Source organism: Methylobacterium sp. E-041, from assembly GCF_022829665.1.
Lineage (GTDB): Bacteria > Pseudomonadota > Alphaproteobacteria > Rhizobiales > Beijerinckiaceae > Methylobacterium.
In genome coordinates, this window is the sequence record NZ_JAKSYQ010000228.1 from 55,050 (window position 1) to 112,720 (window position 57,671).

The following is a 57,671-nucleotide window of genomic DNA, read 5'->3' on the forward strand; positions in this document are numbered from 1 at the left end:
AACGAGGAAGGCTATCGCGGCGCCTCGGTGGAGAAGATCTCGGCGCGGCTCAGCGTCACCAAGGGCTCGTTCTACCATCACAACGACAACAAGGACGACCTGATCGCCCAGTGCTTCGCGCGCACCTTCGCCATCCTGCGCCGGGAGCAGGAGGCGGCCGAGGCGGCCGGCGGCACCGGCTGGACGCGGATCACCGCCTGCGCCCGCGCGCTGATGCGCCACCAGGTCTCCGAGGGCGGCCCGCTCCTGCGCTGCACCGCCGTCGGCGCCCTGCCGGACACCCTGCGCGCCGAGATCCCGCTGACCATGCGCCGCCTGTGGGAGCGCCTGGCCTTCCCGATCGGCGACGGCATCGCCGACGGCTCCATCCGCGCCGTCGACCCGTCGATCGCCGCGCAGGTCGTGAGCAGCATGATCGACGCCGCCTCCGACCTCGACCGCTGGTGCGACGTCGCCGGCGCCGATGCGGCCGAGATCTTCGTGCGCCCGCTGTTCATGGGGATCCACGCGGCCGCCGATTAGCGCGTGCCCGGGTCCTCGGATCGCGTCAGGCCGCGATCAGGCCGCCGTCGTCGGCGACGCGGCGCAGGTGGTAGGGCGTGTCGCCGAGCTGGTACTCGATCATCGCCAGGCGCTTGAAGTGGTGCGCACCGATGTACTCCATGGTCATGCCGATGCCGCCGTGGAGCTGGACCGCTTCCTGGCCGAGGAAGCGGCACGCCTTGTTGACCTGCACCTTCACCGCCGACAGGGCGGCGGCACGCTCGGCGGCATCGCCGGCCTCGACCATCATCGCCCCGTAGATCGCCATGGAGCGCGCCTGCTCGAGGGCGATCAGCATGTCGACCGCCCGGTGCTGCAGCGCCTGGAAGCTGCCGACCGTGACGCCGAACTGCTTGCGCGTCTTGAGGTAATCGACGGTCAGCGCATGCAGCGCCGACATCGAGCCGAGGGCCTCGGCCGCCAGCGCCGCGATCCCATGCTCGGCGACGCGCACCAGCAGCGGCAGGCCGCCCTCGGAATCGCCGAGCACGTCGCCGCCATCAACGGCCACGCCGGCGAAGGTCACCTCCGCGGCCCGGCCGCCATCCTGGGTCGGATAGGGCTCGATGGTGACGCCCGGCGCATCGGCCGGCACCACGAACAGGCCGATCCCGTGCGGGTCGCGGCGCTCGCCCGAGACTCGGGCGCTGACGACGATCAAGCCGGCGGAATCGGCGTTCAGCACGATGCTCTTCTGCCCGTCGAGCACGAAGCCCGAGCCGTCGCGGCGGGCCCTGGTCGCGACATCGTGAAGGTCGTAGCGGGACTGCCGCTCGGTTTGGGCGAGGGCGAGGCGGGTCAAACCCTCCACGATCCCAGGAAGCCAGCGCCCCTTCTGGGCCGAATCGGCGCCGAGCCGGATCGCGGTGGAGCCGAGCACGCCGCTGGCGAAGAACGGCTCGACCGCGAGGTTCCGGCCGATCGCCTCCATCACGATCATCGTCTCGACGGCGCCGCCGCCGAACCCGCCATCCTCCTCGGAGAAGGGCAGGCCGCAGACGCCGAGTTCGGCGAGCTTGCCCCAGCTCGGCTCGGAGAACCCCAGAGGCTCGCGGGTCCGGGCCTGGCGCGCCTCCAGCGACGGGTAGCCGTCGGCGCAGAAGCGCTCGACGCTGTCGCGCAACAGGTTCTGCTCGCCGCTGAAATCGAAGTCCATGGTGTCATCCGTTCGAAGCCGCAAAGAGGCTTCCGAGAGAAACGCGGGTCCCCTCTCCCGTGCGGGAGAGGGCAGGGTGAGGGCTCCAGGTCTTTCCGGCGACGACGCATCCCTCTCCCCAGCTCTCTCCCGAACGGGAGAGGGCGGCGCAGTGCGTCCTGCGGGAGGTCTCACAAGCCCAAGATGCCCTTGGCGATGACGTTGTGCTGGATCTCGTTCGAGCCGCCGTAGATCGAGACCTTGCGGTTGTTGAAGTAGCTCGGCGCGGCCGCGTCGACCCAGTCGAAGCCGCCGGGCGGGTTGTTGGCGCCGGCGCCGCGCTGGGGCGCGGCGAGCGAGAACGGCCCTGCGAGCTCCACCAGCAGCTCGGTCGCCGCCTGCTGCAGCTGCGAGCCGCGGATCTTCAGGAGCGAGGAGGCCGGGTCGGGCTGCACCGAATCGGCGCGGCCCTGCTTGGCCGCGACCCGCATCTGGGTGATCTCCAGTGCCTTCAGCTCGATCTCGACCTCGGCGACCCGTCCGCGGAAATCGCCGTCGTCCCACATCGAGCCGGCGCCGGAGGGCATCTCCTTGGCGAGGCGCTTGATGCGCTGGATGCGCTCCTTGGTCAGGCCGATGCGGGCGATGCCGGTGCGCTCGTTGGCGAGCAGGAATTTCGCGTAGTCCCAGCCCTTGTTCTCCTCGCCGATCAGGTTCTCGACCGGCACGCGCACGGAATCGAAGAACACCTCGTTGACCTCGTGGCGCCCCTCCAGGGTGATGATCGGGCGCACGGTGATGCCGGGCGACGTCATGTCCATCACGAGGAAGGAAATGCCACGCTGCTTCTTCGCCTCCATGTCGGTGCGCACGAGGCAGAAGATCCAGTCGGCATGCTGGCCCAGCGTCGTCCAGGTCTTCTGGCCGTCGACGACGTAGTGGTCGCCGTCCCGCACCGCCTTGGTCTTGAGCGAGGCGAGGTCCGAGCCGGCGCCGGGCTCGGAGAAGCCCTGGCACCACCAATCGTCGAGATTGGCAGCCCGCGCGAGGAAGCGCTGCTTCTGCTCCTGGTTGCCGAAGGTCGCGAGCACCGGGCCGAACATGTAGCAGTTGAACTGCTGCGGCAGCGGCACCGCCGCCTGCAGCAGCTCCTCGGTGTAGATGTAGCGCTGGATCGGCGTCCAATCCTGGCCGCCCCATTCCTTGGGCCAGTGCGGCACGGCCCAGCCGCGCGCGTTCAGGATGCGCTGGGACGTGACGACGTCGTCCTTGCCCAGGCCGCGGCCTTCCGAGACCTTGCGCCGGATCTCGGCCGGGATCTTCTCGCGGCAGAAGCTGCGGACCTCGTCGCGAAACGCGATCTCGTCGGCGGTGTAGCGCAGGTCCATCGGTGTCTCCTGATCATCGCGGATCGCTAGGCGGCGATCTCGAAGACGCCGGCGCAGCCCATGCCGCCGGCCACGCACATGGTGACGACGGCGTAGCGCGCCTTGCGCCGGCGACCCTCGAGCAGGGCGTGGCCGACGAGGCGGGCGCCGCTCATGCCGAAGGGGTGGCCGACGCTGATCGCGCCGCCGTTGACGTTGACCCGCTCGGGATCGATCCCGAGCGTGTCGCGGCAATAGAGCGACTGGCTGGCGAAGGCCTCGTTCAGCTCCCACAGGTCGATGTCGGCGACCTTGAGCCCGTGGCGTTCGAGCAGGCGCGGGACGGCGAAGACCGGGCCGATGCCCATCTCGTCGGGGCCGCAGCCGGCCGAGGCGAACCCGCGGAAGCTGCCGAGCGGGGCCAAACCGCGCCGCGCCGCCTCCGCCCCCGACATCACCACGCAGGCGGACGCGCCGTCCGAGAGCTGGCTGGCGTTGCCGGCGGTGACGAACGCGTGCTCGCCGCGCACGGGCTTGAGCTTGGCCAAGCCTTCCAGCGTCGTGTCGGGGCGGTTGCCCTCGTCCTTGGCGAGCCGGGTCTCAACGGTGCGGGTCTCGCCCGTGGCCTTGTCGGTGACCGACATCATCGCGGAGATCGGCACGATCTCGTCGTCGAACAGGCCCCGCTCCTGCGCCGCCGCGGTGCGGCGCTGGCTTTCGAGCGCGAACGCATCCTGCGCCTCGCGCGAGATGCCGTAGCGCCCGGCGACGATGTCGGCGGTCTCGATCATCGGCATGTAGATCGCCGGCAGGTGCGCCAGCAGCCAATCGTTCCGGGTCAGCTCCTTCTGCACCTTGGGCTGCACGAGGCTGATCGATTCGAGGCCCCCGGCCACCGCCACAGGGACGCCGTCGAGAATGACGCGGCGGGCGGCGCTGGCGATCGCCTCCAGGCCCGACGCGCAGAACCGCGATACGGTCACGCCGGCCGACCCGACCGGGATGCCAGCGACGAGGCTCGCGTGCCGCGCGACGTTGCCGCCCGTGGCGTTCTCCGGGTAACCGCAGCCGAGGACCACCTCCTCGACCTCGCCCGGCTCGACGCGCGCGCGCTCGACGGCGGCGCGGATCGCGTGCGCGCCGAGATCGGCGCCGTCGGTGAGGTTCAGCGCGCCGCGGAACGCCTTGCCGATCGGCGTGCGGGCGGTCGAGACGATGACGGCGTCGGTCATGCAGGGTCGGCTCCGGTCTTCGCGCGCTCTTCGGCGACGAGCACGCTGGCGAGCAGTTTGCCCGCCGGGCTGCGGGGCAGGGCGTCCCGGAACTCGAGCGCCCGGGGGATCTCGTGGCGGCCGATGCGGCTGCCGAGGAAGTCGTTGAGCGCGTCGAGGCTGAAGCGCTCGGCGCCGGGCTTCAGGGTGACGAAGGCCTTGGCCGCCTGCCCGCGGTACGCGCAGGGCACGCCGATGACGATCGTCTCGGCGACGGCCGGGTGCTCGTAGATCGCGCTCTCGATCTGCACCGGATAGACGTTGTAGCCGCCGGAGATGATCATGTTCTTGCGCCGGTCGACCAGGTCGAACAGGCCGTTCTCGTCCACCCGCCCGATGTCCCCGGTGAGGAACCAGCCGTCGCGGAACGCGTCCGCGGTGGCGTCGGGTTGCTCGAAGTAGCCGACGAAGACGTTCGGCCCGCGGATCGCGATCTCGCCGGTCTCGCCCGTCGGCACCTCCACCGACGGGTCGTCGAGGGAGACGACGCGCATCTCGACGCCCTTCAGCGGAATGCCGATCACGCCGGGGCGGCGCTCCCCCGCCCGCGGCAGGCGGGTGCCCGCCGGCGCGGTCTCGGTCATGCCCCAGCCGACGGCGAGGTTCACGCCCATCAGCCGGCTGAGGCGGCTCATCACGTCGAAGGGCAGGGGCGCGCCGCCACTCATGCACGAGCGCAGCGACGAGAAGTCCACCGCCTCGATGCCGGGGCGGTTCAGCAGCGCGAACCACATCGTCGGCACGCCCGGCAGCGCCGTAGCGCGGCGGACCTCGATGTCGGCGATGATCTCGTCCAGGTCGAAGCGCTGGCGCAGCAGGATCTGGGTGCCGCCGCGGATGCCGCGCAGCAGCACCGTCGTCAGCGCGTAGATGTGGAAGAGCGGCAGCACGCAGACGGTGCGGGCCGAGGCCTCGCCCTCGTCCCCGTCGTCGGTCCAGAGCCGGTACATCGAGACGGAAGCCGTCAGGTTGCCGTGGGTCAGCATCGCCGCCTTCGGCAGCCCGGTGGTGCCGCCGGTGAACTGCAGCAGCATCACGTCGGAGGGCTTGCGCTGCGGCCAGGCCGCCGGACGCGGAGCCCGGCGCAGGGCCGACAGGGTCACGACGCCCGGGCGCTCGGGGATCGGCAGCGGCTCGGACACCGTCGAGGCGCCCCATTCCGCGTCGTCGCCGACGAGCAGGGTGTCGACGGCGCCCTCGTCGAGGAGCTTCAGCGCCACCGGCAGGAAGCCCGGGAGGTTGGTGGTGACGAGGACGCGCGCGCGGGTGGTGCCGAGCTTGTGCGCGAGCTCGCGCGGCGCATCGAGACCGGACAGGTGCACCACCCGCAGGCCGGCCCGAGCCGCCGCGAAGAAGGCGACCGGGTGGAACGGGGTGTTCGGCAGGTGGAGGCCGATCGTGGCGTCGGGCGTCAGCCCGCGATCGATCAGGCCGGCGGCGACCGCCTCGACGTGGTCAGCGAATTCGGGAAAGCCGATCGCGCGTCCGCGGAAATCGAAGGCCGGGCCCTTCGCCGCGGCGACGCCCGCCGCCAGCAGGTCCGGGATGGTGCCGATCTCGACCGGGCCGTCCCAGTCGCAGGCATTCGGGAAATGGCGCGCCCAGGCCTGTGCCCGCGGCTCCGCCGTCGGCTCGGTCTCCCGGATCGCCTGATGCGACACGCCAACCTCCCAGACGCGGCCTCGTGCGGGCCGCTGTTCCATGATTGCGAAATTCGATCTATGCCGATGCCGGGCGGTGTCAACCGAACATACCGGTTTTTCGAAAACGGAATGGGCGGACCGGTGTCGAGCGGCGCCGCAGACGTGCCGGATACGGGGCCAGGAGGAGCCGATGGAGCCGACGACGGAACCGGACCTGCCGCTGGCGGGCATCCGCGTCCTCGACCTGTCGCGGGTGCTCGCCGGGCCCTGGTGCGGGCAGGTGCTGGGCGACCTCGGCGCCGACGTGATCAAGGTCGAGCATCCGACCCGCGGCGACGACACCCGCGACTGGGGCGTCGCCACGAGCCCCGGCAACACGACGTATTTCGACAGCGTGAACCGCAACAAGCGCTCGCTCGGCCTCGACCTGGCGTCCGAGGAAGGTGCGGCGCTGGCACGAAGGATCGCGGCCGGCTGCGACGTGCTGATCCAGAACTTCAAGCGGGGCGGCGCCGACAGGCTCGGGCTCGGCTACGACCGCCTGTCGGCGGAGAACCCGGGGCTGATCTACTGCTCGGTCGCCGGCTACGTCGGCGACGGGCCGGAGGCGGAACGCCCGGGCTACGACCTCGTGGTGCAGGGCGAGGCGGGCCTCATGGCGCTGAACGGCCGCCCGGACGAGCCTCCGCTGAAGTTCGGCGTCGCGGCCGTCGATCTGTTCACCGGCCAGTATGCGGCCCAGGCGGTGCTCGCGGCGCTCCTTCAGCGCCACCGCACCGGGCGCGGCCGCCACGTCGAGATGGCGCTCTACGATTCCGGCCTCAGCCTGACCTCCTATGTCGGCCTCGCGGCTCTCGCGCTCGGGCGCGATCCCGAGCGGGTCGGCAACGCGCACCCGGCGATCGTGCCCTACGGCGTGTTCGAGGCGGCCGACGGTCCCCTGGTCATCACCGTCGGCAACAACGGCCAGTACCGCCGCTTCTGCACGGTGATCGGCCGGGAGGACCTCGCGGCCGATCCGGACTACGCGACCAACCTCGGCCGCTCGCGCCACCGCGACCGGCTCGCGCCCGAGATCGACCGCGAGCTCGCGCGCATCCCGCGGGCGACGCTGATCGCAGCGCTCCGGGACGCGGGCATTCCCTGCGGCGAGGTCGCCGGCCTGCACGAGGCGTTCCGTTCCGATCGGACGGCCGAAGCGCACATGCTGCATGCGGGACGATCGCCCGTCCTCGCGCCGCCCTACCGCCTCGACGGAGCCCGTCCCCCGGTGCGCCGGCCGCCGCCGGGCCTCGGCGAGCACACGCGCGCGCTGCTCGCGGAACTCGGCCTCGATTCGGAGCATATTGCCGACCTGCGGACGCGCGGCATCGTCGCGGGCTGACGCCGGCCCGTGCGACCGAACCCCGATCTCGAAAACCGCCGACGCCCGGACCCGGCCGGACGCGGCGCACGATGAGGAAGCCAGCATGACCGACACCCCGACCACCCTCCGCCGCGACGGCCGCGTCGCCGTCATCACGCTCGCCTCGCCGCCGGTGAACGCGCTCGGCGCGGCCGTCCGCGAGGGCCTGCGCGATCGGATCGCGGAAGCCGGGGCGGATGCGGAGGTCGGGGCGATCGTCCTCACCGGCTCGGGCAAGCTGTTCTCCGGCGGCGCCGACATCACCGAGTTCGGCAAGCCGCCCCGCGGCATGGGGCTCGGCGAGCTGCTCGACATCGTCGAGACCTCGTTCAAGCCGGTGGTCGCGGCGATCCACGGGCAGGCGCTCGGCGGCGGGCTCGAGCTGGCGCTGGCCTGCCACCACCGCGTGGCGACACCCTCGGCGAAGCTCGGCCTGCCGGAGGTGAAGCTCGGCCTCGTCCCCGGCGCCGGCGGTACGCAGCGCCTGCCCCGCGTGGTCGGCCCGCAGAAGGCCCTGGAGATCATCACCTCGGGCCAGCCCGTCGGCGCGAAGGCCGCGCACGCGATGGGCTTGCTCGATGCGCTGACCGGCGCGGACACGCTGGTCGCCGACGCGACCGCCTTCGCCGAGCGCATCCTCGCCGAGGGACAGGCCTCGCCCCGCATCCGCGACCGCGACGACCGCATCGCGGAAGGGCGCGACGACCCCGCCCTGTTCGACGCCTTCCGCAAGGCGAACGCCAAGAAGTTCCGCGGCTTCGAGGCGCCCGAGGCCTGCATTCGCTGCGTCGAGGCGGCCTGCAACAGGCCGTTCGCGGAGGGCATCGTCTTCGAGCGCGAGACCTTCGAGCGGCTGATGCACGGCGCGCAGTCGATCGCCCAGCGCCACGTCTTCTTCGCCGAGCGCGAGGCCGCCAAGATCCCGGGCCTCGGCAAGGACGTCCCGACCCGTCCGGTCGCCCGCGTCGGCATCATCGGCGCCGGGACCATGGGCGGCGGCATCAGCATGAACTTCCTCAACGCCGGCATCCCGGTGACGATCGTCGAGGCCAAGGCCGAGGCGTTGGAGCGTGGGCTGAAGACGATCCGCCGGAACTACGACGGCTCGGCGAAGAAGGGGCGCATCACCGCCGCCGACGTCGAGACCCGCATGGCGCTGCTAACCGACAGCCTCGACTTCGCGGACCTGGCCGGCTGCGACCTGATCATCGAGGCGGCGTTCGAGGACATGGACCTCAAGCGCACGATCTTCCGGACGCTCGACGCCATCGCCAAGCCCGGCGCGATCCTCGCCTCCAACACCTCCTACCTCGACATCGACGTGATCGCCGGCATGACCCGGCGGCCGCAGGACGTGATCGGGATGCACTTCTTCTCGCCGGCCAACGTCATGCGCCTGCTCGAGGTGGTGCGCGGCGCCGAGACCGCGCCCGACGTGATCGCCACCGCGATGGCGCTCGGGCGCCGCATCGGCAAGGTCGCGGTGCTGGTCGGCGTCTGCCACGGCTTCGTCGGCAACCGCATGCTGGAGCAGCGCCAGCGCGAGGCGAACAAGCTGATCCTCGAAGGCGCTCTGCCGCAGGACGTCGACCGGGTGGTGGAGGGCGTCGGCCTGCCGATGGGGCCGTTCGCGATGAGCGATCTGGCCGGCCTCGACATCGGCTGGTCGGCGGAGACCTCGAAGGGCGAGAGCGTGCGCGACATCCTGTGCGAGCAGGACCGCCGGGGGCAGAAGACCGGCCGCGGCTTCTACGATTACGACGAGAACCGGAAGCCCTCGCCCTCGGATGCGGTCGAGGCGGTGATCCGCGACGTCTCCGAGCGCAAGGGCATCGCCCGCCGCACCGTCACCGACCAGGAGATCCTGGAGCGCTGCCTCTATCCGATGGTGAACGAGGGTGCGAAGATCCTCGAGGAGGGCAAGGCTTTGCGCGCCTCGGACATCGATACGGTCTGGATCAACGGCTACGGCTGGCCGGTGTACACCGGCGGCCCGATGCACTGGGCCGACGGCATCGGCCTCGGCAAAATCCTCGACCGGATGAAGGCCTTCGAGGCGGAGCACGGGCCGGAATTCGCGCCCTCTTCCCTGTTGGAGAAGCTGGTCGCCGAGGGAGGCAGCTTCGCCGGATACGATAGAGCGGCACGGACGGCGGCGTAGAACCCGCGTCTCCCTCCCCCGCAGAGGGGGGAGGGCAATGCGCGGCGTCTACCCGATCGCCCCGCTGGCGATCGTCACGCCGCCGTCCACCACGATGGCCTGGCCCGTCGTGAACCGCCCCGCGGCCGAGGCGAGGAAGATCGCCGCACCGGCGATCTCGTCGGGCTCGCCGATGCGGCGCAAAGGCGCGAGCGAGGTCGCGGATGCCAGGACCTTCGGATCCTCCCACAGGGCGCGGGCGAAGTCGGTGCGGACGAGGCCGGGGCAGATGCAGTTCACCCGGACGTTGTGCGGGCCGTACTCGACCGCGTAGTTCCGCGCGAGCTGCATGTCGGCCGCCTTCGAGACGTTGTAGGCGCCGATCACCGGCGAGCCCTTGAGGCCGCCGATCGAGGAGACGATGACGATCGCGCCGTCGCGCCGGGCGATCATCGCCGGCGCCACCAGCTGGATCAGCCAGTGGTTCGAGACGATGTTGTTCGACAGGATCTTGGTGAACTGCTCGTCCTTGATGTCGGCCAGCGGCCCGTAATACGGGTTGCTCGCAGCGTTGCAGACCAGCGTGTCGACCACGCCGAAACGGTCGTTGGTCTCGCCGATCAGACGGACGAGGTCCTCCTTCACCGAGATGCTGGCCGGCACCGCGATGGCGCGGCCGGCGCCGTGCGCCGCCTCGATCTCGGCGACGACCGCGTCGCAGGCCTCGCGCTTGCGCGACGACACCACCACCCGCGCGCCCTGCTCGGCCATGCGGAGCGCGATGGCGCGCCCGATCCCGCGGGACGAGCCAGTGATGACGGCGACCTTGCCGGTGAGATCGAACAGCGACATCGGATCATCCTCTCGCGCGTCTGAGCTTGGCCATGCCGCCGATCCAGCGGTCGTGGTCGTCGGCCTTGCGGCGCACGTAACCGGCGACCTGCGGGTGCGGCAGGATCAGGAAGCGGCCCTCGGCGAGGCCGGCGAACGCCGCCTCCGCCACCGCTTCGGGGCTGAGCAGCCCGTCGAGGAGCGCCGGCTCGCGCGCCGAGGCGCCGCGCACCATCGCGGTGTCGACCCCCTGCGGGCAGAGCGCGGCGACGCGGATGCCATGGTCGCGATGGCTGATCGCGAGGTGCTCGCAGAAGCCGAGGGCGGCGTGCTTGGTGGTGGAATAGGTCGCGCTGCCGATCTGGCTGAGCAGGCCGGCCGCCGAGACCGTGGCGAGGAAGGTCCCCGCGCGTCGGGCGATCCAATCCGGCAGCAGCGCGCGCGCCGCGTGAACGTGGGCCATCACGTTGACCGCCCAGGCGCGCGCCCAGTCGGCATCGGGCGCGGAGGCCGCATTCTCGGGATCGGGGTCGCGCAGCAGGATGCCGGCATTCGAGCAATAGACGTCGACCGGCCCGTGCTCCCGGATCGTCCGCGCGACGAGGTCGGCGACGCTCTCGGCCGCGCCGACGTCGCAGGTCGCGGCGACGCCGCCGATGCGCGCCGCGGTCTCGGCGGCGCCGGCCGCGTCGACGTCGGCGGCGATCACCGTGGCGCCGTCGGCGGCGAAGCGCTCGCACAGCGCCTGGCCGATGCCCTGGGCTGCGCCCGTCACCACGACGACGCGCGCCATCGCGGTCAGGCCCCGGCTTTCACGGCGAACGACCAGGCCGCGTCGGCGAGCTTCGGCACGCGGGCGGCCATGTCGGCGGCGTGCTCGCTCGCGGCGGTGCCGGCCTTCATCCGCCCGGCGATGCCCTGGAGGATGCCGACGAGGCGGAACAGGTTGTAGGCGAAGTACCAGTTCAGGTCGGGCAGGCCGTCGCGACCGGTCTCGCGGCAGTAGAGCGCCACCGCCTCGTCCTGCGTCGGGATGCCGAGTGCGTGGAGATCGAGCCCGCCGAGCGCGCTGCGGCCGTCCGCCGGCAGCACCCAGTGCATCAGAAGGTAGCTGAAGTCGGCGAGCGGATCGCCCAGCGTCGACAGCTCCCAGTCCAGCACCGCGGCGACCCGGCCATGGGCGAAGATCATGTTGTCGAGGCGGAAGTCGCCGTGGACGATCGAGACCCGGTCCTGCTCCGGCACGGTCCGCGGCAGCCAGGCGATCAGCCGCTCGGCCGCCTCGAGCCGGTCGCCTTCGGCGGCGCGGTACTGCTTGGTCCAGCGGTCGACCTGGCGGGCGAAGTAGTTGCCGGGCCGGCCGTAATCGCCGAGCCCGATCGCGGTGGGGTCGGCCCGGTGCAGGCGGGCAAGGGTCGTGATCATGCCCGCGTAGACGTCGCGCCGCTCGGCCGGCGGCAGCTTCGGCAGAGCCGCATTCCAGTGCACGGCACCCTCGACCGCCTCCATCACGTAGAAGGCCGCGCCGATCACGCCGGCATCCTCGCACAGGGCGTCCGCCCGCGGCACCGGGAAGCCGGTGCCGTGCAGTGCGCGGATCAGGCGGTACTCGCGCTCGACCGCGTGGGCCGAGGGCAGCAGCGGGCCGAAGGGCTTGCGCCGCAGCACGTAGGCGCCCCCCGGGGTCTCGACCCGGTAGGTCGGGTTCGACTGGCCGCCCTTGAACTGGCGCAGCGTCAGCGGGCCGTCGAACCCGGCGACGTGCTCCGCCATCCAGGCCGCCAGGGCGCCCTCGTCGATCCGGTGGCGTGGGTCGACCGCCTTGGTGCCGGCGAAGGCTGAATCCCCCGTCCCGCTCACGCGGCGGGACCCGCGTTGCTGTGGCGGGCGAATTCGAGGCGGGCGATCGAGCGGTTGTGGACCTCGTCCGGCCCGTCGGCGAGCCGCAGGGTACGGATGTGGGCGTAGGTGCGGGCGAGGTCGAAGTCGTCGGAGACGCCGGCGCCGCCATGGGCCTGGATCGCGTCGTCGAGCACCTTCAGCGCGATGCGCGGGGCGGCGACCTTGATCATCGCGATCTCGAGCTTGGCCACCTTGGCTCCGACCTTGTCCATCATGTCCGCCGCCTTCAGGCAGAGCAGGCGCGTCATCTCGATGTCGATGCGGGCCTCGGCGACGCGCTGCTCCCACACCGACTGGTCGGCCAGCCGCTTGCCGAAGGCGGTGCGCGCGAGCAGGCGCCGCACCATCGCCTCGAGGGCGGCCTCGGCCGCGCCGATAGTGCGCATGCAGTGGTGGATTCGGCCCGGGCCGAGGCGCCCCTGCGCGATCTCAAAGCCGCGGCCCTCGCCGAGGATCAGGTTCTCGGCCGGCACGCGCACGTCGCGTAAGGTTACCTCGGCGTGGCCGTGCGGGGCCTCGTCGTAGCCGAACACCGAGAGCAGGCGCTTGATCTCGACGCCGGGCGCGTCGAGGGGCACGAAGATCTGCGATTGCTGTTGGTGGCGCGGGGCGTCGGGGTCGGTCTTGCCCATCACGATCGCGACCTTGCAGCGCCGGTCGCCGACGCCGGTCGACCACCACTTGCGGCCATTGATCACGTAATGGTCGCCGTCGCGGCGGATCGAGGTCGCGATGTTGGTCGCGTCCGACGAGGCGACCTCGGGCTCGGTCATCAGGAAGGCGGAGCGGATCTCGCCCGCCATCAGCGGCTTGAGCCAGCGCTCCTTGTGCATCGGGCTGCCGTAGCGGTGCAGCACCTCCATGTTGCCGGTGTCGGGGGCCGAGCAGTTGAACACTTCCGAGGCCCAGGCCACCCGGCCCATCTCCTCGGCGCAGCGCGCGTAGTCGAGATTCGTCAGCCCGGCGCCGTGGAACGCATCGGTGTCATGCTCGGGCGAGGGCGGCAGGAACAAGTTCCACAGGCCCGCGGCGCGCGCCTTCGCCTTCAGGCCCTCGATCGCCGCGGAGGGCGCCCAGCGGTCGGGCACGGATTGTGCCGTCTCGGCCTTCACGGCGTCGAGCGCCGGATAGACCTCGGCGGCCATGAAGTCGCGCACGCGCTTGAGCCAGAGCTCCTGCGTCGAGGACGGGGAAAAATCCAATGTTCCACTCCCTGAGCCCGCCGACGTCGTCGCGTGGCTGGGCGGTCCGAGCGTACTCCCGCTTCGAATCGGGCCACAAGCCCCAACCCGGCCGGCCCTGACAGATCGGCGCCCCCGTCCACGACCGCCCGGCGTACCGAAACCTTGAACCGACGTTCCCACGGCGATCGGCGCTACGACGGCGCGGCCGCTCCGTGCTGTCGAACGAAGGCTCCGCTTGGTACAGAGGCAAGCATTCGCTCGCTGTGGCGCCGGAACTGTTGCAGATTGACGTTTGGAAAATCTGTGAAAGACTTAACGTGCGTGAAGGCTCGCCCGTCCGATCGATGGCATTCACGGCGGGCCGGGACAGCGTTTCTCCTCCGGCGGCACCTTCGCCGGTCAACGTCCCCCGACCCCCCGGCGAAGGTGCTCTTCGTCGCGGCCGTGCGTCAGGCTTCCATGCCGCGAGGAGCCGCCGCGCCCCCAGAAAGCGGAGTGCCCGTCGTGTCCGAGCCGATCACAGCGCGCTCCCTCGTCGGTCGGGATCCCGCCGTGACGACGATCGTCTTCCTGGTGCTCCTCGTCGAAAGCTTCTTCCTGCTCGCCTGCCTCCTTTACCTGTAGGGTGCCGCGGGCGGAGCGGGGCGACGGACGCCATCCCCCGCCCGGCGTTCGCAGGACCATGCCCGAGGTCGGTGATCTCGCCCGAGGAGTCCGGCCGCGATGAAGCGCTTCGGGCTTCACGTTTCGTCAACCCTATCGGCAGGTCGCCGACGCCCGCGCTTTACATGGAACAAAACAAGAACAAAGTAGGGTCATCGAAACGGAGTGCCCGACATGCTCAAGCGGATGGTTCTGGTCGGCGTCGCGGAGTTCATGGCCTTCGGGCTGCTCGCGGTCGCGGTGGCGGGTTGGGCGGTAGCCTTGGCCCCGATCCGTTGAGGGATGCCTTCGGCGCGGGCGGCCGGACCGCCCGTGCACAGGATAATCGGTCGCAGGCCGCGCGTCCGAAACGCCACATCGGCGGTGGATATCGGCGATCGCGGCCTGCCGGCCATCGACTCCGGCGGCCGAAGGACGGATCTCTGGGGCACCCGCACAAGGACCGTCATGGCGCGCCAGCTCAAGGAGGTCGGATTCGTCCACCTCCACGTCCACTCGTCCTATTCCCTGCTCGAGGGCGCCCTCAAGGTGGGCGACATCGTCAAGTCGGCTCTGGCCGACCACCAGCCGGCGCTGGCGCTGACCGACACCAACAATCTGTTCGGCGCGCTCGAGTTTTCCGAGAAGGCCGCCGGCAGCGGCATCCAGCCGATCGCCGGGATGCAGCTCTCGGTGGCGTTCGAGGCCGTCGACCCGATGGCACGGGTGGCGCGGCCCGCCGGCAGCCTCGTCGTGCTGGCGCAGGACGAGACCGGCTACGGCAACCTGCTGCGGCTGGCGAGCCGCGCCTACTTCGACACCGGGCTCGGCGAGGCGCCCTGCGTGAGCGCCGCGGCGCTCGCCGAATCGTCGGCGGGCCTGATCGCGCTCACCGGCGGCTTCACCGGCCCGCTCGACGCGGCGCTGCGCGCCGGCCGCCCCGACCTCGCCGAGGCGCGGCTCGCCGCCCTGCGCACCACCTTCGGCGAGAGCCGGCTCTACGTCGAGCTCCAGCGCCACGGCCTCGACGACGAGGGTCGGATCGAGGCCGAGCTGCTGCGCATGGCCGACCGCGACGGCTTGTCGATCGCCGCCGCCAACGAGCCGTTCTTCGGCAAGGCGGGCGATTACGACGCCCACGACGCGCTGCTCGCGATCGCCGACGGGCGCGTCGTCTCCGACGACCGCCGCCGCAAGCTCACCGCGCGCCACGGCTTCAAGACCCGGGCCGAGATGGCCGAGCTGTTCGCCGACCTGCCGGACGCCCTGCAGGCGACGGTCGAGATCGCGATGCGCTGCGCGGTCCGCGTCCGCACCCGCAAGCCGATCCTGCCGAACTTTTCGCGGGTGGCGGCGGGCGGGACCGCGCCGATGCAGGACGCGCTCGCCGACGCAGCGCCCTCGGTGCCGGTGGAGGTCGCCGCCGACGAGCCGACCGAGCTGCGCCGCCAGGCCGAGGCCGGCCTCGCCCTGCGCCTGAGGCAGCACGGGCCGTGCGAGGGCTTCACCGAGCAGGCCTACCGCGACCGCCTGGCCTTCGAGCTCGACGTGATCGTCGGGATGAAGTTCCCGGGCTACTTCCTGATCGTCTCCGACTTCATCAAGTGGGCCAAGGACCACGACATCCCCGTCGGCCCGGGCCGCGGCTCGGGCGCGGGCTCGCTTGTCGCCTACGCGCTGCTGATCACCGACCTCGACCCGCTGCGCTTCGGCCTGCTGTTCGAGCGCTTCCTCAACCCCGAGCGCGTCTCGATGCCGGACTTCGACATCGACTTCTGCGTCGAGGGGCGCGAGCGCGTGATCCAGTACGTGCAGGAGCGCTACGGCCAAGAGCAGGTGGCGCAGATCATCACCTTCGGCACGCTGCAGGCGCGCGGGGTGCTGCGCGACGTCGGCCGCGTGCTCGAGATGCCCTACGGGCAGGTCGACAAGCTGACCAAGCTGGTGCCGCAGAACCCGGCCAATCCCGTGACCCTGGTCCAAGCGATCGAGGGCGAGCCGAAGCTGCAGCAGGCGATCGAGGAGGAGCCGATCGTGGCTCGCCTCATGGAGATCGCCAAGAAGCTCGAGGGCCTGCACCGGCACGCCTCGACCCACGCGGCCGGCGTGGTCATCGGCGACCGGCCGCTGGAGCAGCTGGTGCCGCTCTACCGCGACCCGAAGACCGGGATGCGGGTGACCCAGTTCAACATGAAGTGGGTCGAGGCCGCCGGCCTGGTGAAGTTCGACTTCCTCGGCCTCAAGACGCTGACGATGCTGAGGTGCTGCACGGACCTGCTCAAGCAGCGCGGCATCGAGATCGACCTCGCGGCGCTGCCGCTCGATCAGCCCGAGACCTACCAGCCGATGGGCCGGGGCGAGACGGTCGGCGTGTTCCAGGTGGAATCGGCCGGCATGCGCAAGGCGCTCTGCGAGATGCAGGCCGACCGCTTCGAGGACATCATCGCGCTCGTCGCCCTCTACCGGCCGGGCCCGATGGCCAACATCCCGGTCTATTGCGAGCGCAAGCTCGGTCGCGACGCCGGCAACGAGGCGGCGTGGTACCCGCATCCCAAGCTGGAGCCGGCGCTGAAGGAGACCTTCGGCATCATCGTCTACCAGGAGCAGGTGATGGAGATCGCCAAGCTCCTGGCCGGCTACTCGCTCGGCGAGGCCGACATGCTCCGGCGCGCCATGGGCAAGAAGATCCGCGCCGAGATGGACGCCCAGCGCGACCGCTTCGTGAAGGGCTGCGTCGAGCGCGGGCTGACCAAGCCGAAGGCCAACGAGATCTTCGACCTGTTGGCCAAGTTCGCTGATTACGGCTTCAACAAGAGCCACGCGGCGGCCTACGCCCTGCTGACCTACCAGACCGCCTACCTGAAGGCGAACCATCCGGTCGAGTTCCTCGCCGCCGCGATGAACCTCGACATGGACAACACCGACAAGCTCGCCGAATTCCGGCAGGACGCGCAGCGGCTCAAGATCGTCGTCGAACCGCCCTCGATCAACACCTCCGGCGTCACCTTCGAGGTCCATGTCGACGATAATGGCGTCGGGCGCATCCGCTACGCGCTCGCCGCGATCAAGGGCGTCGGGCGCGAGGCGGTGAAGTCGATCGTCGAGGCGCGCGGCGAGCGCCCGTTCAAGGATCTCGCCTGCCTCGCCCGCCGGCTCAACCCGCGCCACGTCAACAAGCGCACGCTCGAGAGCCTGGTCGCCGCCGGCGCGATGGACGACATCGAGCCGGACCGCGCCAAGGCCTGCGCCGCGGTCGAGCCGATGATGAAGCTGGCGCAGGGCGCGGCCGAAGCCGAGAGCGCCGGCATCGCCGACATGTTCGGCGGCGTCACCTCCACCGACGTGAGCTTGCGCATCCCGGCCTACGAGGGCTGGCCGATGGCCGAGAAGCTCAAGCGCGAGTACGACGCGATCGGCTTCTTCGTCTCGGGGCACCCGCTCGACGAGTATCAGGATCTGCTGGGCAAGCTCCGGGTGCAGAGCTGGGCCGAGTTCTGCCGCTCGGTTCGCGCCGGCACCTCGAGCGTCGGCAAGGTCGCGGCCTCGGTGCTCGACCGTTCCGAGCGCCGCACCAAGACCGGCAACAAGCTCGGCATCGTCACGCTCTCGGACCAGACCGGGCATTTCGAGGCGATCATCTTCTCCGAAGGCCTCGGGCATTACCGCGAGATCCTGGAACCCGGCCAGCCGCTGGTTCTCCAGCTCCAGGCCAACCTCGAGGGCGAGGACGTGCGCGCCCGGATCCTCGCCGCCGAGCCGCTCGACGCGGCGGTGGCGCGTTACCAGAAGGGCATGCGGATCTACCTGCGCGACGAGGGCCCGATCGGCGCCGTGCAGCAGCGCCTCGCCATGCGCGGCGAGGGCGAGGTCTCGTTGATCCTGCTGCTGGACGGCGGCGAGCGCGAGGTCGAGATCAAGCTGCGCGACAAGTACCAAGCCACCCCGCAGATCGCCGGGATGCTGCGCGCCGTGCCGGGCGTGATCCAGGTGGAGGTGAACTGATCGTGAGGAGCCTGAGCCCGCCACCGGCCCAGTGTGGCGAGCACCTATAGAATCTGGATCCCAGAAAATTCGTATCAGGACCTCGCAAGGAGAGCCTTGAGACGATCACTTTGCATCTTTGAGCAAACAAGAAATGGTTTATTCAATTAGATGAGCTCCGCGGTCGATGAATATCGCTTGCGTCCAGCTCCCGACTAGCGAATTCGTCATGTAGCGATAGTGTTTCGTCTGCTCCTCCGGTGGAAGAAGGATGAAGCCAGCGATTTTGATTTCACCTTTTGCGAAATACCCACCGCAACTCGTAACATCATAAAGAACGCCGAATTCGCGCGGGAGTTCGCCTCTGACCGGTTCGATGAGACGAACCCGCGCATACCGTTCCATCATGGATATCGTCCGGACCTGAAGTACCTCCACCTTTCCAACGAGAAATCGGGTCGGCCATTCAACGAAAGAACCGCGCGTCGGTATCGGGACATCGCACGCCGAAGCGCTTGCAACGGACGTGAGCAACACGACCAAGGCCGACCGGATCGATCTCGTAAGCATCGACTGGATAACTCCATGAAAGACCTTCATCTCATGCGACTGAATATAAATCCTGATTTAAATTTATAAACAGTATACCTGTCATTGTAGCAACGTGATCGCAATACGACTGCACGAAGATGATTCGATAGGGACCTCGTAACGTCCTCTTTACCATGCCAAGGGGAAACAGGCATTCGGTCCGGTCGATGTGCGCCGGCGCAACCTCCTCAAAACCGACCGATCCTACACAGCCTTGCTTAACCAAGCGGGACGGGGTCGATGCGGACGAAGGTGGTGCTGGCGCTGACGGAGGTCGTCTACCTGACGACGGGCCGGGCGCCGGGCTTGCGCGAGTTGCGCAACCCGGATGCGGAGCATGGCGGCGGCCGCGTCGTGACGGCGCTGAAGCGCGCCTAGGTCTGAGGTCGCATCGATGGAGGCGTCCGCTCTCGCCGCCGCGAGCCTATCCCGGTGCGCCGCCCGAGATTGGATGGCCGAGATCCAGGCGGGCGGCGACCAGGGCCTGCAGGTTCCAGAGGTGCCGGTCGCGGATGCCGAGTGCCTCGCAGGCCTCGACCGTGCGAAACAGGTACTCGGCGCTCGGCCCGAGATGCCCGGACGCGACCGCGATCCGGTCAGCGATCTCGGCCTCCGTCAGGCGACCGGAATAGCGGTCGCTCGCGCGGTTCACGAGAAAGGTCAGCGCCGAGACCGTTCCGGCCTCCGTCGCGACCGGCAGCCAGCGCGCGACGTAGCCGCGCCCGCGCATCTCGCGGCGCCAGACCGGCATCAGCGTCTCGCGCAGGTTGGTTCCGGCCAAGCGGAACGCGACGCCCCGGCACGAGCCGCCGCGGTCCAGCGCGAGCACGAAGCCGGGCCGCTCCGGCGTGCCGCGAAAGCGCCGTTGCAGCAGGCAGAAGCGCCGGTGGAAGCCGCGCACCGTGCCGATCCGGCTCTCGGCGAAGGCGAATTCCGGCCGCCACATCAGCGAGCCGTAGGCGAACACCCAGAGGTCGCCGGCGCCGCCGCGCTGCTCGATGATCGCGTCGAGGCCGGGCTTCAGCTCCTCGTCGGTCATCACCTGCAGCGCGCTCTCGTCGTCGGCGACGGGAACGGCGTGGGCGCGGGCGATCAGGTCGAGGGAGAGGGCGAGCGGCGTGTTTCGCATCGGTCCGGGGGAGCAAGGACGGGGCCGGAACAACCCGGATCAGCCCCCGATGGTGCCGGCCTTCGCGTTGCCCACGGTCTCCAGCTCCGGGAACGGCTCTGTGCGGTGGCCCTGGCAGACCTCGTCGTCGTCGATCGCCGTGAGCGCGTTCGCCGCCTTGTCCTCGCGGATCACGACCTTGGGTCGCTCGCCCTTGCCGAAGGTGCGACCCTTCATGTGGCTCGAGACGCAGTAGAGCGTGCGCCCGCCATCCTCGAACGGCCCGGCGATCCGGCTCGATTCGAACCGCACCGGCAGCAGCGAGACCGACCCGAACGCGACCTGCCGCAGGGCGAGGGCGGCGATGCGCTCGCGGACGGGTTTTGACGACGCCTGGGCGGCGGGGGAGGGCGCCTCGCCGCGCCCTATGCAACCGGTGAGGATCACGGTGATGGCGAGGATGGGCGCGGACCGTCGAAATGCCCGCCGAGTGGGACGCGCAGCGGGTCCCGAGATCGAATTCCGCACCAGCATCCAATCCCCGCAACCTCTCCCAATGCCAGAAGCTACCGCGGCTTTCAGTCCTAGGAAACACACACCCTCACGCCGCACACCAAAAACGCCTATGTACGGCGGATGCAGTGGACGGATGACGCGCTCGTGCTCGGCGTGCGCAGGCAGGGCGAGACCGGCGTCGTCCTCGAGGCGATGACCCGCGCGCACGGGCGTCATCTCGGCCTCGTCCATGGCGGGCGTTCGCGCCGGTTGCAGCCGGTGCTGCAGCCCGGGAACCTGGTCCGCGCGACCTGGCGCGCGCGGCTCGACGACGGCCTCGGCGCCTTCGCGGTCGAGCCGCTCGAATCGGCCCTGTCGCGGCTGATCGGCTCCGGCCTGGCGCTCTACGGCGTCGGCCACCTCGCCGCCCTCCTGCGCCTGCTGCCCGAGCGCGATCCGCATCCCGAGATGTTCGAGGCGGCCCGGGTCCTGATCGGCCACCTGGACGACCGCACGATCGCCCCGGTGCTGATGGTGCGGTTCGAGCTGGCGATCCTGGCCGAGCTCGGCTTCGGCCTCGATCTCGGCGCCTGCGCCGCCACAGGCGGGAACGACGCCCTGATCTACGTCTCGCCGAAGAGCGGGCGCGCCGTCAGCGCCTCGGCCGGGGAGCCCTACCGCGACCGCCTGCTGGCGCTGCCTGCCTTCCTGCGCGACGGCGGGCGGTTGGAGGGCCTGGACGACGTGCGGAATGGGTTTACCTTGACCGGCTACTTCCTCACCCAGCACATCTGGGGTCCGCGGGCGCTGCCCGTCCCCGAGGAACGCTCACGATTCGTCGCGGCCGGCCTGGATGCCGCGCCGTGATGTTCGTGTTATGTTCCACATGAAACATCTGAGAACGGAGCCGTGATGGGCCAGCCCTTCGAGCCGCCGACCGGGGACGGCATCGAGAGCGTCGAGCTGAAGTCCGCGCTAGAAGAGCGCTACCTCGCCTATGCGCTGTCCACGATCATGCACCGGGCGCTGCCCGATGCCCGCGACGGGCTCAAGCCGGTGCACCGCCGCATCCTCTACGGCATGCGGCTGCTTCGGCTCGATCCGAACACCGCGCACAAGAAGTGCGCCAAGATCGTCGGCGACGTGATGGGCGACTTCCACCCGCACGGCGATCAGGCGATCTACGACGCGCTGGTTCGGCTGAGCCAGGACTTCGCGCAGCGCTATCCGCTGGTCGACGGCCAGGGCAACTTCGGCAACATCGACGGCGACGGCCCGGCCGCCTACCGCTACACCGAGGCGCGGCTCACCGAGGTCGCGCGGCTGATCCTCGACGGGTTCGACGAGGACACGGTCGACTTCCGCCCGTCCTACAACGGCGAGAAGGACGAGCCCTCCGTCCTGCCGGCGGCGTTCCCAAACCTGCTCGCCAACGGCAGCCAGGGCATCGCGGTCGGCATGGCGACCTCGATCCCGCCGCACAACGCCGCCGAGCTCTGCGACGCGGCGCTCTACCTGATCGCCAACCCGCAGGCGACCTCGGCCCAGCTCGTCAGCTTCGTGCAGGGGCCGGACTTCCCCACCGGCGGCATCCTGATCGACTCGGCCGAATCGATCGCCGAGGCCTACCGCACGGGCCGCGGCGCCTTTCGCGTGCGCGCCCGCTGGACCAAGGAGGACCTCGGCCGCGGCACCTGGAACATCGTCGTCACCGAGATCCCCTACGGCATCCCGAAGGCGCGGCTGATCGAGAAGCTGGCCGAGCTGCTGCAGGAAAGGAAGCTGCCGCTGCTCGCCGACGTGCGCGACGAATCGGCCGAGGACGTGCGCGTCGTGCTGGAGCCGCGCTCGCGCAGCGTCGACCCGGTGATCCTGATGGAATCGCTGTTCCGGCTGACCGAGCTGGAAGCCCGCATCCCGCTCAACATGAACGTGCTGGTCGGTGGCCTCGTGCCCCGCGTCATCGGGCTCGCCGAGGCTTTGCGCGAATGGCTCGACCATCGCCGCGTCGTGCTGCAGCGGCGCTCGCGCAACCGGCTCGGGCAGATCGAGCGCCGGCTCGAGATCCTGAACGGCCTGCTCATCGTCTACCTCGACCTCGACGCGGTGATCCGCATCATCCGCGAGGAGGACGAGCCGAAGCCGGCCCTGATGGCGCATTTCGGGCTGACCGAGGTCCAGGCCAACGCGATCCTCGACACGCGGCTGCGCTCCCTGCGCAAGCTCGAGGAGATGGAGCTGAAGCGCGAGCTGGAGACCCTGTCGCGCGAAAAGGACGGGCTCGAGGCGCTGCTCGGCTCGGATGCCGCGCAGTGGAAGGCGATCACCCAGCAGGTCCGCCAGGTGAAGAAGGCGTTCGGGCCCGACACCAAGCTCGGCGCCCGCCGCACGACGCTGCAGAACCCGCCCGACACCGCGGGCATCGACTTCACGGCCGCGATGGTCGAGCGCGAGCCGATCACCGTCATCGTCTCGGAGAAGGGCTGGATCCGCGCGCTGAAGGGCCACGTCGCCGACCTGTCGGGCGTCGCCTTCAAGGGCGACGACCAGATCAAGATCGCCTTCCCGAGCGAGACCACCGCCAAGATCCTGGTCCTGGCCTCGAACGGCAAGGTGTTCACGCTCGACGCCTCGAAGCTGCCGGGCGGCCGCGGCTTCGGCGATCCGATCCGGCTGATGGTCGACCTCGACGACGGCACCGAGATCGTCGCGGCGCTGCCCTATCGCCCCGAGACCCGCCTGCTCATCGCCGGCTCTGACGGGCGCGGCTTCCTCGCGCCGTCCGACGGGCTGGTCGCCAACACCCGCAAGGGCAAGGGCATCCTGGGCCTCGACGGGGACGCCAAGGCGGTGCTGCTGGTGCCGGCCGAGGGCGACCACGTCGCGGTGACGAGTTCCGACAAGCTGCTGCTGGTCTTCCCGATCACCGAGCTGACCGAGCTCGTGCGCGGCAAGGGCGTGCGCCTCCAGCGCTGCCGGCAATCGACCCTCGTCGATGCCTGCGTCTTCGCCCTGGCCGAGGGCCTGCCCTGGCGCGACGGCTCCCCCCAGCCGCGCCTCGCCAACGCCGGCGTGCTGGAGAAGTGGATGGGCCACCGCACCGATGCGGGCACGCTGATGACCCGGAGCTTCCCGAAGTTCGAGCGGTTCGGTCGGTAGAGAGGGCCTGGTTCTGGATCGCCGGAAGAGGGGGAGCGGCTTCTCCGAATCCGGCGCTCCCTCTCCCGACCCGCTTCGCGGGCCACCCTCCCCTCGAAAGGGGGAGGGAAGAGCCCGAACGCGATCGCGAGGCTTATCCGCTCACCGCACCACCCCCTCGCGCTTCAGCAGTGCCCGCTTGCGCTCGATGCCCCAGCGGTAGCCGGACAGGGCGCCGTCCGTCCGCACCACCCGGTGGCAGGGGATCGCGACGGCGAGGGCGTTGGCGCCGCAGGCGCGGGCGACGGCCCGCACCGCCGCCGGCGTGCCGAGGCTCCGGGCGATCTCGGCGTAGCTCGCGGTCGTCCCCGCCGGGATCCTGCGCAGGGCATCCCAGACGCGCTGCTGGAAGGCCGTGCCGCCGATGTCGAGGGGGAGGTCCACCGGCCGCCCCGGCGCTTCGACCAGGCCGACGACCTGCGCGACCAGCGCCTCGAACGCGGCGTCGCCGCCGGCGAGCGCCGCGTTCGGAAAGCGGTCCTCCAGGTCGCGCAGCAGCGCGTCCGGATCGTCGCCGAGCAGGATCGCGCAGACGCCGCGGGCGGTAGCCGCGACGAGGATCGCGCCGAGGCTGCACGGGCCGACCGCGAAGCGGATGGTCTCGCCGGTCCCACCCTTGCGGTAGGCGGCGGGCGCCATGCCGAGCCGCTCGCCGGCCCCGGCGTAGAAGCGGCTCGCCGCCCCGTACCCCGCCTCGTAGAGCGCGTGCGTGACGCTGCCGGCGCTCGGCAGGGTCTTCGCCATCCGTTCGGCCCGGCGGGCCTCGCCGTAGGCCTTCGGCGTGACGCCGGTCGTCGTCTTGAACACCCGATGGAAGTGGAACGGGCTCATCCCGGCCGCGCGGGCGAGAACAGCGAGCGCCGGCAGCGATTCGGCCTCGTCGATCAGGCGGCAGGCGCCGGCGATCGCCGCGGCGCGCCTCGCATCGGGCGACGCCTCGTTCGGCCGGCAGCGCCTGCACGGACGGAAGCCCGCATCCTCGGCCTCGGCGCAGGTGGCGTGGAACGCGACGTTCTCGGGACGCGCCGCGCGCGACGGGCAGCTCGGTCGGCAATACACGCCGGTGCTGCGGACCGAGTAGACGAAGCGGCCATCGTACGCCGCGTCGCGCGCCGACACGGCTTCGCGCCGCATGGCATCCGCTGAGAGATCGGGACGGGTGGCCTCGGTCGTCGGCATCGCAGCCTCATCGATGATCGGGGCCGGATGCGGACCGCGCGGTCTCCCCGTCATGCGCTGCTCGCTCACGGGCCGCATCCCGTCCCTTGCTCTCGAATCCGGCGGGCATCCTGGGCGCGCACGGCGTCCTCCTCAATCCGCCGGCCGCGCCGCATCGACCGCCCAGAGGTGCAACGCCGCGTAGGCGCGGTACGGGCGCCAGCCTTCGGCGCGCAGCAGCAGCTCCGCCGGGCTCGGGCGCCCGGCGCCGCCATCGAGGGCCCGCAGCAGGCCGACGTCCCCGGGCGGAAACGCGTCCGGCGCGCGCAACGCCCGCATCGCGATGTACTGCGCCGTCCAAGGCCCGATCCCGCGGATCGCGGTCAGGCGGGCGACGGCGGTGGCGAGGTCCTGGTCGGGTGCGAACGGATCGGGCTCGGCGAGGCTCGCCGCCGCGAGCGCCCGGATCGCGGCCCCGCGCGCACGCGGCATCGTCAGGATCTGCGCGACGTCCGCCGCGGCCACACGCTCGGCGGTCGGGAAGACATGGGTCAGGCCGGGTTCGGCGAGGGCCGGGAGGGGCGTTCCGAGCTCGGCGACGAGCCGCCCGGCGAGCCGGGTCGCGGCCGCCACAGAGACCTGCTGCCCGAGGATCGCGCGGACGCCGAGCTCGAACCCGTCCCAGGCCCCCGGCACCCGCAAGCCGGGCCGCGCGGCGACGAGGGGCGCGAGACGAGGATCGGTCGCGAGATGCGCGCCGATCGCCGCCGGGTCGGCGTCGCAATCGAACAAGCGCCGGAGCCGGGCCGCGATTCCGGGAAGCTCGGCCTCCGCCACGCCCGTCACGATCGCGACGAGCCCATCGCCGCCGGGCGTGATCGCGATCGATCCGGTTCCCCCTGCGACGGCGATGGTGCGCGCGTAACGATCCGGGCCCACCGCCTCGATCCCGGGGATCGCCCGGCCGGCGAGGAAGTCGCGCATCGCCGGCCAGTCGTAGGGCGGGCGGCAGGGCAGGGCGATCGACGCAGGCACCGCGGCCGCGATCCGGGTCAGCCGTTCACCGCCCGCCGCACCGGCGCGGCGTCGCGGCCCGGAAGCCAGCGCGCGATGGCGGCGTAGAGGACCGCGCGGTCGAACGGCTTGCCGACGTGGTCGTCCATGCCGGCCTCGCGGAACTGGCGCACCTCGGCCGGCAGCACGTTGGCGGTCATCGCGATCACCGGCACGTTCGCCGCCGGGCCTTTCAGGCGGCGGATCATCCGCGTCGCGGTGATGCCGTCCATGCCCGGCATCTGCACGTCCATCAGCACGAGGTCGAACGCGCCGTCCTCCACCGCCATCACGGCGGCGGCGCCGTCGGCGACCACGTCGACGGTGTGGCCGGCGGCCTCCAGCACCAGCCGCGCCAGCTCCTGGTTAATCTCGACGTCCTCGACCAGGAGGATGTGCCCGGTGGCGTGCGACGCGACGACGGCCGGCACGGCGGTGGGGGCGTCGACGTCGACGCCGCGCGGCAGCGTCACCGTGAACCAGAAGGTCGAGCCCTCGCCGTCGTCGGAGGCGACGCCGATCGTCCCGCCCATCAGCTCGACGAGGCGCCGGCAGATCGCGAGGCCGAGGCCGGTCCCGCCGAAATCGCGGCTCACCGAATTGTCGACCTGCGAGAAGCGCTCGAACAGCCGGTGCTGCTTGGCCTGCGGGATGCCGATGCCGGTATCGCTGACGCTGAAACGGATGGTCTCGCCGGCCGGCGTGGTGCCGGCATGGCGCACCGCGAGGGTGACGCTGCCGCGCCGGGTGAACTTCACCGCGTTGTTCAGGAGGTTGAGCAGGATCTGGCGCAGCCGGGCCTCGTCGCCGACGAGGCTGGGCGGCAGGTCCGGGTCGATCCGGCCGATCACGGTGAGACCCTTCGCGGAGGCGAGCCCGCGCACGATCGACAGGCCGTTGTCGGCCAGCGCCGCCGGCGCGAAGGCGCGCTGCTCGAGATCGATCGCCCCGGCCTCGACCTTCGAGAAGTCGAGGATGTCGTTGACCACGGTGAGCAGGGCGGAGCCCGACGAGCGCGCCAGCTCGGCGTGGCGCTGCAGGTCGGGCGCCAGCCGCTCGGAGCGCGCCAGCAGGTCGGTGAAGCCGATCACCGCGTTCAGCGGGGTGCGGATCTCGTGGGACATCGCGGCGAGGAAGTCGGTCTTGGCGAGGCTCGCGCGCTCGGCTTCCAGGCGCGCGGCCTCCGCGGCGGTCTTGGCCGCCTGCAGCGCGAGCTCGGCCTGCTTGCGATCGGTCGCGTCGAGGTTCAGGCCGATCACCCGCACGGGCCGCCCGGCGGGATCGTAGTAGGCGCGGCCGATGCTCTGCAGCCAGCGCTCGACGCCGTCGCCGCCCGTGATCCTGAACTCCATCACGAAGCTGCGGCGCGAGGCGATCGCCTCGGCGGCGTCCGCCAGGGCGCGCTCCCGGTCCTCGGGCATCACCAGGGCCTTCCAAGCCTCGATCGGCATGCGCAGGGGTTCGGTGCTCGACAGCCCGTGCAGCCGCGCGCTCTCGGGCGAGAGCAGGACGGAACCGGCGACGAGGTCGAGGTCCCAGGAGCCCGCCTCGGCCGCGTCCTGGGCAAGGCGCAGCAGGTCGCTGGTCTCCTCCAGGGCCCGGCGCGCGGTGATGATGTCGTCGATGTCGAGGGCGGTGCCGAGCCAGCCGACGATGGTGCCCGCCTCGCGGATCGGCATCATCACGATCTTGTGCCAGCGATAGGTGCCGTCGTGCCGGCGCAGCCGGCCTTCGATCTCGTGCCCGCGCCCGTCGCGAACGGCCGCCGCCCGGGCCGCCTCCATGCGCCCGGCATCGTCCGGGTGGTTGGCCGCGAGCCTTTCGGCAAGGCCGGTCCCGATCGGCCCGTAATAGGCCTCGAAGCGCTGGTTGACGTAGGCGGCGAGGCCATCCTCGGCCCGCACGATCCAGACGAGCTGCGGCAGCGTGTCGGCGAGCGCCCGGTAGCGCGCCTCGCTCGACCGCAAGGCGTCCTCCGCCTGATGGCGCGCATCGACGTCGCGGACCGAGGCGACGAAGCCGGCGGGTCGGCCGGCGGCGTCCCGCACCAGGCGCCACGAGCCCTCGACCCAGATGTAGGAGCGGTCGCCCCGGCGCAGGCGATAGGTCGCCACCGCGGTCTCGGCCTCGCCTCCCGAGAGGCGGGCGATCATCGCCGAGAGCGCGCCTGCGTCGTCGGGATGGGCCTCGTCCTCCGGCCGCGTCCCGACGAGGTCCTGCGGCGCCAGGCCCAGCAGCGCGTGCGAGGCCGGCGACGCGTAGATCCGCCGGCCGTCGAGGCCGACCTGGACGATCATGTCGCTGGCGTTGTCGGCGAGCAGGCGGTAGCGCGCCTCGCTCAGCGCGATCGCCTCCTCGGCCCGGCGCAGATGGGTGATGTCGCGCACGCTGATGAAGACGCGCGCCACGCGGCGGCCGCCGGCCTCGCGCAGGGGCACCAAGATCACCTCGAAGCGGTGGGTCCCGTCGCCGCCGACCCGCTCCTCCTGGCGCCGCGCTGGCTCGCCGGAGCGGATCACACCCTCGATGTCGGCCCGCACGATCGCGGCCATGTCGGGCGGCATCACCTCTTCCGGGGTCTTGCCGCGGACGGCCTGCTGCGAGTGCCCGATCAGCGCGGCGGCGCTCGGGTTCAGGGTCTCGAGGGCGAAGCTGCCATCGGCCGCGACGGCGTGGACGAAGAGGTGGTCGGTGGCGTTTTCGAACACGCCGCGGAACAGCGTCTCGGCCTCGCCGAGGGCACGGTGGGTCTCGACCAGCAGCGCCTCGCGCCGCCGCCGGCGCTCGAGCTCGCGCAGCAGCACCAGGCATCCGAGCAGGATGACCGCGCTCGCGACCGCGCCGACCGCCAGCGCGTTGCGCCGCTCCGCGACGAGCGGCGCGAGCACGACCTCCACCGACTTGCCGACCGTGACGACGAGCGGAAGGTTCTCCGTGGCGCGATATCCGAAGATGCGCGCGCGCCCGTCGAGGCCGCTCTCGACCGCGTAGGTTCCCGCCGGCGCCTCGGACAGGCGCGCGAACAGGCCCTGACCGTCGAGCCGCCGGGACAGGTCGCGCTCGTACATGCCCGGCATCGCCGGCTCGCGGATACGGACGTAGCCGTCGCGGCCGAACAGCCCGACGACCGCGTCGGCGCCGACGTCGAGCGCCTTGAAGCGCCGGGCGAGGTAGTCCGGGTCGACGGCCACCATGAGGACGCCGCCGAAGCTGCCGTCCGGGCGCGTCAGCCGGCGCGCGAGGTTGAAGGTGAAGGTATCCATCAGCCGGCCGCGGATGGTGCGCCCGACATAGAGGCCGGCTTCGGGATTGTCGGCCAGCGACCGGAAGTAGGGCCTGTCCGCGACGTTGGTCCTGCTGAGGGCGGAGGGCACGGCGTCGCGCGTGGCGACGAGGTCGCCGTTCGCGTCGAAGATCGCGATCTGGCGCGCGCTCTCGGCCAGCATCGTGGCGCGCTTCGACCAGCGGGCGAAATCGAAGGTCTCGGGATCGTCGGCGTAGTCGGCCTCGATCAAGCGCATCACCTGGTCGACGCCCTCGATCAGGCGCGAGACCTGCTCGGCCAGCGCGATCGACAGGTTCAGCACGTCGCGCCGCGCCTGGAGCATTTCGCCCTCGCGGCGCTGCTCAAGATGGAACAGCAGGCCGAGCCAAACGAGTGCGAGGAAGACGAGGCCCCCCGTCGCCACGAGCGCCTGCGGCAGCCGGCCGGCGAGGCGATTCGGCATGAGGCCGACCCTCCGTCGTTCCGGCATCTGCGTCGTCGCCACCATCATCCCGCTCACCCAGAACCCGCTCCGCGCGACCGTGGCATGCCGATCGTCACGAAACTGAATACGCGGCGCGTCGTCAGGACGTTTGCGCGACGTCTTCCAGCGCGCGCACGGTCTCGTCGCGCAGGGCGCGGATCTCGGCGAGCGCGGGCGCGAGGTCGGCGCCGTCCTTCGCCTCCGCTTCGAGAGCCCGGCAGGCCGTGGACAGCCGCTCGCAGCCGAGCATGCCCGACATCGAGATCAGGGTGTGCGCCTCCCGCGCGATCTCGCCCGGCGGGCGGCTTCCGGCCGGGAACGCGGTGCGCAGGCTGTCCGTGAACCGGACGATCAGGCGCCGGAGCTTCTCGGCGCCGATCACGCCGCCGAGGTCGTCGAGGACCGGGCGGCTCAGCAGGGGCAGGGTCACGGTCGCGCTCCGAAGTCACGTCTTGCCGGCGGCGCCTTCGCGGACGACGCCTGCATCGTCCGCCCTACGTCGGCCCGGACTGCGAAGTTTCCGTTGCCGACCGGTCGGCAACGGCAGCGGACGCGGCGCTAGAGCAGCGTGCCGCGCAGGATCAGCAGCGCCACCGAGAAGTAGATGACGAGGCCGGTCACGTCGACGAGCGTCGCCACGAAGGGCGCCGAGGCGGTCGCCGGGTCGAAGCCGAGCCGTTGCAGCAGGAACGGCAGCATCGAGCCCGACAGCGACCCGAAGGTGACGATGCCGACGAGCGCGCCGCCGACGGTCGCCGCCACCAGCGGCCAGTGCTCGCCGTAATCGTACAGGCCGGTCTTCTGCCAGATCGCGATCCGCACCACGGCGATCACCCCGAGGATGCCGCCGAGCACGAGGCCGGTGGGCAGCTCGCGCAGGGCCACCCGCCACCAGTCGCGCAGGCGGATCTGGTGCAGCGCCAGCGCGCGGATCAGCAGCGAGGTCGCCTGGCTGCCGGAATTGCCGCCCGAGCTCATGATCAGCGGGATGAATAGCGTCAGGACGATCGCCTTCTCGAGCTCGCCCTCAAATCCCTGCATCGCCGAGGCGGTCAGCATCTCGGAGAGGAACAGCGCGCAGAGCCAGCCGGCGCGCTTCCGGATCATCGTCATGAAGCCGATGTCCATGTAGGGCTCGGGCAGCGCCTCCATGCCGCCGAAGCGCTGCACGTCCTGGGTCTGCTTCTCGACCATCGCGTCGATCATGTCGTCGACGGTGACGATGCCGATCAGGTGGCCGACCGCGTCGACCACCGGCAGGGCGAGCAGGTCGTATTTCGAGATCAGCCGGGCGGCCTCCTCGCGGCTCGCCGTCGGCGACACCGCGAGCGGGCGGCGGCCGGCGGCGACCGAGAGCACGTTGTCCTCGGGGTTGCCCGAGATCAGCCGGCGCAGCGGCACCGCCTTGGTCAGCGCGCGGGTGCGCGGGTCGAGCACGAAGATCGCATAGATCGTCTCGCGGGTCTTCTCGACGCGGCGGATGTGGTCGAGGGTCTGCGCCACGGTCCAGGTGCCGGGCACGGTGACGAACTCGGTGGTCATCAGCGAGCCGACGGTCTCCTCGCCGTAGGCGCTGAGGCGGTCGACGGCGCCGCGGGTCTCGGCGTCGAGGCGGGCGCGCAGGTCCGAGCGGCCGGGCTCCTCGATCTCGCGGAACACGTCGGTCACGCGGTCGGCCGACATGCCCGACAGGTAGGTGGCGACACGGTCGCGCGGCAGCATCTCGATGATGTCGGCGGCGTCGTCGAGCTCGGGCTGGTCGAGCACCTCGATCGCGCGATCGTGCGGCAGGCCGAGCAGGATCGCGGCGGCGACCTCCGGCGCCTCGGCGTTCAGCGCCTCGACGATGTCGGGCGCACGCTCGTCGGAGAGGCGCGCAGCCAGGACGGAGGGGTCGACGCGCGGATCGATCGGCACGACCGCGTCGGGGACCGGCAGGGGGGGGACCTGTTCAACCATGGGCCTCGCCTCGCGGGCCCGGCGGCGCGCCGTGCGGCACCGGCCGCGACCGGCTGCGCGGCGGAGCCCGGCGCGAGCCCTTCAGGGGCTCAGGCGGGATCGCGGCGTGCGGCCGGCCACGGCTCGGACGATCGGTCTGGCGTGTCGCTGGGCATCGGATCTTCGTGGGAATGGCGTGCGCGGATGCCGACGGCCGTCTCCGCGCGCGGCAGCCTGTGCGCCCGGCGGTGCGACGCGTCAAGCCGAAAGCGCGCCCCTCGGAGAGGGCGTGGCGGCAGGGGGCGGAATGGGGTTGGCGATTTGGCGCCACCGACACCATCTACCTGATCGGAAAGCCGAATTCAGCGTTTTGGAGATGAATGCCGGGGCGACCGAGCGCTCTCTCGGCGATCCTATGAGAAATATAAGTGTAGCGCCCGCTTGTATTGCGCCCAAGGTATCGCCTATCTTCCGGTCATCGAAGTTCACGAGGAGAAACGCCATGGCTTGGTCCGCCCCCATCGTTCAGGAAGTCTGCGTCGGCATGGAAGTGACGAGCTACGAGTCCGCCGAGATCGACACCTTCAACTGAGCCGATGACCGGCTCGCGAGCGAGCCGGCAAGACGTCCCTTTCGCCCGCATCCCATTCAGGAGAATTCACATGGCTTGGTCCGCCCCCGTCGTTTCCGAGATCTGCGTCGGCATGGAAGTCACCAGCTACGAGTCGGCCGAGATCGACACCTTCAACTGAGCTTTCGATCGGCCGCCGATGCGGCCGGTCTCGTGAGCGCCGCTCCCTCGGGGGCGGCGTTTTGCGTTGGTGCCGGGCGTGAAACGACGAAGCCGGCCGTCCCTCGCGGGCGGCCGGCTTCGTCGTGTTCGGCGTAACCGAGGTCTCACAGACGGTAGCGGATCTGGTCGGTCCAGAACCGCTCCAGGCGGCTGAGGGCGGTGTTGAGCCGGCCGAAATCGTCGTCGGAGATGCCGCCGATCGGCTGGATGGTGCGGGCGTGCTTGTCGTAGAGGCCCTGGATGATGTCGTGGACCATCCGGCCCTTGTCGGTGAGGCTGATGCGCACCGAGCGGCGGTCGGTCTTCGAGCGGGCGTGGTGCAGGTAGCCGGCCTCGACCAGCTTCTTGACGTTGTAGGAGACGTTGGAGCCGAGGTAGTAGCCCTTGGTCCGCAGCTCGCTGGCGGTGAGTTCCTTGTCGCCGATGTTGTAGAGCAGCAGCGCCTGAACGCTGTTGACGTCCTCGCGGCCGCGGCGCTCGAACTCGTCCTTGATCACGTCGAGCAGGCGGCGGTGCAGGCGCTCGACGAGGTGCAGGGCCTCGAGATACGAGCCGGCGACGGCTCCGGTCTCGGGAGCGGTGTTGGTATCCGAGATGTTGACGGCCTGGGACTTCATCTTGTGCCTCGCCCGAATTGTTTTGCCGGAGCCTTCTGCCGTCCGGCACCGCTCATGGGGTGAAACTAGGCGGCGGGGATGAAAACCGCTCTAAGAGACAGGATGAATTCGCGATTTACTTCTGTCGGTAAATGCAAAGTGAAGTGATTCGTATAACCACTCGTTTACCGCGCTTCCTGTGCCGCGAGCCAAGAAAAAACGAAGTAGAAGATCACGATACTGGACTCGACCAAGACCAGAATCAGCGGCGTCTGCAACAGTTGCGGCGTCAGGACGGCGAGCGTCAGCATCGAGGTCACCGCCAGCAGCCAGACCACGCCGCCCCAGGCGCTGGTGAGCCACAGGCCGATCGCCGCGTTGGCGTCAATCACCGCGAAGTAGATCAGCGCCGCCTGGCGCCCGAACGGCTCCAGCGCGAACGGGCGGTGCCCCGGCACCACATCGAGGATCGTCGCGAAGGAGAGCACGCTCTTGGCGAGCCACGCCAGGGCCGTCAGCCGCATGAACCAGACCAGCACCGTGTCCCAGGTGCTCTTGGGCGCGGCCGAGCGCCGCTCGATGCGGTCGCTCGGGGCCTCACCGACCGCGCTGCCGCGGGTGATGCGTCCGACCTTGCGCATCAGGCGAACCGAGGCTCCGGCGCCTCGGACGGCCCGAAGGCAGCGGCGACCGCGGCGTGGTCGACGGCCTCGAGCGTCGCCGGCCGCCAGTCCGGCCGGCCGTCCTTGTCGATCAGCACGGCGCGGACGCCCTCGAAGAAGTCATGCCCGCGCATCAGGCGGGTGACGAGGCGGTATTCGGTCAGCACCGCGTCGGCGAAATCGAGATCCAGCCCGCGCCGCATCTGCTCGCGGGCGATGCACAGGCTTGTCGGGCAGCGGGTGCGCATCACGGCCGCGGTCTCCGCGGCGAAGGTCGAGCCCGATGCGGCCGTGCCGTCCAGCCGTCGCAGGATGTCCGCGACGTCGTCGGCGGCGAACGCGTCGTTGATCAGGCCGCGCTCGGCGACGAGCGGCCCGGTCGGCGGGCGCGCGGCGCTGGTCTCGAGCGCGGCCGCGATCGGGCCGCCCTGGGCGAGCCGGTCGAGGATCGCGGCGAAATCCCGGGCGGGCGCGTAGGCGGTGGCCAGGCCGAGGGCGAGCGCGTCGCCCGGGCCGACCCGGCTGCCGGTGAGCGCGAGATAGGTGCCGACGCGGCCGGGCAGGCGCGGTAGGGCGTAGGTCATCCCGACATCGGGAAACAGGCCGATCCCGACCTCGGGCATGGCGAAGACATACGTCTCCGAGGCGACGCGGTGGGCCCCGTGGAGCGAGATGCCGACGCCGCCGCCCATCACCACGCCCTCGATCAGCGCGACGATCGGCTTCTCGTAGCGCTGCATCCGGGCGACGAGGCGGTACTCGGCCTGCCAGAACGCGAACACCTCGTCGAAGCGTCCCGCCTGGCCGCAGGCGTGGATGTGGCGGATGTCGCCGCCGGCGCAGAAGGCGCGCCCCCCGGCGCCGCGGATCGCCACGCGGGTGATGCCGGCATCCGACGCCCAGGCGTCGAGCTGCGCGTGCAGCGCGCCGATCATCCCGAGGGAGAGCGCGTTCAGGGCCTTCGGCCGGTCGAGGGTGACGAGGCCGAGCGCGCCCCGCCGCTCGAACCGGATCTCGTCGTTGGCCGCTTCGGCTCCGCTCACGTCTCTCGATCCTCTCGCCGCGTGTCCGCTCAGCGGGGGTTAGAGGCCGTACCGGCCCGGGCGTCAACGCCGGGCACCGGCGCGGGTGTCAGGCCGGCGCTGGGTCCGCGTGCGATGCGGAGGGCAGACCCATGCGGCGGTAGAGTTCGGCCTGGACCGCGATGCTGGTGACAAGGGACAGGATATTCACCGGGCTCATCAGGGCCGGCTTCATCAGAGCCGACCTCACGACGGCCGCTTGGAGCCAAAGCGTCGCCGCGATGATCGCCAGGAGGACCGGCAGGAGCACGGCGCCGACGAGAAGCCCGGCGAACGTGATTTCCCAGACCCGTCCCTTCGTCGCCGAGACCGCGCCCGACAGGCTGAGCGGGAGGACGCCGAGGGCGCCGAGGGCGAGCGCGGGGCCGGCCAGCGTGAGCCGGATGCAGATCCACCAGCTCGGCACAAGCAGTCCCAGAACAAGGAGGACGGGGATCCCGAGCCGATCATGGAGGTTCCAGAGCCAGGCCGCTCCGCCGAGGAAGAGCAGGAGATCGAGGGCGACGACGTTGAGGATGGCGCGGCGCCGCGCGCCGGGTTTCGGGATCGACGGCGGCCCGACGTCCCACATCACCTCGTACAGCCGGACCTTGTAGGGCGCGACGAGGACGAAGACGGCCGCATGGAGCAGCAGCCACCATCCGGTCACGGCGGGCACGTCGTTCTCGTGGCGCATCAGGGCCTCCGCGCCGTCGCCCGCGAGCAGGATCACGAACGCGATCGCCGTCGCCGGCCCGAGCGCGCGCATCGCGCGAAAGCTCCGTCCGTACGCGGCCGGAATGATCCCCTCGAGCGCGAACGATGCCGTCATGAGCCCCCCGACCAACACCTCGACCGGCGAATCGAACGCCGGAGCGATGTGAAAGAATTCCGATCCGCTGCGGGATGTCACGTGCCGAGGCGACGGCGTCACGCAGGCGTGAACCGTTCGGCGACGCTGCCGCGCTGCGGGCGGGGCGCCTCCGGCGGCTCGTGACGTCGCGGCGCTTCGCCGGCTTCGCCCGCCCCGCCACTTATGCTACGCCGCGCCACCCGCGAACCGATCACAGCGAACGCGATCCCATGCCCTTCGAACACGCTTCCGACGACACGCCCCGGCCGCGCCCGCTCGCCGTGGAGACCGCGCGGGAGGGGACCCGCGCCGAGGGCCTGAAGATCACCCAGCGTCCGCGCCGCAACCGCAAGGCCGACTGGTCGCGGCGGCTGGTGCGCGAGAACACGCTGACGGTCGACGACCTGATCTGGCCGATGTTCGTGATCGAGGGGACGGGCCGGCGCGAGCCGATCGCCTCCATGCCCGGCGTCGAGCGCCTCAGCGTCGACGAGATCGTGCGCGACGCCGAGCGCGCCGCTCGCCTCGGCATCCCGGCGATCTCGTTCTTTCCCTATACGGAAGTGAGCTTGCGCGACCCCACAGGCTCCGAGGCCCTGAACCCGGACAACCTCGTCTGCCGGGCGGTGCGCGCGGTGAAGAAGGCGGTGCCGCAGATCGGCATCATGACCGACGTCGCCCTCGACCCCTACACCTCGCATGGCCATGACGGCCTGCTCTCGGACGGCGCGATCCTCAACGATGAGACCGTCGCGCTGCTGGTGGAGCAGAGCCTGATCCAGGCCGAGGCCGGCACCGACATCATCGCGCCCTCCGACATGATGGACGGGCGCGTCGGCGCGATCCGCGCCGGGCTCGACAAGGCCGGCTTCCTCGACGTGCAGATCATGGCCTACGCGGCGAAGTACGCCAGCGCGTTCTACGGCCCGTTCCGCGACGCGATCGGCACGCAGGCGGCGCTCGTCGGCGACAAGCGCACCTACCAGATGGACCCCGGCAACGGCCTGGAGGCGTTGCGCGAGGTCGCCCTCGACCTGGAGGAGGGCGCCGATTCGGTGATGGTGAAGCCCGGGCTGCCCTATCTCGACATCATCCGCCGGGTGAAGGACGAATTCGGCGTGCCGACCTTCGCCTACCAGGTGTCGGGCGAGTACGCGATGATCGAGGCCGCCAGCCGCAACGGCTGGCTCGACGGCGAGCGTGCCATGGTCGAGAGCCTGCTCGCCTTCAAGCGCGCCGGCGCCGACGGCGTGCTGACCTACTACGCCCCCCGCGTCGCCGAGCGGCTGCGCACCGGCGCGTGAGGCGCCGGCGGGGCAGGGGGTTCGTCGCCCTCGGGATCGTGCTCGGATTTCTCGGCGGTCTCGGCGCCTGCGAGAGCGCGGTGCAGCGCCAGCGCCTGTCCATCTGCCGGAAAGCGGTGCCCGCGCTCGTGCCGGACGAGACGGCGGTGCGGATCCTGCGCGCCGGCACCGGCGCGGCCCCCGACAGCATCCGCGTCGACTACGTGCTCGGTCACTATCCCCACTATGCGTTGTGCCGCTTCAACGCCGGGGCCGTGCTCGACGGCATCTCCACCGACCGCACGACGCTGTCGGAGGCCTCCCTCTACCTGCTCAAGCGCTACTATCTCGACACGCCGGACGCCGACGAGCCCAAGCAGAAGATACCTTGAGCGCTCGGCGCTCGAAGGAGGTTAGCGTCACGTAGTCCCTACGGTGACGTGTTTTGAGGCCGACGGACGGTGACTTGCTTGCAAGAGAAGCAATTACAGCTCAAGCCAGCAAAAATTAACAACAGCCCATGCCTCGCGCTTTTAAGCTTTGTGAAAATATTACAGTCCTAAGTCTATATCACTACGGACTCATACAACCTTCTCCCCCACAGGTACGCGTCGGCGTGCCCGCGGCGGCGCGCCCAGGAGATTCCATGGTCCCCCAGCGCATCTCCGAAGATGTCGGCCTCGCGGAACTGGTCGACCGCTCCACCGGCCAGCTGAAGACCTCGACCCGAGCCAGCATCGGCGCGATCAACACGATCACCCGCCGCATGCATCTGCTGGCGATGAACGCGATGATCGAGGCGGCGCATGCCGGCGCGCAGGGCGCGGGCTTCTCGGTGGTGGCGCAGGAGGTGCGCCAAGTCGCCGGCGAGATCGACGGCCTCGCCTCGGCGCTGGGCACGAAGCTCGGCGACGGCGTCGACACGCTGACCCGCGCCGTCGGCCAGCTCGCCGACCACGCCCGCGCCACGCGTTGCGTCGATCTCGCCCTCAACGCCGTCGAGGTGATCGACCGCAATCTCTACGAGCGCACCTGCGACGTGCGCTGGTGGGCGACGGATGCCGCGATCGTCGACGCCGCCTCCGATCCGACCGAGGCGGCCGCCGCCCATGCGAGCCGGCGCCTCGGCGTCATCCTGTCGTCCTACACGGTCTATCTCGACCTCTGGCTGTGCGACCTGCACGGGCGCGTGATCGCCGGCGGGCGCCCGGACCGCTTCGCCGTCCAGGGCCGCGACGTCCGCAACGAGGCGTGGTTCGCCAAGGCGCGCGCCCTGACCTCGGGCGACGACTTCGCGGTCGCCGACATCGCGCGCTGCGCCGGGCTCGGCGGTGCGCAGGTCGCGACCTACGTCGCCTCGGTCCGCGCGGACGGCGAGGCGCACGGCAAGCCCCTGGGCTACCTCGCGATCCATTTCGACTGGGAGCCGCAGGCCCGCGCGATCGTTGAGGGTGTCCGCCTCGCGCCCGACGAGCGGGCATCGAGCCGCGTGATGCTGCTCGACGCGCGCCATCGCGTCATCGCCTGCTCGCGGGGCCGCGGCATCCTCACCGAGCGCTACCCGCTGCAGGTCGACGCCGACGCCAGCGGGCATTACCGTGATCCCCAGGGGCGCCTGGTCGCGTACCACGCCACGCCCGGCTACGAGACCTATGCTGGCCTCGGTTGGCGCGGCGCCATCGAGCAGGCGGCCGGCTGAGCGGAGGGGGCCGGGCCTTGAGGGAGATCGGGGCGATTCCCATGTGACGGTCCAGCGACGTCACGCGAGATCACGGCCATGCTGAACCCCCGCTCCGATTACGCCCACCCGTTCGAAGCGCCGAGCTACCTGCCCCCCGTGACGATGCCGGCGGTCCGCGCCAGCCTCGGCGGCCGCACGGTCGCCTACCTGCTCGACATCCTGTTCATCCTCGGCTTCAGCGCCCTGCTCTGGGTCGCGATCGCTTTCCTCGGCGTGGTCACCTTCGGCCTCGGCTGGGCGCTGTTCGCGGTCCTGCCGGCGAGCGGCGTGATCTACAGTGCGATCACCGTCGGCGGCTCGCGCCAGAGCACGCTCGGGATGCGGATGATGGGCCTGCGCGTCGTCGCGCCGGAGACCGGGCGGCCGGTCGACCTGATCACCGCCGCGGTCCACGCGCTGCTGTTCTACGTCGCGATCTCGACCTTCCTGCTGTGGTTCGTCGATCTCGCCTTCGGCCTGGTCCGCAGCGATCGCCGCCTCGGCCACGACGTGCTCCTCGGCCTCGCCGTCGTGCGCGCCGGCTGACGTCGCGACCGCGCCGGCAAACGGTTTCGGCCGCGCACACCGGCGCGGCGAAATTGTCGCCTCGCCTTGGCCGGCAACCCATTGAGCGCGGCCACGGCCGCGTTACACTGCAGCGGCGGCCCGGCGCAGGAACCCGTGGCGAGAGGGCAGCGCGAAGCGTGACGAGCCACCCGCGCGACACACCGCAGTTCTACCTGACGGCGCCGTCGAACTGCCCCTACCTGCCGGGGCAGGAGGAGCGGAAGGTGTTCACGCACCTCGTCGGCCGTCGCGCCCGCGATCTCAACGAGATCCTGACGCAGGGCGGCTTCCGCCGCTCGCAGACCATCGCCTACCGCCCGGCCTGCGAGACCTGCCGCGCCTGCATCTCGGTGCGCGTGGTGGTGTCCGACTTCGTCGCCAGCGGCAGCCAACGCCGGATCCTGTCGCGCAGCGCCGACCTCGTCGGCACGCCCGAGCCGAACCGCCCGGCCTCCGAGCAGTACGCCCTGTTCCGCCGCTACCTCGACGCCCGCCACGGCGACGGCGGCATGGTCGACATGACGGTGCTCGACTACGCGATGATGATCGAGGACAGCCACGTCGACACGCACCTCGTCGCCTATCGCCGGCGCGGGCCCGACACCGCGATCCACGGCCGCGGCGTCGGCGGCTTGGTGGCGCTCTGCCTCACCGACGTGCTCTCCGACGGCCTGTCGATGGTGTACTCGTTCTACGACCCGGCGGAGGCCCACCGGTCGCTTGGGACCTACATGATCCTCGATCATATCCGGCGCGCCCACGAGATGGGCCTGCCGTACCTCTACCTCGGCTACTGGGTCGAGGGCTCGCGCAAGATGGATTACAAGGCCCGCTTCCTGCCGCAGGAGCGGTTGCAGCCGCAGGGTTGGGTGCGGGTCGAGCCGAAGGCGTAATGCCAGCGCGGTCAGCAGGGCCGGCCGGCCCTGCGGTGCGTTCACCTCCCGGCCCAGCCGTGCTAGGCGCGCGGCTCGATACGCCCGCGAGATCCGAGACGCCGATGATCCCCCGCTACAGCCGCCCCGCGATGACGGCGATCTGGTCGCCCGAATCCCGCTTCCGCATCTGGTTCGAGATCGAGGCGCACGCCACCACGGCGCTTAGCGAGATCGGCGTGGTGCCGAAGGACGCCGCTGACAAGGTCTGGGAGAAGGGCCGCGATGCGGTGTTCGACGTGGCCCGCATCGACGCGATCGAGGCGGTGACCAAGCACGACGTCATCGCCTTCCTCACGCATCTGTCGGAGATCGTCGGGCCGGAGGCGCGCTTCGTCCACCAGGGCATGACCTCGTCGGACGTGCTCGACACCTGCCTCAACGTCCAGCTCGTCCGCGCCGCCGACATCCTGATCGCCGACGTCGATGCGCTGCTCGCCGCCCTGAAGCGCCGCGCGCTCGAGCACAAGCTCACCCCGACCATCGGCCGCTCGCACGGCATCCACGCCGAGCCCGTCACCTTCGGCCTCAAGCTCGCCCAGGCCTACGCCGAGTTCGTGCGCAACCGCGCCCGGCTGGTGTTGGCGCGGGAGGAGATCGCCACCTGCGCGATCTCGGGCGCGGTCGGCACCTTCGCCAACATCGACCCGCGGGTCGAGGCCTACGTCGCCGAGAAGATGGGGCTGACGGTCGAGCCGGTCTCGACCCAGGTCATCCCGCGCGACCGGCACGCGATGTTCTTCGCGACGCTCGGCGTCGTCGCTTCGTCGCTCGAGCGGCTCGCGATCGAGGTGCGTCACCTGCAGCGCACCGAGGTGCTGGAGGCCGAGGAGTTCTTCTCGGAAGGCCAGAAGGGCTCGTCGGCGATGCCGCACAAGCGCAATCCGGTGCTGACCGAGAACGTCACCGGGCTCACCCGCATGGTGCGCGCCTACGCGCTGCCGGCGATGGAGAACGTGGCGCTCTGGCACGAGCGCGACATCTCGCACTCCTCCGTCGAGCGGATGATCGGGCCGGATGCCACCATCACCCTCGACTTCGCGCTCGCCCGCATGACGGGGGTGATCGACAAGCTGCTGATCTACCCGGCCCAGATGCAGAAGAATCTCGACCGGCTCGGCGGCCTCGTCCACTCGCAGCGCGTGCTGCTGGCCCTGACGCAGGCGGGCGTCAGCCGCGAGGACGCGTATCGCCTCGTCCAGCGCAACGCGATGCCGGTCTGGCGCGGGGAGGGCGACTTCCTCGCCCTGCTGAAGGGCGATGCCGAGGTCACGGCGGCCCTGTCGCCCGAGCAGATCGAGGAATGCTTCGATCTCGGCTACCACTTCAAGCACGTGGACACGATCTTCTCGCGGGTCTTCGGGGACGGCTGAACCCCGCACGAATCCTGCTAGGAACGATATCGACCGGTCATCGCAAAGGGCATCCGCCGTGGCGTCACCCCGCATCGTCTACCTCAACGGCGAATTCCTGCCCTTCGACCAGGCCCGCGTGTCGGTGATGGATCGCGGGTTCCTGTTCGCGGACGGGATCTACGAGGTCTCGGCGATCATCGACGGGCGCCTCGTCGACAACGCGGCGCATCTTGCCCGCCTCGACCGGTCGCTCGGCGAGATCGGCATCCGCAACCCGCACGACGCGGCCGCCTGGGAGCGCCTGCAGACCGAGCTCGTCGCCCGGAACGGGGTCGTCGAGGGGCTGGTCTACATGCAGGTCACGCGCGGCGTGCACGAGCGCGACTTCGCCTTCCCGCCCGCCGGCACGCCGCCGACCGTGATGATGTTCACGCAAGCCAAGACCGTGCTCGCCAACACGCTGGCCGAGACGGGCGCCAAGGTGGTCACGGTCGAGGACCTGCGCTGGAAGCGGCGGGACATCAAGTCGGTCGCCCTGCTCGCACAGGTGCTGGCCAAGCAGGCGGCCGCGGAGGCCGGCGTCGCCGAAGCCTGGATGGTCGAGGACGGCGCGGTCACGGAGGGCTCGTCCTCCACCGCCTTCATCGCGACCGGGGACGGCCGCCTCGTCACCCGCCCGCTCTCGACCGCGCTCCTGCCCGGCATCACCCGCGCCGCGGTGATGCGGCTCGCCGCCGAGACCGGCCTGACGGTGGAGGAGCGCCTGTTCTCCGTCGAGGAGGCCTACGCGGCGGCGGAGGCGTTCTACACCAGCGCCTCGGCCTTCGTGATGCCGGTCGTCGCCATCGACGACCGCACGATCGGCGAGGGCGTCCCCGGCCCGATCGCCCGCCGCCTGCGCGAGCTCTACATCGCGATGGCGCGGGGGAGCTGAGGGAACCTTTCGCGACCCAATCGGAGACATTCCTCGCCGCGCCTTCGCTCCCCCCTCTGCGGGGGAGGGTCGGCCTCGCGTCAGCGAGGTTCGGGAGAGGGGAGCGACCTTTCCGGATACGGCGCTCCCCTCTCCCGACCCGCTTCGCGGGCCACTCTCTCCCGCAGAGGGGGGAGCGAAGCGGCGCTCGATTCGAACGAGGCATCCGCGTCCCAGGAGATCGCGATAGGAACGGTTCCCCGGCCTCGGTGTTTGCTTCCCGATCGCGAACGAGAGGGAGGTCTTCGTTGTCAAAGGTCCTGACGGGGCTCGCCGCCTCGGTCTTCGCGCTGGTCGCCACGGCCGCGCTCGCCCAGAATCCCGATGCGCCGCTGAAGGATCGCGACAGCGATCCGGTGCTGCCGCCCCAGAACCAGACGCCGCCCGATCGCGTGCGCCCGAATGCCGACGCGCCGCCGGCCGATTCCACGCTCAGCGACAAGCTGCGGCAGAGCGACGGCGTCATCAAGCCGCCGGGCAACGCGGCCCCCGGCATGGTGGTTGAGCCGCCGAACCCGAACGCCGGCTCCATGCCGGTGATCAAGCCGGGCGAGCTGCCGGGGCAGAAGCCCGGAACCGAAGCCAAATAGGCTCCGCGCCGAAGCTCGTCCCCTGCCGGTTCGACACGGCGGGGGCGGTTTGCTTGATTTCCCGGACCGGATCGCGGAAACACCCTCACGGCAACGGGTTTTCTCTCGCGCGGCGCAACGCCGGGCGCCCGCGAACGGGCCACGGGTCTGAAGGCACGCATGGCGAACGTCGTCGTCGTAGGCGCCCAATGGGGCGATGAGGGCAAGGGCAAGATCGTCGACTGGCTCTCCGAGCAGGCCGACATCGTGGTCCGCTTCCAGGGCGGCCACAATGCCGGGCATACGCTCGTCATCGACGGCGTGACCTACAAGCTGGCGCTGCTGCCCTCGGGCGTGGTGCGCGGCGGCAAGCTCTCGGTGATCGGCAACGGCGTCGTCGTCGACCCGTGGCACCTCGTCGACGAGATCGCCCGCATCCAGGCGCAGGGCGTCGAGGTCTCGCCGCGATCCCTCCGCATCGCCGACAACGCGACGCTGATCCTGCCGCTGCACCGCGAGCTCGACCATTTCCGCGAGACCGCCAACGCTGGGCTGAAGATCGGCACGACCAAGCGCGGCATCGGCCCGGCCTACGAGGACAAGGTCGGCCGCCGCGCGATCCGCGTGGTCGATCTCGCCGATGCCGACACCCTGCCGGCCAAGATCGAGCGGGTGCTGACCCACCACAACGCCCTGCGCCGCGGCCTCGGCATCGCCGAAGTCGACGCGGGCGCCCTGCTGTCCGAATTGAAGGCGATCGCGCCGACGATCCTGCCCTATGCCTGCCCGGTCTGGGCGCTGCTCGACGAGGAGCGCCGCGCCGGCAAGCGCATCCTGTTCGAGGGCGCGCAGGGCGCGCTGCTCGACGTCGACCACGGCACCTATCCCTTCGTCACCTCGTCGAACATCGTCGCGGCGCAGGCGGCGACCGGCTCGGGCCTCGGCCCGGGCGCGATCGGCTACGTGCTCGGCATCGCCAAGGCCTACACCACCCGCGTCGGCGAGGGCCCGTTCCCGACCGAGCTGTTCGACGAGATCGGCGATACCATCGGCCGGAAGGGCCGCGAGTTCGGCGTCAACACCGGGCGCAAGCGGCGCTGCGGCTGGTTCGACGCGGTGCTGGTGCGCCAGACCGTGCGCACCTCGGGCATCGACGGCATCGCCCTGACCAAGCTCGACATCCTCGACGGGTTCGAGACGATCGAGGTCTGCACCGGCTACCGCCTCGACGGCGCGGTCATCGACCACCTGCCGGCGAGCCAGGCCGCACAGGCCCGGGTCGAGCCGGTCTACGAGACGATCCCCGGATGGTCGGAGACGACCGCCGGCGCCCGCTCCTGGGCCGAGCTGCCGGCGCAGGCGATCAAGTACGTCCGGCGCATCGAGGAGCTGATCGGCTGCCCGGTGGCGCTCCTCTCGACGTCGCCGGAGCGCGACGACACCATCCTGATGCACAATCCCTTCGAGGATTGATCGTCCGGTCCGCGCGACGCGCGGACCGCGAACCCGCGGATCCCTGAGGACATGGCCGATTACTACCCGTTGCTGGCGCGGGCGCTCGACGCCCTGCCCGACCGGACGCCGGCCATGCGCAAGGCGGTCTACGAGCGCGCGCGCAACGCCCTGATCGGCCAGCTCCGCTCCCTCGACCCGCCGCTGCCCGAGGCGGACATCGATCTCGAGCGGCAGGCGCTCGACAACGCCATCGCGCGGCTGGAGGTCGATTACGGCGCACCCGCGCCCGCACCGGAGGTCGCCCCGCCGCCCGCGCCGGCGATCGTGCCGCCTCCGCCTCCGCCGCCGCAACCGCCGATCCCCGAGCCGACCCCGGCGCCGCTGCCGGCCCCCGTGCTCGAGCCCGAGCCGCAGCCCGAAGCCACGCCGTTCCTCCCGCCGGCTCCGGCCCCGTCCTTCCTGCCGAAGGCGCCGGAGGAGCCGCGCGAGGCCGCCGTGCCGATCACCGCGCGCAAGCCGAAGGGCCCGGATCCGATCCCCGAGCCGGAGCCCGCGGCGGTCCAGCCGGCCGAGGCCGTCGACGATCCGATCGCCGCCAACGATGCGGCGAACGGGCGGCAGCGCCCGCGCATCGACGTGGTGGCGCCGCGCGGCGGGCGCTCGCGGATGCTGCGCAACGCCTTCGTCGGCATCGTCCTGACGGTGGTGATCGGGCTGATCGCGGTCGCGGCGTTCCTGCTGCGCGACAAGCCGGCGAACCTGCCCTCCGGCGGTGCCGAGACGGCGGAAACCCAGCCGGAGGGCGCCGAGACGAAGTTCTCGGACCGGATCGGCGGCGACCCCGCTCCGAAGGCATCGCCGCCGGCCGTCGCGACGGATCAGGCCGGGTCGCGCAATCCCGCGAGCCCGCCGAGCCAACCCGGGATCGCGGTTGCGCAGCGCGCCGTCCTGATCGAGGAGAACACCGCGGGCCAGAACGCGGCGCCGACCTCGACGACCGGCCGCGTGGTCTGGCGCCTCGATTCGGTTCCCGGCGAGCAGGGCCAGCCCTTGGAGACGGCGATCGTCGCCACGATGACGGTGCCGGAGGCCGGCCTCACGCTGGTCATGACGATCCAGCGCAACCTCGACCAGACCCTGCCGGCCTCGCACACGATCAATCTCGTCTTCACCGGCACCGGCGCGGACGGCGAGAAGCGCTCGGTGCAGGATATCGGCCTGCTTCAGGCCAAGGACGACGAGGCCGCCCGCGGTTCGCCGGTCTCGGGCCTACCGGTCCGCGTGCGGGAGAACCTGTTCCTGATCGGGCTGTCGTCGCTGCGCGGCGACGTCGACCGCAACACCGACCTGCTGCTGCACAAGCCCTGGTTCGACATCGCGATCCGCTACGCCAGCGGGCAGCGCGCCGTGCTCAATTTCGAGAAGGGCAGCGCCGGCACGCAGGTGGTGCAGGAGGCGTTCGACCAGTGGAAGTGAGCTGACCGCTCCGACGGAAGGCCGTGCCGCCCTCCCCGTATGGGGGGAGGGGACATGCCCGGATGTCGCCGCCGACGCTGGTTTCGGCGTCACGCACCCATGCGCGGCAATTCCCGCGTCGCGAGGTTGCGTTTGACCGCTTCCTGGACCTTCTCGAACGCCCGCACCTCGATCTGACGGACGCGCTCGCGCGAGACGCCGAACTCGCCTGAGAGGTCCTCCAGGGTGATCGGATCGTCGGCGAGGCGCCGCGCCTCGAAGATGCGGCGCTCGCGGGCGTTGAGCACCGAGAGCGCGTCGCGCAGCGCCGAAAGCCGGTTCTGGCCTTCCTGCTCGCCGGCCAGCACGGTCTCCTGGCTCGGCGCGTTGTCGACGAGCCAATCCTGCCACTCGCCCTCGCCCTCCTCGCGCAGGGGCGCGTTGAGGGAGGTGTCGCCGGACAGGCGGCGGTTCATGTCGATTACGTCCTGCTCGGGCACGCCGAGCCGGGTCGCGATCTGCGCCACCTGATCCGGCTTGAGGTCGCCCTCCTCGAGCGCCGAGATCTTGCCCTTGGCCTTGCGCAGGTTGAAGAACAGCTTCTTCTGATTGGCGGTGGTGCCCATCTTCACGAGCGACCACGAGCGCAGGATGTATTCCTGGATCGCCGCCTTGATCCACCACATCGCGTAGGTCGCGAGGCGGAAGCCCTTGTCGGGATCGAAGCGCTTGACCGCCTGCATCAGGCCGACATTGCCCTCGGACACGACCTCGCCGATCGGCAGCCCGTAGCCGCGATAGCCCATGGCGATCTTGGCGACGAGGCGCAGGTGCGAGGTGACGAGGCGGTGCGCCGCCTCGCGGTCGCCGCCGTCGCGCCAGTTCTTGGCCAGCGTGAACTCTTCCGTCGGCTCCAGCATCGGGAACTTGCGGATCTCGTCGAGGTAGCGCGACAGGCCACCTTCGTTGGCGAGCACGGGCAATGCGCCGGCCATGGCATTCTCCTTGACGATGGTCCCCCTGGCGGGCGGACACTCTGGTGCGGAGCACCGCTTCTCAAGCCGGCTCTCCGAATCCCCATGGTAGAGGGGAAAACTCCGAGCCGGTAGCGGGTCCGCGACGCGAACATAGATCTCAACGCATCACGCCTTCGGAAGGTCGAACCTGTCACGATCGGTCGCGGGCCTCGGTGCGGTTTCACACGCTGGTCCTTGACCGTGGCCCGGCGGCCACGCGGCTCAACGCTCCGCCAGCGCCGCGAGCAGCCGCGTCATCTCCGGCGGGAGCGGGCTCTCGAAGCGGAGGTGCTCGCCGGTGCGCGGATGGGCGAAGCCGAGCAGCGCCGCGTGCAGCGCCTGCCGCCCGAGGGCCTTCAGCGCGGCCTGCGCGGTCTCCGACAGCCGCGCCGCCTTGGTGATGAAGGCGCCGCCGTAGACCGCATCCCCCAGGAGCGGATGCCCGCGATGGGTCATGTGCACGCGGATCTGGTGCGTGCGCCCGGTCTCGAGCCGGCAGCGGACCAGGGCGGCCTCGGGGTAGGCCGCCTCGACCGCGTAGTGCGTCACCGCGTGCCGGCCCTCCTCGGGGCGCACCACCGCGATCTTCTCGCGGTTCTTGCGGCTGCGGTCGAGGTTGGCGTCGATGGTGCCGACCCGCGGCTCGGGCAGGCCCCAGACCAGGGCGAGATAGGCCCGCTCCAGCGGCCCGTTGCGGCCGTGGTCGGCGAACTGCGCGGTGAGGCCCTTGTGGGCGGCGTCGTTCTTGGCGACGACGATCAGCCCGCTCGTGTCCTTGTCGAGCCGGTGGACGATGCCGGGCCGGCGCACGCCGCCGATCCCCGACAGGCTCGCCCCGCAATGGCCGATCAACGCGTTGACGAGGGTGCCGGCCGCGTGCCCGGGCGCCGGATGGACCACCAGCCCCGCCGGCTTGTCGATCACGACGAGGTCGTCGTCCTCGTAGGCGATGACGAGGTCGACCGCCTCCGCCTGCGGCTCGGCCGACACCGCCTCGGGCAGCACCACCGCGAGCACCGTGCCCGGCCCGACCTTCACCGCCGAATCCAGGATCGTCACCCCGTCGCGGCGGACGTGGCCCGCCTTGACCAGCTCCTGCAACCGCGCCCGCGACACGTCGGGAAAGGCGATCGCCAACGCCCTGTCGAGGCGAACCCGCTCCGCCTCCGGCCCGATCACCGCCTGCCGCTCGCCTTCGATCTCGAAACCCTGCAACACGCCACTCCTCACGACCCGGCGAAAAAGGCTCCGCCCGGGTCTTGCTCCATCGCCGTACCGTCGCTATACGAACGCCTCGCCGGCCGATAGCTTCATCAGCCGCAGCGACCGCGCCCATCGTCTAGCGGTTAGGACAGGTCCCTCTCACGGATCAGACCGGGGTTCGATTCCCCGTGGGCGCGCCACTTCCGTATAGGACTGCGAACATCAGGCACGGCTGTGCCACCGGCTCCTGTCACGGCAGTTTTTAGGCTCTCCTTGTCGCCGACGATGCGGATCTCGTCCGCTCCGACCTCCACCCGGTCGACGATCGCCTGAACCCACGCCTTTCGAAACGGGATCTCGCCCGACGTCACGTGCTCGCGCATCAGGCGCTCGATCGCTTCGGGGCTGATCTCTGCTGGACCCGGACCGACATCACGGATCCCGCCGAGCGCGGCTTTTGTCAGTTCCTGCTCCGCCCACACAGCCGAAAGCCGCTCCTTCAAGAGGTCGTCCGGCTCGTCTTCACGGTTCTCCACCAGCCGGTAGAGCCGCCGCAGCTTCTTCTCCGCTATCGCGAGCTCGCTTCGCAGCCACGCGGCCGTCGACATCCGGCGCACGCTCAGCTCTGAGCGCCCAGAGACAAGCCAAAGTAGCCCGCAGTCGCTCGGGCTGCAGCAGTTCGGCTACGAGGCCGTCGGTGACGAGCGAGTCGAACGTCACCATTCGGATCGAGCGGCCGGGGCAGCCCGTCGCACCCTGACGCGCCTTCGTCGAGCAGCTGCAGTAGGTGTGCACTTTCTTCGACTTCGAGGTTCCGGTCCGCAGCCTCATCGCGCCGCCGCACGTCGTGCGCGTCGCAAGTCCGGTGAGCAGGATCGGCCCCGTCACCACGCGTGCGGGCGTGACACGCGGATTGTGGGCGTTCAGCGTCGTCTGCACCGCGTTGGACCCGTCATGCGCGATGAAAAGCAAATGTCGGGTTCATCCTGAAAGCAGCGCGACGAACGTCAGCGATTGCTCAAGCCGCGGCCTTCATGCCCGTCAGGAAACTGAGGAACTCGAGATGGGGCAGCGGACGGCTGACGTGATAGCCTTGAACCTGGCTGCATTGGGCCTCGGCGACGAACGCGTACTGTTCCGCCGTCTCCACACCTTCGACGGTGGTCGTCATACCCAGGCACGCGCCCATGGTGATGATGGCCCGGACGATCGCCGCACTCTCCGTATCCTCAGGCAGGAGACGAACGAAGGAACGATCGATCTTGATCTTCGAGAACGGGAAGCGGCGCAGATAGCTGAGTGAGGAATACCCGGTCCCGAAGTCGTCCATCGCGAGGCTGACACCAAGCGCCTTGAGCTTCGTGAGCATCGAAAGGGTCCGTTCCTCGTCGTCGAGCATGACGCCTTCCGTGATTTCGAGTTCGAGACGGCCCGCCTCAAGCCCGGTCGCTTCGAGGGTCGCAGCGACCGTTTCCGCGAGACGGTCGTCGCGGAACTGAACGGGCGAGAGATTGACCGCCACCTTGATCGAGCTGGACCACGTCGACGCCTGCGTACAAGCCGTTCGCAGCACCCAGGCACCCAGGTGCAGGATGAGGCCGGTCTCCTCGGCCAGGGGGATGAACTCGATCGGCGGAATGAGGCCGCGTACAGGGTGACGCCAGCGGACCAGGGCTTCCGCTGCGGTCACTACCCCCGTCTCGGCATCGACGAGCGGCTGGTAGTGGACCTCGAACTCGCCGACCTCGAGGGCGCGGCGCATGTCGGCTTCCAAACGGATGCGCGCCTGCATGCGTTCGGCAAGCGCCGGCTCGAACAGGCAAAAAGACCCCTTGCCCTCACCCTTGACCTTGTAGAGGGCGAAATCGGCATTGCGGAGCAGTTCCTCGGGTTGGCTGCCGTTCAGCGGAGCCATCGCGATACCGATGCTGACGCCGACATGAACCAGCTGCCCGTCGAGCAGGAAGGGTCGATCGATCGCCTCCACGAGGGCAACCGCCAGGGATTCCGCAGACGCGACGCCGACGGAGCCCAGAAGCAGGATGGCGAACTCGTCCCCGCCGAGACGTGCCACGATGTTGGTTTCGCCGACGACGGCTTGCAGCCGTGCGGCGACCTTGCGCAGGAGGTCGTCGCCCATGCCGTGACCGAGCGTATCGTTGACGAACTTGAACCGATCGAGATCGAGCATCAGCACGGCGAAGCCGCCTTCCCCGTTCCGCAAGGTCGCGGAATGGTGGGTCAGCAGGTCGCCGAAGCGAGCCCGGTTGGGCAACCCAGTCACGGTGTCCGTGAAGGCGAGCGTCCGGAGCCGTGCTTCCGATTGCAGGCGCTCCCGTTGGTCCCGGAAGGCGATCACGGTCTGGCGCTTGTGGCCGAGCGAGATGTCCTTCCGTACGACGCGGACCGGGACATGCCCACCCGCGGCGTCGACGAGCTCGACTTCGCGTTCCTCGTGTTCCGGGAGGTCGCCCAGCACCAGTCCGGGGAGCAGGCGTTTCACGTTGCACCCGACCAACTGTGCCTGAGTCAGGCCGGACATCTCTTCAAGGCTACGATTGGCCGTCGTCACGACTTCGCCGTCGCATACGGCGAGGCCTTCGAGCGAAAGGCTTGCCAGCTCCCGCAGACGCGCGCTGTCCCTGCGCAGCTGCGCCCGGGCATTCAAGGCGGACCGCAAGCCGAAGAAGGCGAGGCTGAGCAGGCCGAACGAGACGAGCGCGATGATCGGGGCGATCGTCTCCGGGGCGATGGCGGAGGCGGGCAATGCCACCTGAGGGTCGTAGGCGATGGTGACCGCGGTCATACCGGCGAGATGCAGGACCACGATCGAACCGAACAGCAGGGGGCCGGCGAAACGTCGGCGGGAGCGATCGCGCTCACCCGCCATGATCAGGGCGAGGCCGGAAAGACCGAGGCTCAGGAGCACGGATGGGGCGATGAAGCCCCAGTCCCAGGTGACGTGCCCCGTCACCCGATATGACGCCTGTCCGACGTAATGGAGGGCGGTGACGCCCGAACCCAGGATGACGCCTGCCACGAAGCGGGGCGCACGCGCGCGCTGGCCGATGGAGAGGCCGACCCCGGTGCCGATCCCCCCGATCACGAGGAACAGCGAGACTGCCGTCAGGATCGGTTCGAAGCCGGCCGCCATGCCGGGTCGATAGGCGAGCAGGGCGATCATGTGGGTCGCCCACGCGGTACAGCCGGCGGCGACGATACTGACGATGCCCCATTTGCGCCGAGCTAGGCCTTCCGAACGCGCCGCATGAGCGGCGATGGCGGATGAGGCGTAGATGCCGACGCTGCATACGACTGCGGCCAACAGCAACAGCTGCTCGTCGTGGAAGTCTCGAACGCAAGTCACGATCGAATGCATGTCGACTTCACTGGTGATATCAGAGTCGGAAGTGTCCGGTAATCAGAGGTGGCCATCGCACCTGGCTGCGATGGCTTTACTCGCGCCTTTTTATGGTTGCGCCTTTGGGTGTGGACCGAGCAGAGTTTTGCCGTGTGGGATCAGGAGCTCGACTTCCGCTAGGGCTCGCACGGAGATGTCTTTCAGGTCGTCGGTGGAGGGACCAAAGCTCGGGTGCATCTGCAACGAAGACGCCCAAAATCTTTCGGTGCCCGATCGTAATGTCTCTCGTTGAGCGCGTAGGCCTTGGAGCAGCAAGCGAACCGGCACTGCGTTGGTGGATCCGTTTTCCTGATCGGCATCCACGATCGTATCCCGTGCGCTTGAGCCGACGACCGATCGCGTCGGCTTGGACCATCGGACAAGAGAAGCGAACTCAGCGCTCATCTCGTCCGCGCCTGGGACGACGTCTCTAGACAGCCGCTCGTGCTGCCTGGCGAACCTTTCGGGTGGCTTGATCGACCTGCTCGCTTGCCCGGGCGATGTCCTCCATGCTTCCGGCGATCGTCGTCACCCCGTGGGCGGCCGTATGCATGCTTCCCGACATCTCCCGGGTCACGGCGGACTGTTCCTCCACAGCAGCGGCGATGGCGCCCGACACCTCATCGAGCGAGCGTATCGTTCCCTGGATGGAGCCGATGGCATCCACGGCTTCGCGTGCGGCGGCCTGTGTGGCGGAGATCTGCCCACGGATCTGGTCGGTCGCCTTGGCGGTCTGCTCAGCCAACGCCTTCACCTCGGAGGCGACCACCGCGAAACCTTTCCCGGCCATGCCGGCGCGCGCTGCTTCGATGGTCGCGTTCAAGGCCAAGAGGTTGGTCTGCGCGGCGATGCCCTGGATCAGCGTCACCACGTCGCCGATCTGCGCCGCCTGGCCGCTCAGCCCGGCGACGATGCTGCCCGTGCGCTGTGCCTGCTCGACCGCCTGGGCGGCCATCCGCGCGGCATGGCTCACCTGCTGGCTGATTTCGCCGACCGAAGCCGACAACTCCTCCGCGCCCGAGGCGACGCACTGGATGTCGTTGGACACCTGCCCCACCGTGCCGGCGGTCTCGGCCGTCTGACGGGTGACGTTCTCGACGGCTTGGCCGATCGCGTCGAGATCGGTGCCGATCGCCTGCTGCGCTTCGGCGCGACGCTGCCGCTCGTGCACCTGGGCCGTGATGTCGGTCGCGAACTTCACCACCTTGATCGGAACCCCATCGCGATCACGGATCGGATTGTATGTTGCCTGGATCCAGACCTCACGCCCCCCCTTGGCGATCCGCCGGAACTCGCCCGACATGAACTCGCCGCGTCCCAGCTCAGCCCAGAAGTTGCGATAAGCCTCCCCCGTCCGTTCGTCCGCATCGACGAACATGCTGTGCCGCTGCCCGCGGATCTCATCGAGCCGGTAGCCGACGGCAGCGAGGAAGTTGGCGTTGGCCGTCAGGACGGTGCCGTCGAGAGAGAACTCGATCACCGCCTGCGAGCGGTTGAGGGCAGCAAGCTGGCCTTCATGGTCGATCGCGCGCTGAACCTGCGAGGTGATGTCGGACGCGAACTTGACGATCTTGCGAACGCGGCCGGCGCGGTCCAGCACTGGATTATAGGTCGCCTGGATCCAGATCGCACGACCATCGTTGGCAATGCGCTTGAACTCGCGGGTCTGGGACTCCCCTTTGCGCAATGCGTCCCAGAACGCGTGATAGGCCGGCGCGTCGCGCTCTGCCGGCGTGACGAGCTTGCGGTGGTTCTGGCCCTTCAGTTCCGCCAGCGTGTAGCCAACGAGGCCGAGGAAGTTCGCATTGGCATCGAGGATCGTGCCATCGGGGGCGAACGCGATGCGGGCGCGCGAGCGGTCGATGGCCTCGAACAGCGCACGGAAAGAGCTATCGAACAAGCGCACCAACAGACTCCCAGCCGGAGGGTCTACGACCTCTTCGACTTGAATTGTAATTCTTGCCGTAAATTATAGATTAATTTCTCGCTCAAACTGCCTATTTGTCGCACATCCAGTATATTTTTTACAATCTAGAAACCGCCCGGAAACACCCGAAGTATGGTAAGGGCCCTTGTAGAATTTGCCCTTTCGAGCGTATAGGGCTCTTCCACCCCGTCCCTTGCATACTTCAAGTTGGCTGCGTTCCATCAGTCGACTTCTGCGCCCCTGAGACATCAGCGCCCCGGCGCCCTATCGAGAGCGCCAAGCCGACCGCCGCACGACAGCGTCTGCCGCCAACTCCCACCCGGAAGCGGAACGGCAGAAATCCATCCGACCCGGCCTAAAATCGCCGTCGATCAGGCTGCTACAAAGCGGACCTTCCGAGCGTCTGAGAAGGGTTGTAAGCGGGCGCGGTGGCGATGTCCGCTTCGGCCAGTTCCCGCCCGCGAGCGGACCGACTGGGAACCGCCCACTCCGGCCGTAGGACATCGTGCACCAAGCTGGCCGGAAGCGGACGTTACAGGGCGCTGCATAGGGTGGGCAGCCAACCTGAGTCCTTCGCTTCGAAGCGGAAGTTCCGCCTCCGACCCAGGCGTCGGGACCACTGCTAACGCCTCCCCGCGCAGCCGTCAGCCTGGCGTCCCGCAGCTTCGGCCGACCGAAGCTTCGATCGTCCCGCAGGCCGTCGTGCTATCAGGGCTGAATAGGCTGCAGGCCCGGCACCGCCGCGAGGAGCGAGCGGGTGTAGGCGTGATCCGGCTGCCGGAAGAGGTCGGCCGTGGGCCGCATCTCCACGATGGCACCGCGATGCATCACGGCGATGCGGTCGCAGATCTTGGCGGCGACGCGCAGGTCGTGGGTGATGAACAGCATTGCAAGGTTCAGGCGTTGCTTGAGGTCTTCCAGCAGGTCGAGCACCTGCGCCTGGACCGAGACGTCGAGGGCCGAGACCGCCTCGTCGGCCACGAGCACGTCGGGCTCCATGGCGAGCGCCCGGGCGATGCCGATGCGCTGGCGCTGGCCGCCGGAGAAGGCGTTCGGATAGCGCTCGGCCGCGCTCGCCGAGAGGCCGACGAGGTCGAGGAGCTCGCGAGCCCGGGCGCGGGCCTCCCGCCCGGGTGTGCCGTGCGCGATCGGGCCGGCGGTGATAATCTGCTCGACGGTGCGGCGTGGGTTCAGGGATGCGAACGGGTCCTGGAAGATCATCTGGATGCGCCGGCGCTCGTCACGCAGCGCGCGCGGCGCCAACGCCGTGTAGTCGAGGCTGCCGAGGCGCACCGTGCCCCGGTCCGGCTCGATCAGCCGGATCGCGAGGCGCGCGGTGGTGGACTTTCCGGAGCCGGATTCGCCGACGAGGCCGAGGGTCTCCCCGCGGCGGACGTCGAAGGCCACCTCCTTGACCGCCGCGACCACGCGCGGCTTGCCGAACAGGCCGGCGCGCGTGGCGTAGGTCTTGGTCAGCCCGATGGCCGAGAGGGCGAGCGGCTCGGCCTCGCGGGAGGCGCGCGCCGGCGGCACCAGGCTCGGCACCGCCGCGAGCAGGGCCTGGGTGTAGGGGTGCTGCGGATGCTGGAGGACGGTCTCGGCGCTGCCTTGCTCCACCAGTCGCCCGCGCTGGAGTACGGCGACATGGTCGGCGATGTCCGCCACCACGCCGAAATCGTGGGTGATGAACAGGACGCTCATGCCGCGCCGCCGCTGCAGGTCGCGGATCAGCTGGAGGATCTGGGCCTGGGTGGTGACGTCGAGCGCCGTGGTCGGCTCGTCGGCGACGAGGATCGAGGGCTCGAGGGCGAGCGCCATGGCGATCATCGCGCGCTGGCGCTGGCCGCCGGAGAGCTGGTGCGGGTAGGCGCGCACGATCTGCCCCGGATCGGGCAGGCCGACCTCGGTGGCGAGCGCGACGGCCCGGGCCCTGCGCTCGGCCGGCGTGAGGAGGCCGTGCGCCTCGAACATCTCGGCGATCTGGTCGCCGATGCGCATGACCGGGTTGAGGGCCGTCATCGGCTCCTGGAACACCATGGCGATGCGGCGACCGCGAAGGCTGCGCCAGCCGCGCTCGTCCAGGGTGAGCAGGTCTCGCCCCTCGAACAGGATCTCCCCGCCGACCGGCTTCAGCGCGCGGGGCAGGAGGCCGGTGAGCGCGTAGGCGCTCATCGACTTGCCCGAGCCCGACTCGCCGACGACGCAGAGGATCCTGCCCGGCATCAGGTCGAGGGAGAGGTCCTCGACCGCGTGGGGACGGTCCGAGCCCTTCGGCAGCGCCAGGGTGAGGTTCCGGATGCGGACGACGGGCTCGCTCATGCTCAGGCTCCCTTGAGGGCTTCACGCCGGGCGAGCACCGCCGGCCCGGTCTCGGCGAGGTCCCAGTACAGGCCCGCCATCAGCATCAGGGCCTCGCGCGAGGGCGGCCCGAGCAGGTGCTCGTCGGGGCCGTGCTGGAGGCAGGCCGGGTAGGAATGCGGCACCCACAGGGTCGGCAGGCCGAGGATCTCCGAAAAAGCGTCGTTGGGCAGCGAGCCGCCGAGGTTCGGCAGCAGGGCCGGCCGCTTGCCCGTGCTCTCGGCGATCGAGGCCAGCGCCCAGTCGACCCACGGGTCCTCGACGGGGAGCCGGGTGGCGCGGAACACCTCCGTGCGCGCGGCACGGACCTCGACCATCGGGTAGCCGTGGGCGTCGAGATGGGCGCGCAGGGCCGGCAGGATGCCTTCCCAGTCGGTGCCGACGACGAAGCGCAGCTGCAGCGTCGCCTTGGCGGTGGGCGGCACGGCGTTGAGCGGTCCGTCCGGGTCGCCGGTCTTGAAAGCCAGCACCTCGAGGGTGTTCCAGCCGAACACGCGCTCGGCCGCGGTCAGTCCCGGCTCGCCCCAATCAGCGTCGATCTTCGGCGCGGTCGGATCGGTGCCCACAGTGATGTCGGCCAACGCCGCCCGCACGTTGTCGGGGAGCGCCGGTGGCCGCAGGGCGTCGAGAAGGATCTTGCCGCGTCCGTCGACGAGGGTCGCGATGGCGTTGGCCAGCACCGTGCCGGGGTTGCGCAGCAGGCCGCCCCAGTTGCCGGAATGGTGGCTGCCCTCACGCAGGTCCAGCACCATCTCGAAGGTGTAACCGCCGCGCGAGCCCAGGAAGACCGTTGGCCGCTCGGCGCTGACGCGGGGCCCGTCCGAGGCGATGAGCACGTCGGCCTTGAGCGCCGCGGCCTCGGCGCGGCAGAGGTCGCGCAGGCCCGGCGAGCCGGCTTCCTCGCCCATCTCGATCAGCAGCTTGGTGTTGAAGCCGAGGCGCCCGTCGCGCGCCGCCATCACCGCCGCCAGCGCTCCGAGGTTGAGGATGTGCTGGCCCTTGTTGTCGGCGGTGCCGCGGCCGTACCAGCGCTCGCCCTCGATGGTCACGGTCCAGGGGTCGAGGCCGTCGCGCCACTGCTCGGGATAGCCCCGCACGGTGTCGCCGTGGCCGTAGATCAGCACCGTGGGCAGCGCGTCGCCCTCGTGGCGCTCGGCGATGAGGAACGGGCCGTGGACGCCGTCCGGGTTGTCGAGGATGCGGCTGGTGAAGCCGAGCGGCGCGATCCGCGGCACCAGGAAGTCGGCGAGGTAAGCTTTCAGCTTCGGCAGCTGCCCCGAGGTCTGGCTCTCGGTCGGGCGGGCGACGGCGTCCTGCAGCACGCTGAGGAAGCCGCCCTCGTCGTAGTGGCGCGCGGCGCGCGCGATCGCGTCGTGTCGGGACATGGGCTCACTCGATCTCGGTGCGGTGGGGTTTTTTGCGGGGCAAGGGGGGCTCAGCGCCGCCCCTCGGGGGCGGTGACGTCGCGGATGCCGTCGCCGAGCAGGTTGATCGCGAGGACGAGGATCAGGAGCGCGACGCCCGGGATGGTGATCACCCAGGGCTGGAAGAACATGTACGGCTTGCCCTCGGCGATCATCAGGCCCCAGGACGGCAGCGGCGGCTGCACGCCGAGGCCGAGGAAGGATAGGGCGGCCTCGAGCAGGATGGCGTGCGCCATCTCCAGGGTCGCCACCACGATGAGCGCGTTGAGGATGTTCGGCAGCACCTCCTGAAACAGAATGCGGGCCGGGGAGAAGCCCGTGGCGCGGGCCGCAGCGATGAAATCCTGGTCGCGGATCTGCCGGGTCGCCGCGCGGGTGACCACGGCGAAACGGTCCCAGAGCAGGAAGCCGAGCACCAGCACCACCACCTTCAGCGAGCCGCCGACGAGGGAGGCCATGGCGAGCGCCACCAGCACCACCGGCATGGCCAGCCGCGTGGTGACGACGTAGCTCACCATCGCGTCGACCCGGCCGCCGAAATAGCCGGCGCAGATGCCGAGCGTCGTGCCGATCAAGCCCGAGATGGCGGCCGCCGCGATCCCGATCAGCAGGGAGATCTGGCTGCCGTAGATCAGGCGGCTGAGGTAGTCGCGCCCGAGCTTGTCGGTGCCGAGCACGTGGTCCCACGTGCCCTTCGCCTGCCAGATCGGCGGGATCAGGCGCCGCGAGACGTCC

General features: G+C 70.2%; 46 protein-coding genes and 1 tRNA gene (2 of these 47 cut by a window edge). 20 read left to right on the forward strand and 27 right to left on the reverse strand.

What is annotated here, in order from left to right; all coding sequences use genetic code 11:
* Positions 1 to 522, forward strand: the 3' end of a protein-coding gene (locus tag MKK70_RS20790) for a TetR/AcrR family transcriptional regulator (RefSeq protein WP_243949618.1). 705 nt of this gene lie to the left of the window's left edge; the window shows 522 of its 1,227 coding nt (coding positions 706–1,227); the start codon falls outside the window, past its left edge; it ends in the stop codon at positions 520 to 522.
* A 25-nt stretch (positions 523 to 547) separates the two neighbouring features.
* Here the strand turns inward: MKK70_RS20790 and MKK70_RS20795 are convergent, their stop codons facing one another.
* The 4 genes from MKK70_RS20795 to MKK70_RS20810 form a co-directional block, all read right to left on the reverse strand.
* On the reverse strand, positions 548 to 1,699 hold the full coding sequence (locus tag MKK70_RS20795) for an acyl-CoA dehydrogenase family protein (RefSeq protein WP_243949620.1): 1,152 nt from the start codon (positions 1,697 to 1,699) through the stop codon (positions 548 to 550).
* Between the two features lie 170 nt (positions 1,700 to 1,869).
* Entirely contained in the window at positions 1,870 to 3,066 is a 1,197-nt protein-coding gene (locus MKK70_RS20800; RefSeq protein ID WP_243935302.1) for an acyl-CoA dehydrogenase family protein, read from the reverse strand.
* 26 nt (positions 3,067 to 3,092) lie between these two features.
* A complete protein-coding gene (locus MKK70_RS20805) occupies positions 3,093 to 4,277 on the reverse strand; it encodes an acetyl-CoA C-acyltransferase (protein WP_243949622.1) in 1,185 nt (394 codons plus the stop codon).
* Positions 4,274 to 5,962 carry an AMP-binding protein gene (locus MKK70_RS20810; RefSeq protein ID WP_409567953.1) on the reverse strand — a complete coding sequence of 563 codons (1,689 nt, stop codon included), beginning with the start codon at positions 5,960 to 5,962 and terminating at the stop codon, positions 4,274 to 4,276. The genes MKK70_RS20805 and MKK70_RS20810 overlap by 4 nt, the downstream gene beginning before the upstream one ends.
* Before the next feature lie 187 nt (positions 5,963 to 6,149).
* Between MKK70_RS20810 and MKK70_RS20815 the strand changes: the two genes are divergently transcribed.
* On the forward strand, positions 6,150 to 7,343 hold the full coding sequence (locus tag MKK70_RS20815) for a CaiB/BaiF CoA transferase family protein (RefSeq protein WP_243949624.1): 1,194 nt from the start codon (positions 6,150 to 6,152) through the stop codon (positions 7,341 to 7,343).
* 85 nt (positions 7,344 to 7,428) lie between these two features.
* Positions 7,429 to 9,525, forward strand: a complete 2,097-nt coding sequence (locus MKK70_RS20820) for a 3-hydroxyacyl-CoA dehydrogenase NAD-binding domain-containing protein (protein WP_243949626.1) — start codon at positions 7,429 to 7,431, stop codon at positions 9,523 to 9,525.
* A gap of 48 nt (positions 9,526 to 9,573) precedes the next feature.
* On the opposite strand, the gene MKK70_RS20825 is transcribed toward MKK70_RS20820, so the two are convergent.
* From MKK70_RS20825 to MKK70_RS20840, 4 genes are read right to left on the reverse strand one after another with little or no spacing between them, the layout of a single operon-like run.
* Complete coding sequence (locus MKK70_RS20825) at positions 9,574 to 10,356, reverse strand: SDR family NAD(P)-dependent oxidoreductase (protein WP_243949628.1); 783 nt, start codon at positions 10,354 to 10,356, stop codon at positions 9,574 to 9,576.
* A 4-nt stretch (positions 10,357 to 10,360) separates the two neighbouring features.
* Positions 10,361 to 11,137: an SDR family oxidoreductase gene (locus MKK70_RS20830; RefSeq protein WP_409568309.1), complete on the reverse strand. Its 777-nt coding sequence runs from the start codon at positions 11,135 to 11,137 to the stop codon at positions 10,361 to 10,363.
* A complete protein-coding gene (locus tag MKK70_RS20835) occupies positions 11,134 to 12,195 on the reverse strand; it encodes a phosphotransferase family protein (protein ID WP_243949630.1) in 1,062 nt (353 codons plus the stop codon). Before MKK70_RS20835 ends, MKK70_RS20830 begins: the two co-directional genes overlap by 4 nt.
* Positions 12,192 to 13,439 carry an acyl-CoA dehydrogenase family protein gene (locus tag MKK70_RS20840; RefSeq protein WP_243949631.1) on the reverse strand — a complete coding sequence of 416 codons (1,248 nt, stop codon included), beginning with the start codon at positions 13,437 to 13,439 and terminating at the stop codon, positions 12,192 to 12,194. Before MKK70_RS20840 ends, MKK70_RS20835 begins: the two co-directional genes overlap by 4 nt.
* A 1,092-nt stretch (positions 13,440 to 14,531) precedes the next feature.
* On the opposite strand from MKK70_RS20840, the gene dnaE reads away from it, so the two are divergent.
* Entirely contained in the window at positions 14,532 to 18,065 is a 3,534-nt protein-coding gene (gene dnaE, locus MKK70_RS20845; RefSeq protein WP_243935284.1) for a DNA polymerase III subunit alpha, read from the forward strand.
* 810 nt (positions 18,066 to 18,875) lie between these two features.
* Positions 18,876 to 19,013, forward strand: a complete 138-nt coding sequence (locus tag MKK70_RS20850; protein ID WP_243949632.1) for a hypothetical protein — start codon at positions 18,876 to 18,878, stop codon at positions 19,011 to 19,013.
* 46 nt (positions 19,014 to 19,059) lie between these two features.
* Here the strand turns inward: MKK70_RS20850 and MKK70_RS20855 are convergent, their stop codons facing one another.
* Positions 19,060 to 19,764 (reverse strand): gamma-glutamylcyclotransferase, encoded by a 705-nt coding sequence (locus MKK70_RS20855; RefSeq protein ID WP_147727506.1) that lies wholly within the window; start codon positions 19,762 to 19,764, stop codon positions 19,060 to 19,062.
* A 39-nt stretch (positions 19,765 to 19,803) separates the two neighbouring features.
* Positions 19,804 to 20,277, reverse strand: a complete 474-nt coding sequence (locus MKK70_RS20860; protein ID WP_147727507.1) for a hypothetical protein — start codon at positions 20,275 to 20,277, stop codon at positions 19,804 to 19,806.
* 102 nt (positions 20,278 to 20,379) lie between these two features.
* Between MKK70_RS20860 and recO the strand changes: the two genes are divergently transcribed.
* Together recO and parC are read left to right on the forward strand one after the other, a co-directional pair.
* Positions 20,380 to 21,105: a DNA repair protein RecO gene (recO, locus tag MKK70_RS20865; RefSeq protein ID WP_243949634.1), complete on the forward strand. Its 726-nt coding sequence runs from the start codon at positions 20,380 to 20,382 to the stop codon at positions 21,103 to 21,105.
* Positions 21,106 to 21,150: 45 nt separating this feature from the next.
* A complete protein-coding gene (gene parC, locus MKK70_RS20870; RefSeq protein ID WP_243949635.1) occupies positions 21,151 to 23,397 on the forward strand; it encodes a DNA topoisomerase IV subunit A in 2,247 nt (748 codons plus the stop codon).
* A gap of 141 nt (positions 23,398 to 23,538) precedes the next feature.
* On the opposite strand, the gene ada is transcribed toward parC, so the two are convergent.
* The 5 genes from ada to mgtE all read right to left on the reverse strand — a co-directional run bounded on the left by ada (position 23,539) and on the right by mgtE (position 31,355).
* Entirely contained in the window at positions 23,539 to 24,615 is a 1,077-nt protein-coding gene (ada, locus tag MKK70_RS20875) for a bifunctional DNA-binding transcriptional regulator/O6-methylguanine-DNA methyltransferase Ada (protein ID WP_243949636.1), read from the reverse strand.
* Between the two features lie 132 nt (positions 24,616 to 24,747).
* Positions 24,748 to 25,578, reverse strand: a complete 831-nt coding sequence (locus tag MKK70_RS20880; RefSeq protein ID WP_243949870.1) for an AlkA N-terminal domain-containing protein — start codon at positions 25,576 to 25,578, stop codon at positions 24,748 to 24,750.
* A gap of 68 nt (positions 25,579 to 25,646) precedes the next feature.
* On the reverse strand, positions 25,647 to 29,375 hold the full coding sequence (locus tag MKK70_RS20885) for a PAS domain S-box protein (protein WP_243949638.1): 3,729 nt from the start codon (positions 29,373 to 29,375) through the stop codon (positions 25,647 to 25,649).
* Positions 29,376 to 29,496: 121 nt separating this feature from the next.
* On the reverse strand, positions 29,497 to 29,826 hold the full coding sequence (locus MKK70_RS20890; protein ID WP_243935270.1) for an Hpt domain-containing protein: 330 nt from the start codon (positions 29,824 to 29,826) through the stop codon (positions 29,497 to 29,499).
* Between the two features lie 128 nt (positions 29,827 to 29,954).
* Positions 29,955 to 31,355, reverse strand: coding sequence for a magnesium transporter (gene mgtE, locus MKK70_RS20895; RefSeq protein ID WP_147843416.1), 1,401 nt, complete (start codon positions 31,353 to 31,355; stop codon positions 29,955 to 29,957).
* 481 nt (positions 31,356 to 31,836) lie between these two features.
* On the opposite strand from mgtE, the gene pqqA (MKK70_RS20900) reads away from it, so the two are divergent.
* Together pqqA (MKK70_RS20900) and pqqA (MKK70_RS20905) are read left to right on the forward strand one after the other, a co-directional pair.
* On the forward strand, positions 31,837 to 31,926 hold the full coding sequence (pqqA, locus tag MKK70_RS20900; RefSeq protein ID WP_147727216.1) for a pyrroloquinoline quinone precursor peptide PqqA: 90 nt from the start codon (positions 31,837 to 31,839) through the stop codon (positions 31,924 to 31,926).
* Positions 31,927 to 31,996: 70 nt separating this feature from the next.
* Positions 31,997 to 32,086, forward strand: coding sequence for a pyrroloquinoline quinone precursor peptide PqqA (gene pqqA / locus MKK70_RS20905; protein ID WP_007559225.1), 90 nt, complete (start codon positions 31,997 to 31,999; stop codon positions 32,084 to 32,086).
* 145 nt (positions 32,087 to 32,231) lie between these two features.
* On the opposite strand, the gene ldtR is transcribed toward pqqA (MKK70_RS20905), so the two are convergent.
* The 4 genes from ldtR to MKK70_RS20925 all read right to left on the reverse strand — a co-directional run bounded on the left by ldtR (position 32,232) and on the right by MKK70_RS20925 (position 35,278).
* Positions 32,232 to 32,744 carry a transcriptional regulator LdtR gene (gene ldtR, locus MKK70_RS20910; RefSeq protein ID WP_243949640.1) on the reverse strand — a complete coding sequence of 171 codons (513 nt, stop codon included), beginning with the start codon at positions 32,742 to 32,744 and terminating at the stop codon, positions 32,232 to 32,234.
* A gap of 164 nt (positions 32,745 to 32,908) precedes the next feature.
* Positions 32,909 to 33,364, reverse strand: a complete 456-nt coding sequence (locus MKK70_RS20915; protein ID WP_147727218.1) for a DUF6163 family protein — start codon at positions 33,362 to 33,364, stop codon at positions 32,909 to 32,911.
* A complete protein-coding gene (locus tag MKK70_RS20920) occupies positions 33,364 to 34,428 on the reverse strand; it encodes an enoyl-CoA hydratase/isomerase family protein (protein ID WP_243949642.1) in 1,065 nt (354 codons plus the stop codon). The genes MKK70_RS20915 and MKK70_RS20920 overlap by 1 nt, the downstream gene beginning before the upstream one ends.
* Positions 34,429 to 34,516: 88 nt before the next feature.
* Positions 34,517 to 35,278, reverse strand: a complete 762-nt coding sequence (locus MKK70_RS20925) for a hypothetical protein (protein WP_243949644.1) — start codon at positions 35,276 to 35,278, stop codon at positions 34,517 to 34,519.
* A gap of 251 nt (positions 35,279 to 35,529) precedes the next feature.
* Between MKK70_RS20925 and hemB the strand changes: the two genes are divergently transcribed.
* The 10 genes from hemB to MKK70_RS20975 all read left to right on the forward strand — a co-directional run bounded on the left by hemB (position 35,530) and on the right by MKK70_RS20975 (position 45,629).
* Entirely contained in the window at positions 35,530 to 36,603 is a 1,074-nt protein-coding gene (gene hemB / locus MKK70_RS20930; RefSeq protein WP_243938104.1) for a porphobilinogen synthase, read from the forward strand.
* Entirely contained in the window at positions 36,600 to 36,974 is a 375-nt protein-coding gene (locus MKK70_RS20935; RefSeq protein WP_243949646.1) for a hypothetical protein, read from the forward strand. The genes hemB and MKK70_RS20935 overlap by 4 nt, the downstream gene beginning before the upstream one ends.
* A gap of 254 nt (positions 36,975 to 37,228) precedes the next feature.
* Positions 37,229 to 38,281 carry a methyl-accepting chemotaxis protein gene (locus tag MKK70_RS20940; protein ID WP_243949648.1) on the forward strand — a complete coding sequence of 351 codons (1,053 nt, stop codon included), beginning with the start codon at positions 37,229 to 37,231 and terminating at the stop codon, positions 38,279 to 38,281.
* A 78-nt stretch (positions 38,282 to 38,359) separates the two neighbouring features.
* The gene (locus tag MKK70_RS20945) at positions 38,360 to 38,848 is read left to right on the forward strand and encodes an RDD family protein (RefSeq protein WP_243949650.1); all 489 of its coding nucleotides are present in this window, start codon (positions 38,360 to 38,362) and stop codon (positions 38,846 to 38,848) included.
* A 158-nt stretch (positions 38,849 to 39,006) separates the two neighbouring features.
* Entirely contained in the window at positions 39,007 to 39,762 is a 756-nt protein-coding gene (locus tag MKK70_RS20950; RefSeq protein WP_147727422.1) for an arginyltransferase, read from the forward strand.
* 104 nt (positions 39,763 to 39,866) lie between these two features.
* Complete coding sequence (purB, locus tag MKK70_RS20955; RefSeq protein ID WP_243949652.1) at positions 39,867 to 41,174, forward strand: adenylosuccinate lyase; 1,308 nt, start codon at positions 39,867 to 39,869, stop codon at positions 41,172 to 41,174.
* Positions 41,175 to 41,232: 58 nt separating this feature from the next.
* A complete protein-coding gene (locus MKK70_RS20960; protein ID WP_243949654.1) occupies positions 41,233 to 42,090 on the forward strand; it encodes a D-amino-acid transaminase in 858 nt (285 codons plus the stop codon).
* A gap of 287 nt (positions 42,091 to 42,377) precedes the next feature.
* Complete coding sequence (locus MKK70_RS20965; protein ID WP_243949656.1) at positions 42,378 to 42,719, forward strand: hypothetical protein; 342 nt, start codon at positions 42,378 to 42,380, stop codon at positions 42,717 to 42,719.
* A 159-nt stretch (positions 42,720 to 42,878) separates the two neighbouring features.
* Complete coding sequence (locus tag MKK70_RS20970) at positions 42,879 to 44,171, forward strand: adenylosuccinate synthase (RefSeq protein ID WP_243949657.1); 1,293 nt, start codon at positions 42,879 to 42,881, stop codon at positions 44,169 to 44,171.
* Between the two features lie 51 nt (positions 44,172 to 44,222).
* Positions 44,223 to 45,629, forward strand: a complete 1,407-nt coding sequence (locus MKK70_RS20975; RefSeq protein WP_243949664.1) for a histidine kinase — start codon at positions 44,223 to 44,225, stop codon at positions 45,627 to 45,629.
* Between the two features lie 89 nt (positions 45,630 to 45,718).
* Here the strand turns inward: MKK70_RS20975 and rpoH are convergent, their stop codons facing one another.
* Positions 45,719 to 46,603 (reverse strand): RNA polymerase sigma factor RpoH, encoded by an 885-nt coding sequence (gene rpoH / locus MKK70_RS20980; protein WP_147728070.1) that lies wholly within the window; start codon positions 46,601 to 46,603, stop codon positions 45,719 to 45,721.
* Between the two features lie 243 nt (positions 46,604 to 46,846).
* Complete coding sequence (locus MKK70_RS20985) at positions 46,847 to 47,824, reverse strand: RluA family pseudouridine synthase (protein ID WP_243949872.1); 978 nt, start codon at positions 47,822 to 47,824, stop codon at positions 46,847 to 46,849.
* Between the two features lie 128 nt (positions 47,825 to 47,952).
* On the opposite strand from MKK70_RS20985, the gene MKK70_RS20990 reads away from it, so the two are divergent.
* Positions 47,953 to 48,027: transfer RNA gene (locus MKK70_RS20990), tRNA-Glu, on the forward strand.
* Between the two features lie 322 nt (positions 48,028 to 48,349).
* Here MKK70_RS20990 and MKK70_RS20995 read toward each other — a convergent pair.
* The 6 genes from MKK70_RS20995 to MKK70_RS21020 all read right to left on the reverse strand — a co-directional run.
* A complete protein-coding gene (locus tag MKK70_RS20995; protein WP_243949665.1) occupies positions 48,350 to 48,799 on the reverse strand; it encodes a zinc ribbon domain-containing protein in 450 nt (149 codons plus the stop codon).
* A gap of 46 nt (positions 48,800 to 48,845) precedes the next feature.
* Positions 48,846 to 51,206, reverse strand: a complete 2,361-nt coding sequence (locus tag MKK70_RS21000; protein WP_243949666.1) for a putative bifunctional diguanylate cyclase/phosphodiesterase — start codon at positions 51,204 to 51,206, stop codon at positions 48,846 to 48,848.
* Between the two features lie 451 nt (positions 51,207 to 51,657).
* Positions 51,658 to 53,139: a PAS domain-containing protein gene (locus MKK70_RS21005; RefSeq protein ID WP_243949873.1), complete on the reverse strand. Its 1,482-nt coding sequence runs from the start codon at positions 53,137 to 53,139 to the stop codon at positions 51,658 to 51,660.
* A 723-nt stretch (positions 53,140 to 53,862) separates the two neighbouring features.
* Positions 53,863 to 55,473 (reverse strand): ABC transporter ATP-binding protein, encoded by a 1,611-nt coding sequence (locus MKK70_RS21010; RefSeq protein ID WP_243949667.1) that lies wholly within the window; start codon positions 55,471 to 55,473, stop codon positions 53,863 to 53,865.
* A 2-nt stretch (positions 55,474 to 55,475) separates the two neighbouring features.
* Positions 55,476 to 56,897, reverse strand: coding sequence for a M20 family metallopeptidase (locus MKK70_RS21015; RefSeq protein ID WP_243949668.1), 1,422 nt, complete (start codon positions 56,895 to 56,897; stop codon positions 55,476 to 55,478).
* Positions 56,898 to 56,947: 50 nt separating this feature from the next.
* Positions 56,948 to 57,671, reverse strand: the 3' portion of a protein-coding gene (locus tag MKK70_RS21020; protein ID WP_409568305.1) for an ABC transporter permease. The gene runs 182 nt beyond the window's last position; the window shows 724 of its 906 coding nt (coding positions 183–906); its start codon lies beyond the right edge, outside the window; it ends in the stop codon at positions 56,948 to 56,950.

What these genes read in the sequence shown, in the direction of transcription:
- MKK70_RS20945 (WP_243949650.1), top strand. Translation starts at nt 38,360, where the DNA reads ATGCTGAACCCCCGCTCCGATTACGCCCACCCGTTCGAAGCGCCGAGC.
- ldtR (WP_243949640.1), bottom strand. Translation starts at nt 32,744, where the DNA reads ATGAAGTCCCAGGCCGTCAACATCTCGGATACCAACACCGCTCCCGAG.
- MKK70_RS20885 (WP_243949638.1), bottom strand. Translation starts at nt 29,375, where the DNA reads ATGCCGAATCGCCTCGCCGGCCGGCTGCCGCAGGCGCTCGTGGCGACG.
- purB (WP_243949652.1), top strand. Translation starts at nt 39,867, where the DNA reads ATGATCCCCCGCTACAGCCGCCCCGCGATGACGGCGATCTGGTCGCCC.
- MKK70_RS20805 (WP_243949622.1), bottom strand. Translation starts at nt 4,277, where the DNA reads ATGACCGACGCCGTCATCGTCTCGACCGCCCGCACGCCGATCGGCAAG.
- MKK70_RS21015 (WP_243949668.1), bottom strand. Translation starts at nt 56,897, where the DNA reads ATGTCCCGACACGACGCGATCGCGCGCGCCGCGCGCCACTACGACGAG.
- MKK70_RS20800 (WP_243935302.1), bottom strand. Translation starts at nt 3,066, where the DNA reads ATGGACCTGCGCTACACCGCCGACGAGATCGCGTTTCGCGACGAGGTC.
- MKK70_RS20975 (WP_243949664.1), top strand. Translation starts at nt 44,223, where the DNA reads ATGGCCGATTACTACCCGTTGCTGGCGCGGGCGCTCGACGCCCTGCCC.
- MKK70_RS21000 (WP_243949666.1), bottom strand. Translation starts at nt 51,206, where the DNA reads ATGCATTCGATCGTGACTTGCGTTCGAGACTTCCACGACGAGCAGCTG.
- recO (WP_243949634.1), top strand. Translation starts at nt 20,380, where the DNA reads ATGCAGTGGACGGATGACGCGCTCGTGCTCGGCGTGCGCAGGCAGGGC.
- hemB (WP_243938104.1), top strand. Translation starts at nt 35,530, where the DNA reads ATGCCCTTCGAACACGCTTCCGACGACACGCCCCGGCCGCGCCCGCTC.
- MKK70_RS20820 (WP_243949626.1), top strand. Translation starts at nt 7,429, where the DNA reads ATGACCGACACCCCGACCACCCTCCGCCGCGACGGCCGCGTCGCCGTC.
- MKK70_RS20880 (WP_243949870.1), bottom strand. Translation starts at nt 25,578, where the DNA reads ATGCGCGACTTCCTCGCCGGCCGGGCGATCCCCGGGATCGAGGCGGTG.
- MKK70_RS20795 (WP_243949620.1), bottom strand. Translation starts at nt 1,699, where the DNA reads ATGGACTTCGATTTCAGCGGCGAGCAGAACCTGTTGCGCGACAGCGTC.
- mgtE (WP_147843416.1), bottom strand. Translation starts at nt 31,355, where the DNA reads ATGGTTGAACAGGTCCCCCCCCTGCCGGTCCCCGACGCGGTCGTGCCG.
- MKK70_RS20815 (WP_243949624.1), top strand. Translation starts at nt 6,150, where the DNA reads ATGGAGCCGACGACGGAACCGGACCTGCCGCTGGCGGGCATCCGCGTC.
- dnaE (WP_243935284.1), top strand. Translation starts at nt 14,532, where the DNA reads ATGGCGCGCCAGCTCAAGGAGGTCGGATTCGTCCACCTCCACGTCCAC.
- rpoH (WP_147728070.1), bottom strand. Translation starts at nt 46,603, where the DNA reads ATGGCCGGCGCATTGCCCGTGCTCGCCAACGAAGGTGGCCTGTCGCGC.
- ada (WP_243949636.1), bottom strand. Translation starts at nt 24,615, where the DNA reads ATGCCGACGACCGAGGCCACCCGTCCCGATCTCTCAGCGGATGCCATG.
- MKK70_RS20825 (WP_243949628.1), bottom strand. Translation starts at nt 10,356, where the DNA reads ATGTCGCTGTTCGATCTCACCGGCAAGGTCGCCGTCATCACTGGCTCG.
- pqqA (WP_147727216.1), top strand. Translation starts at nt 31,837, where the DNA reads ATGGCTTGGTCCGCCCCCATCGTTCAGGAAGTCTGCGTCGGCATGGAA.
- MKK70_RS20855 (WP_147727506.1), bottom strand. Translation starts at nt 19,764, where the DNA reads ATGCGAAACACGCCGCTCGCCCTCTCCCTCGACCTGATCGCCCGCGCC.
- pqqA (WP_007559225.1), top strand. Translation starts at nt 31,997, where the DNA reads ATGGCTTGGTCCGCCCCCGTCGTTTCCGAGATCTGCGTCGGCATGGAA.
- MKK70_RS20850 (WP_243949632.1), top strand. Translation starts at nt 18,876, where the DNA reads ATGCGGACGAAGGTGGTGCTGGCGCTGACGGAGGTCGTCTACCTGACG.
- MKK70_RS21010 (WP_243949667.1), bottom strand. Translation starts at nt 55,473, where the DNA reads ATGAGCGAGCCCGTCGTCCGCATCCGGAACCTCACCCTGGCGCTGCCG.
- parC (WP_243949635.1), top strand. Translation starts at nt 21,151, where the DNA reads ATGGGCCAGCCCTTCGAGCCGCCGACCGGGGACGGCATCGAGAGCGTC.
- MKK70_RS20860 (WP_147727507.1), bottom strand. Translation starts at nt 20,277, where the DNA reads ATGCTGGTGCGGAATTCGATCTCGGGACCCGCTGCGCGTCCCACTCGG.
- MKK70_RS20940 (WP_243949648.1), top strand. Translation starts at nt 37,229, where the DNA reads ATGGTCCCCCAGCGCATCTCCGAAGATGTCGGCCTCGCGGAACTGGTC.
- MKK70_RS20925 (WP_243949644.1), bottom strand. Translation starts at nt 35,278, where the DNA reads ATGACGGCATCGTTCGCGCTCGAGGGGATCATTCCGGCCGCGTACGGA.
- MKK70_RS20970 (WP_243949657.1), top strand. Translation starts at nt 42,879, where the DNA reads ATGGCGAACGTCGTCGTCGTAGGCGCCCAATGGGGCGATGAGGGCAAG.
- MKK70_RS20915 (WP_147727218.1), bottom strand. Translation starts at nt 33,364, where the DNA reads ATGCGCAAGGTCGGACGCATCACCCGCGGCAGCGCGGTCGGTGAGGCC.